The following is a 55,331-nucleotide window of genomic DNA, read 5'->3' on the forward strand; positions in this document are numbered from 1 at the left end:
TGACGGTGGGCCCACCCCCGGGCCGACCAGAGCTCCGGCCGGTCGTACCCGCCGGCCTGGATGAACGCCAGATAGTCGGCGTTGCTCACCGGCACGGTGTCGATCCAGTAGGCGGGCAGGTCCACCTGGTGCGCGGGCCGCTCGTTGTCCAGCGCCCAGGGCTCGGCCGACGTTCCCATGGTGAACGGCCCCGCGGGGACGAGCACCTCCTCCGGCCACCGTCCCGAGCTCGCCTCAGGCGGAGGGGCCGACAACACCGGGGTCCCGTCGCGTAACTGGTGGGTGGCCAGCATGGTCTCGTCGTGCTGCTGCTCGTGCTGCACGATCATCCCGAAGGCGAAGCCGTTCTCGACCAGCGGGCTTCCCTCGACGGGCGACCGCTCCAGCAGCCCGACCACCCGCTGTCTGACCGTCGCGATGTACCGGCGCGCCTCCTCGGGTGAGAGCAGGGGCAGCCTGGGCCGCTCGGCCCGTGGATGCTCGAACGCGTCGTACAGAGAGTCGATCTCGGGGCGCATGGGCTCCTGGCCGCCCACCGCGCGCAGCAGCCACAACTCCTCCTGGCTGCCCACGTGCGCCAGGTCCCAGACGAGGGGGGACATCAGCGCGGAGTGCTGCTTGATCAGGTCGTCCTCGTCGACGCAGCCGGTGAGCGCCAGGCTGCGCTCGCGGGCGGCGGTCAGCAGGTCGTAGGCGCGGCTGCGGATGTCTTCGCCGGTCATGTACCGGCCTCCGTTCGGATCGGGTCGCGGATCTCGGAGCGGGGGGTGTCGTCGGCCGGGCAACGGCCGCGGCTGACGTAGGTGTCGGTGAAGCGCTCGACCGCCGTGCGGACGGCGCCGGGAGCGTCCATCCGGTCCAGCGCGTCCAGGGCGGCGGTGAAACAGGCGGACGCGGCGCCGGCCAACTCGCGGTCGGCCAGTCCCTGTGCGGCGGCCTGCCGCCAGGGCCCGGGCTCGAAGGGGTCCCAGCTCTCCGTCGCGGCCAGGGCCCGGTCGGCGGCCACGGGGTCCTCGACGAGCGCGGTGGTCACGGCCAGCGGGACGAGCCAGCCGTCGTCGCCGTGCTGGGCGTCGATCATCCGCAGCTCGAGCCAACCGTGTGGCCGTACCGGCGGGAACAGGGTGGTGAGGTGGTAGTCGACGTCCTCGCGGGTGACCGGACGGGGTCCCGCGCCCGCGAGCCAGTCCCGCAGCGTCAGGCCCAGCGGCACCTGCCACGGAGCCGGGCCGCGGACGCACATCACGGGCGCGTCCAGTGCGTACCTCGCCCACGCCTGCGCCGGGTCGGAACCGGCCGGGGGCGACGTCCTGCGAGGGTCGAGCTGGGCCCACACGGCCTGCCGCGTCGACTTCCAGCCGGTCGGCCTGCCGGCGTGACAGGGCGAGTTCGCGAAGGCCCCGACCAGGACGGGCCCGATGGCGTGCGCCACCCGCCACCGGTGTTCCATCCCCGCGGGGCCGCCTCCGGGGAGCCCCGCGTCGAGGCACACCTGGACGGACGCCGTGCCGCACATCATGGTCCTGCCGTGCGGGCCCGCGCGGTCGAAGTAGCTCTCCATCGCCACGTACCGCGGGGCGTCCCGCACCCGCACCGGCGGGCGGTACGGATCGGCGCCGCCTCCGGACAGGCGCAGCCCGGCGGCGTCCATACCGGCGCGCATCCTCGCCATGTCGGCCGCCGCGGTCGCCACGGCGTCGCCCAGTGAGGGCGCCGCGGCGGAGCTGAGCTCGACCTGGCCGCCGGGTTCGCGTGAGATGCTGCCGGCCAGTTCACGCCCGTCCGGCAGCGCCGCCGTGACACGGGCCGGGTCGACCTGCGCGTACGGATCACGCTCGTCGTGGACGAACCATTCCAGCTCGACCCCGACCGTTCCGGGCGGGCCGGTCGTCAGACAGGTCGTCGCGATGTATTCGATGGCGTCGTCGGCGCTCCACCTCGCCGCGCGCGGCGGCGCCTGTTCCCCTGATCCCCGATGCACGCCCCCTTGGTCTCAGGAGGACGGCCAAGCGTTACGGACGTCGTCGACTATTTCGTCGCCGGATGTCGGTTGTTCAGATCGGCCTCCGCTCGGCCTCCGCGGCCATCCGCCTCTCGCCGAAATGTCAGGAGGGCCGGTTAGAGTGCGGGACATGCCCGAGGCCGACTTGCAGTCACCTGGCCCCGCCCTGCCGGCAGACGACGTCGTCGTGGAGGCCCTGCGCTGCGGCGACGAGGACATGTTCGCGGCGCTCCTCACGGCCTGGTCGCCGGGGATGTTGCAGGTCGCCCGCGCGTACGTCGCGGACGAGCACACGGCGGAGGACGTCGTCCAGGACGCGTGGGTGGGCGTGCTGCGCGGCATCGACAAGTTCGAGGCCCGGTCCGCCCTGCGCACCTGGGTCTACCGCATCGTCATCAACAGGGCCAAGACCCGGGGTGTCAACGACGCCCGCACGGTGCCCATGACGAGCCTCACCACGGCCAAGGAGGATTTCGACCCCGCCGTCGATCCCGGCGGTCCCCGGGGCGGCTCGCGCGGCGCCGACGATCCCCTCGCGCCGCCGCGGACGCCGGTCGCGTGGCCGTCCCCCGAGGGGGAGATCCTCGCCCTCGAGGTCCATCAGCACATCGAGCGTGCGCTCGGCTCACTGCCCGCGCGGCAGCGGGTCGTGATAACACTGCGTGACATGCAGGGGTACAGCAGCGACGAGGTCTGCGCGCTTCTTGAGATCACCGCGGCGAACCAGCGGGTGCTGCTGCACCGTGCCAGGGCGTCGCTGCGCGGCACGCTGGACCGTTACCTGACGGCCCAGTCCGGCAAGGAGCCGACGCGATGACCACGATGAACTGCGACGAGTTCGTCCGCCTGGTCACCGCCTACCTCGACGAGGATCTCGAGGCGGGGACGGAACGACGCTTCACCGGGCACATCGCCGAGTGCGGCGGCTGCGACGTCTACCTCCGGCAGATCCGCGTCACCGTCGCCGAACTCGGTCACCTGCCCGCCCACGGCCTGACCGACCAGGCACGCGAAACCCTGCTCAACGCGTTCCGCGACTGGTCGGCCAGGTAGGGCGCTTCCATCAGCGTGTCAGGGGCGCTCGGTCTCCAGTCGCGCGGTCAGGTCGGCGGTGATCTCGGTCGTCGCCCTCAGCGCGGGGTCGAGCGGGCGCAGGTAGGTCTGCTGGACGCCCGGCACCCGGTCCTCCACGACGAACGTGGCCCTGGTGTACGCCTCGGAGCCCGGTGTCTGCACGTGCGGCAGCACCTTGAAGTCGGCGGTCATGGCGTCGCGCTCGATCCTCGTCAGCACATAGCCGCGCTGGTTGTTGTAGAACTTCAGATGCGGGTTGATCGCCAGGTAGGGGTGCGTGGCCGGATCGGAGTCCGCGCCGTCGCCGCCGGTGCTGATCGAGGTGGCGACCAGTTCGGAACCCACCGACCGGCCCGTCGGGTCGTCGTAGTCGAGCTTGAGGTCGCTGGCCCAGTGGGCGTGCACGTCCCCGGTGAGCACGACGGCGTTGCGGACCTTGGCGTCCACCCACCCCTGGGTGATGCGCTGCCGGGAGGCGACGTACCCGTCCCAGGCGTCCTGACTGGTCACCTTGGCGGGACCCGCGTTGTTGTCGCGCTGTGCGAAGAAGACCTGCTGCCCGATGACGTCCCACCGGGCCTCGGACCTGCGGAAGCCGTCCAGCAGCCACGCCTCCTGCTCGGCGCCCGTGATGGAGCGGGCCGGGTCGGAGGCCTCCGGGCAGTCGTCGTAGCCGTCGCCGCAGCCCTGGTCGCTGCGGAACTGCCGGGTGTCGAGCATGTGGAAGGTGGCCAGGCGCCCCCAGCGGATCCGCCGGTAGAGCTGCATGTCGATGCCGTGCGGAATGGAGGCGCGGCGCAGCGGCATGTTCTCGTAGTAGGCGCGGAACGCGGCCTCGCGGCGGGCCAGGAAGTTCGGCTGCGGAATCGAGGGGTTCTCCGGGACCTCGTCGGCCCAGTTGTTGTCGAGTTCGTGGTCGTCCCAGACCACGAGCCACGGCGCGGCGGCGTGGGCGGCCTGCAGGTCCGGGTCGGCCTTGTACTGGGCGTGCCGCTGCCGGTACCCGGCGAGGGTCTCGGTCTCGGGGCCCTCGTGGTCGCGGACGTTGCCGCCGGGGATGGTGTAGGTGTCCCTGGTGTACTCGTACTGGTAGTCGCCCAGGTGCAGGACGAGGTCGGGGCAGTCCTCGGCCAGCCGCCGGTACGACGTGAAGTAACCGTGCTCGTACTGGGCGCACGAGACGAACGCCATGGTGAGCGGACCGCCGAACGACGACGGGCGCGGCGCGGTCCTGGCCCGGCCGGTGGGGGACAGATAGGGGCCGGTCCTGAAGCGGTACCAGTAGTCGCGGTCGGGCGAGAGGCCGTTCACCTCCACATGGACGCTGTGCCCCCACTGCGGGGTGGCCTCCGCGATGCCGGTGCGCACCACGTGACGGCAGCGCTCGTCGGAGTAGACCTGCCACATCACCGGAAACGACCACGGGGGCATGCCGCCCATGCCGTCCTCGGCGAGAGGGGCCGGGGCCAGGCGCGTCCAGATGACGAAGCCGGCATGGTCGGGGTCGCCCGAGGCGACGCCGAGGGTGAACGGGTCGGTGAGCAGGCCACGGGAGGCCAGACTCTTCGCGGTCTCCACGGCCGGGTCGGGTGCGGCGAGGGCGGGGGCGGACGGCAGGGCTGTGACCGCTCCCGCGGCCAGACCGGTGACAAGGAAGGATCGTCGATCGAGGTGCGGCACAAGTGCTCCTAGGGCGATCCGGGAGAGGGACCACCGTAGCCTGACCGTCCGGCATGACTCTTTGGTTAACTCCAACTGTCACGAATAAGGCGGAATGTGCCCCCGGAACCGCGTCCCCCGCGCCGTACGCGCCGATCCCTGGCCACCGAGAAAACCGTTCGTGGCCGCAGGGCCCGCCGTGTCACCGTGGTAGCCCGAGGAGGGAGCGTGCCGGTGGCGTCGATCGTCGTTTGCGGCGGAAGCGTGGTGGGATCGGCGGCGGCACTCATGCTGGCGCGTGACGGGCACTGCGTGACCGTGCTGGAGGCGGACCCGGGCGGGCCGCCGTCCGGCCCCGCCCGCGTGTGGACCTCCTGGGACAGAAGGGGCGTGCCGCAGTTCCGCCAGGCGCACAACCTGCTGCCGCGGTTCTGGCGCGTCCTGGAGGCCGAACTGCCGGAGGTGATCGGCCGCCTGCTGGAGTCGGGCTGCGTGTGGATGGACGCGCTGACACCCATGCCACCGGGGATCACCGACCGGGCGCCGCGTCCCGGCGACGACCGCTTCCGGTACATGGCCGGGCGACGCCCGGTCATCGAGGCCGCGTTCTCCGCCGCCGCGCAGGAGGAGCCCGGTGTGACCGTGCGCCGCGGCGTCCGGGTCGCGGGCCTCCTCGTGGGCGCCGGCCCGTCGCAGGGCACGCCCCACGTGGCCGGAGTGCGGACGGCGGACGGGGAGGAGATACGGGCCGACCTCGTGGTGGACGCCATGGGCCGGCGCACGCCGTCCTCGGACTGGCTGGAGGGCATCGGCGCACGCAGGCCGTGGACGGAGGGCGAGGTAGGCGGCTTCGTCTACCACACCCGCTACTTCAGCGGGCCTGACCTGCCGATCCGCAGGGGCGCGCCGTTCACCCCGATGGGCACGTTCTCGTTGCTGACCATTCCCGGCGACAACGGCACGTGGTCGGTGACGGTCGTCTCCTCGCGGAAGGACGCGCCGTTCAGGGCGCTGCGCGACCCCGGCACCTTCACACGTCTCGTGCGCGCCTGTCCCGCGCACGCCCAGTGGGTCGCGGGAACGCCCATCACCGAGGTCCTGACCATGGCGGGGATCCTCGACCGACGCCGCCGGTTCGTCGTCGGCGGCCGCCCCGTGACCACCGGGTTCGCCGCTGTCGGTGACGCGGTGGCCTGCACCGACCCCACGGCCGGCAGGGGGCTGAGCCTGGGGCTCGTCAACGCGCGACTCCTACGGGACGCCGTCCGCAAGCATGTGGACGACCCGGCGACGTTCCCCGAGGCTCTGGACGAGGCGACCGAGCAGTCGCTCACGCCGTACTACCGGGACCAGGTCTCCACCGACCAGGCGCGGATCGCCGAGATGGACGCGCTACGCCAAGGTGTGGAGCCGCGGTCCCCGGACACCGCCATGGCCCGGTTCGAGGCGGCCGCCTTCTCCGACCCCGACGTCTTCCGCGCCCTCCTGGAGACGGCGACGTGCCTGGCGTCGCCCGCGGACGTCCTCGCGCGCCCGGAGCTTCAGGCCAGGCTGGACCAGGTGGGCCCGGTGGAGGCTCCCCGGATCCCCGACCCCGATCGCGAGCGCCTGCTCAGGCTGCTCGCGGAATGACCGCGGACTCCTGGCCGGCATCGCCTCAGGCATGGCATACGTGTCCCCGACCTCGGCGCCAAGGAGGCGCTGCTGGCGGGCGACGGCGATATCTGCCTCACTACCGCACTGCGACGGATATACGAGGATCCTCATCCGGCTGGAGCGGATCGCCGTGCCGAACTCCAGGTACTGATCGCAGAGTCCCGGCTTGACCACGTTCCCAAGCGTCTCGCCGCCGCTTATCTCGCCGCCTCCTGCTACATGCAATGGGCGCAGGACTGCAGCTCTCCACCCACTTCGGCGCGGGCCCACGACTTCAATTCACCGAGCTCGCCACAGTATTTGACGTAGTCGCCGGTCCATCGTGCGCCCCGGGCGGGAGTCCCTGTGATGAAAACACACGTGGCACGGTGCAGTCGCAGGTATTTCGGGGTGGGAGTACGCGGGGTGTTCACGACGAAATCGTCGGGATGCTCAGCCAGCCAATTCAGGTAGCCGGCGTCGTCATCAATGAAGGGCGACATGTGGCCATGCTGCCCGCGCACAGATGAATCCGCCGGGATTCCGGCAATTCTTTCCATCGTGAGTTGAGGCGGGACGTTCGGTTAGAAGGTGTCCGCGCGGAGCAGGCCGGTGGGGAAGTGGTGGAGTGAGCGCGCGCCGTCGGCCGTGATCTCGAACATCTCCCCGGTCTGCACGCCGGCCCGCAGGTCGGTGGTGCAGACGTTCGGCTGCACGACCACGGTCATCCCCTCTTCCAGCGGGAGAAGGTCCCGTCCGGACGGCTCGGACCGGTGGCTGAGCACCGGGGGCAGGTAGCCGCCGCCGAGCCCGTGCACGAGGTCGTCGACGGTGGTGAATCCCGCGTCGAGCACCAGGTCTGCCGCCTTCCGCAGATCGAGCGGCAGAGCGCCCGGGCGGAGCAGTCCCGACATGGCCGCGAGCGCGGCGTCGGCGACATCGTGCAGTTCGCGGTAGAGAGGCGTCGGTTCCGCGTCGACGGTGACGGTCCGCAACAACTGGCCGGGATAGTCGGGGCCCCACGTGGTGCTCAGTTCGAAGACCACGACCGAGCCGGACTCCAGCAGGCGGGAGGTCGGCCACTGACCGGGCGCGCACCGGTCCGGCGACTCCATCGACGTCGCCGCGACGTAGTGGATGTGGTTCGCGCCGCCGATCGAGGCGTAGGCCGACTCGACCGCCGCCACCAGGTCCAGCTCCGTCGCGCCCGGGACCGCCGCCGACACCAGCGCGGCGGCCGACAGGTCGGTGAGCGCCGCGGCGTGGCGCAGCCAGGCCATCTCCTCGTCGCTCTTTCGTGCGCGCAGCCTGCCGTACTCTCCGTCGAGCTCCACCACGGCGGCCACGCCGTCGAGAGCGGTGCGGAGGCTGACCGGCACCGGGCCGATCGTGCCGACTCGCCGCACGGTCCCGAGCGTCGACAGCACCGTGTCCGGCGTCCGCTCGACGATCGGGGCGACCTCGCAGCCTGTCGCCAGGCGGCGCGCGTTCGGCACGTGGTTGGGGAAGCTCACGAGGAGAGCGGGTGGGGCGCCCGGTCGCAGCACCGCGACCGCCTCGCGCGTCACCGGCCACCCGGTCAGCCAGGGAACCGCGTTCCCGAACTTGTTGGCGCCGTAGGCGATCACGGCGTCGAGTTCGTGCCGCGTGGCGAGCTCGTCCGTCGCGGCCCGCCTCCGGGCCATCTCCGCGTCGGAGAAATCGGGTGGTGGCGTCCCCACACCCCGGGACAGAAGGCTCGGTCGCGTCGACATGGAGTGCACTGTAACGGCTATGCACTCGTTTGCACTAGATGGGATGTAAGGCCCGATGCGCGTGCTGGCGGACACGGCGTTGAAGGCGACGCGGGGTGTCGTGGGGAAGGCGTCGACGTCGCCGATGGTGTTGTCGTCGGCTGGGAACATTCCGCTGACGTGCATGGTCGAGGTGGCAGAGTTCCCGCAATCTGGGGAGTATCGGTCGACGATCGTCGGTCCGCTGAGAGAGCTTTCAGGGGGAACGGATGGGGCCACGACAAGACGCGCCACGCGGCGCATTTGCCGAAACCGGTGACGGATCAAGCGGCGGGGCCGCCGTATGGACCATTCGGGATCGCGAGATGAGCGACGAGATGGCCCTGGCGGGCGCGAAGATTCTCGATACCTCGGCTGATCTCCCGGATCGAGTTGCCGCCCTGGGCGAGTTGGCGAACCTGGATGCCGAAAGGGCGATTCAGATTGCGATCAATGTGACTGAGAATGCAGAAGAGCCCTCTGACGTGCTCATTGCCATGGGAAAAGAGCTGGCTCGAATTGCTTCGAACAGTCGCTGGCTTACAGAATTCGAAGTCAGGAACATTGGTGACGCGGCTTTCGAAGCATACTGTGAACACCTCAAATAGCTCTAGATTGATTCATTCAATCGCGTTCACGGTGTGATCCGGGCCGCTCATACGTGAAGTGGCATTCGCTCAGGTACGGCGGGCGCGGGCGCGGCGTTTGCCCTCGTGCATGGCCTGGACGCGGGCGATCGGGATCGTGTGGCCCTCCTCCACCAGATCGGACGGCAACTCCTGCGGCTCGGGCATGAGCTCGGTCCACGGGTCGCCGTCGCCGAGCAGCCCGGCTGCGGTGTGCACGGTGAAGTCCGACGGGGAGACGCGATCGAGGTCGTCCCAGGCGACGGGGAAGGACACCGGCACGCCCGGCCGCACGCGCGGGCTGTAGGCCGCCACGACCGTGGCCCCGCCCGCGCGGGTCGAGTCGAGGAACACCTTGCCTCCCCGGTCCTCCCGGATGAACGCGGTCGTCGCGAGGGCCGGGTCGAGGCGTTCGGCGCGCGCGGCGACCGCGCGAGTGGCCGCGGCCACGTCCCATATGTCCGCCGCTGCGAGGGGGACGAACACGTGCACGCCCTTGGCGCCGCTGGTCTTGACCGCGCCCGCCAACCCCGCGTCCGACAACGCCTGCCGCACCAGGTGGGCGGCGCGTACGGCCATGCCGAACGCGTCACCTTCCGGCGGGTCGAGGTCGAGCACGAGATGGGTCTGGTGTCCCGGTTCGCCGGCGCGCATCAGGGCCGGGTGGTACTCGACGGCCCGCTGGTTGGCGAACCACAACAAGGTGGGGCGGTCGTCGCAGAGGGCGTAGGACACCTCCCGCTTCGAACTCTCGGCCCAGACCGTGACCGTCCGCACGAACGGCGGGGCGTACTTCGGGACGTTCTTCTGCATGAAGGGGTCCTGGCCCGCACGCACCCGGATCACCGACAGCGGCCGGTCGCGCAGGGCCGCCACCGCTCGATCGCTCACGGCGTCCAGGTAGTCCACCAGATCACGCTTGCTCGCACCGGCCCCGTCGAACAGCGGCTGGTCGAGATTCGTGAGCGACACTCCGTCCCGCACCTCATCGCTGGTCACCAGCCCACCATGCCGACGCCGCGGCGAGAGGTCAACCACGCGTCACACGTGATACCGGGCGACGGCCGAGATGAAACCCTCGTGAAACCGGTGCCGGATACCTTTGCCCCGACCAGCGCGACGTCCGTCCGATGGGGGCCACGGGGGCCCATGGCCGGACCCGCGCTGAAAGTCGCCGGCGGGATGACCAGTTACGGGGGCGCTGGTGATGTCACGGTGATACACCGCTCTCCTGGCGGTGGCGGCGCCGCCGGGAGAGCGGCCGACGACGTGCTCGACGAGGACCCTGGGGAGAACACCGATGAAGAAGAAGACGGTGGCGGCGTTCGTCGCGCTCGTCGTCGCGGCCGTTCTCGGCGGCGGTGTCTCGCCGGCCGCGGCGGTCTCGTCGTGCGGTGAGAAGGTGTTCACCTGCGACAGCACCTGGATGGATCCCGGTCCCGCCAACGGCTCGTGACGGTGGGGGTCGGGTGACCGGGTCAGGACGGCAGGAACGGCCTGGCCTCCTCGACGGCGCGCAGTTCCTCACGTGCGCGTTCGTGCCAGACGGGCAGGCCGATCTCGGCGAACGCCTCTGCGGCCGTGTCCAGCAGCGTCCTGGCCAGATCGGGGTCTCCTCGCGCGGCGGCGAGGCGGCCGCCCGCCAGCCGGGCACGGGCCGTGAGGAACGGCTCGCCCAACTCGGTGGCCGTGGCGAGGGCGTGCTCCAGGCGTTCGGCCGCGCCGTCGAGGTCGCGCGCCAGGACCAGAGCCTCGCCGATCCCCAGCAGGCCGTACGCCTCGCCGATCCGGTCCCCGACGGCCTGGGAGGCGGCCAGAACCTGCCGGAAGGCGTCCTCCGCCTGGCCGGCCGCGCCCTGGCTGAGGTGAAGTGCGCCCAGGCGGTTGAGGATCTGCGCACCTCCCCGCGTGTTGCCGAGGTCGCGGTAGACGGCCAGAGCCGTCTCCAGCAGGCGGGCCGCGGCCTCGGGACGGCTCTGCTCGATGTGGATCTGGGCGATGCTCCCCAGCACGTGGGCCTCGGCATGCCGGTCGCCGGCCTCGCGGAGCATCCGGAGCGCCTGGCGGTAACCACGCAGGGCCGTTCCGGCCCGTCCCTCGACCCGCTCGATCAGGGCGGCGTTGCGCAGGGTCAGAGCCTGTCCATGATGATCGTCCACGGCCTCGAAGAGCGTGAGCGCGGCGTCGAGATGCGGACGCGCGGCGGTGTAGTGCTGCCGGAACAGCTCGAGCGTCCCGAGCGAGTAGCGCATCGCCGCCTCACCGCGGGCGTCGCCGGCCCAGCGCGCCGTGTCGAGGGCGACCTGCGAGGTGTGCCGCCAGTCGTCGAACAGGCCCTGTGCCTCGAACAGGGTGATCGCCGTCATCGCCAGGTCCCAGCAGGTCTCGCTCAGGCCGAGCCCGGCCGCCTGCTCGACGGCCGCCACCAGGCCGAGCCGTTCGCTGCGCAGCCAGCCTCCCGGGTCCTCCAGGAGCCGCGCGGTGGTGGGCTCGCCGCAGTCCCAGCGGAGAGCCTCCCCGTGGAGGACCGTGTAGTCGCCGCCGTACTGCCGCCGGTGCGCCTGCTCGGCGAGGGCGAGGTACGCCCCGGTCAGCCGGGTCAGGGCGGCCGCGGTCGCTCCGGGCGGCTCGTCGGCCTCCCCGCGCTCTCTGGCGTGCAGCCGTACGAGGTCGTGGACCCTGTAGCGGGCCTCGCCGAGGTCGTCCATGCCCGCGTACTCGACGAGCCGCGCCTCCACCAGACCCTCGAGCACGTCCTCGGCGTCACGGGGCTCCTCGTCGAGAAGCGCCGCCGCGACCCATCCGGCGAAGTCCGGGATCTCCAGCAGCCCCAGACGGCGGAAGAGGACCCGGCTGCGCTCGGCGAGTCCCGAGTAGCCGAGGGCGAGGCTGGCCCGCACCGACAGGGTTCCGTGCGTGAGCTCGTCGAGCCGGTCGCGTTCCGCCTCAAGCCGGGAGATGAGCCGCTCGACGGTCCAGTGCGGCCGCGCGGCCAGGCGGGCGCCGGCGATCCGGAGAGCGAGGGGGAGCCACCCGCACAGCTCGGCCAGCCGCGCCGCGGTCGTGGCGTCGGTGGTCAGCTCGGCCCGGCCGGTGATCGCATCCAGCAGTTCGACGGAGGCGCCGGCGTCCAGGACGAGGAGGACGAGCCGGCGGGCGCCGGGCAGAGCGGTGAGCGCGGCCCGACTCGTGATCAGCACCGCGCAGCCGTCTCCCGGCGGAATCAGCGGTTCGACCTGCGCCTCGTCCGCGGCGTCGTCCAGCAGCACCAGGACGCGCCTGCCGGAGAGCCGGGCGCGGAACGCCTCGGCGCGCTCGTCGAGACCGTCGGGGACCGCGGTGCCCGGCGTCCCCAGCGCTCGCAGGAACCGGCCGAGCGCCTGCGAGGCGTCGACCGGCTCCGATCCCGCACCGCGCAGATTCACATACAGCTGGCCGTCGGGGAAGTCGTCCCGCACGTCGTGCGCCGCCTGCACGGCCAGCGCGGTCTTGCCCACCCCGGGCATGCCGGACACGGCGCAGATCACCGGCGCTCCGGGAGGCCTGCTCCGCAGGACGTCGACGATCCTGCCGATCTCGCCGTCGCGCCCGGTGAGATCGCCCACTCGTGGCGGGAGCATGCACGGCGGGGCGGCCTGGTCCTTGTCCTGCGCCGGTCGGGCGCGGGTTCCCGAGTCCAGCCCGGCGTGGGGGTCTCCGCGCAGGATGGCCTGTTCCAGCGAGCGCAGTTGCGGCCCCGGCTCGAGACCCAGTTCTTCCGCCAGAGCGGTGCGGATGCGCCGGTAGGCGTCCAGGGCCTCGGTACGGCGCCCCGCCCGGTGCATCGCCAGCATCAGGCGCGCCCCCATCGACTCCGCAAGCGGATCCGCCGTGACCAGGGAGATCAGCTCGGGGATGATCTCGGCGTGCCCGCCCAGGGCCATGTCGGTGTCGATGCGCTCGGCCAGCACCCGCTTACGATCTTGTTCGAGCCGCTCCGCGGCCTCGGCGAGGGCGGCCACGTCGTCCAGACCCGCGAAGGCGCGGCCGTGCCACAACGCGAGTGCCTCTCGCTGGAGCGCCACCGCCGTCTCCAGGTCCGCGGCGTCCAGTGCGTTCCTGGCCCGTACGGCGAGATCGGCGAACTGCCAGGCGTCCACCTCTTCGGGCGTGGCGGACAGGGCGTAGCCCGAACGGTCGTGCCGGATCCGCCCGGGGTCGTCCAGAGTTCTGCGGAGACGGTGCACGAGCACCTGAAGGTTCTTGCCTGCGCGCGGTCCGAGTCGCTCGCCCCACATCGCGTCGATCAACGTCTCGGCGGAGACCACCTGTCCCCGAGCGCAGACGAGCAGCGCCAGCAGTTGTTCCTGCCTCCGGGATGACAGATGAGTGGGACTCCCGTCGACGATCAGTGTCACATCGCCAAGTACTCGGAACCTCATCGGTGCTTCCCCGAACGATGGCGTACTTCAGGACCGGTGTGATCCGTTCCACGGTGAACGGATTCGGCGAGAATAGCCCGAATGATCCCTTCCGTGGTAGCGATCTCGGACATCTGCTGATCCGGCCCATGTGGGGTGCCGTCACGGGCCACGAAGCATGATCAGGCCCGTCGGCGTGACTGTGGGTGCAGCAGGACCACCTTCCCGCCCGGACTCGGTCATAGCGTGGAGGAATGGAAGGCGAAGGCCCTCTTGGCGAGTTCCTGCGCGCTCGGCGCCAGGTCACAACGATCGAGCAGGTGGGACTGACGGCGACCGGGCCCCGCCGCAGGACGCCCGGACTGCGCCGCGACGAAGTGGCCATGCTCGCGGGCATCAGCATCGACTACTACAGCCGTCTCGAGCAGGGCAGAGAACGCCACCCCTCTGATCAAGTCGTCGACGCCCTCGCGCGGGTCTTCCAACTCGACGAGGAGGCCACCGGACATCTGCACGACCTCGCGCGTGGACGACCGCACAAGCTGACGCCTGAGGGGCGCGTCGATCGGGTCGAGCCCGGCCTGATCCGGCTGATCGACGGCTGGGACATCGCGCCCGCATACGTGGTGAACAGCCGTCTGGACGTGCTGGTCAGAAATGCCGTGGCGGAGGCCCTCTATGAGGGGTTCGAGCACAGCGACAACCTGCTCAGGCTCGCCCTGCTCAACCCGGCCGCTCGCGGGTTCTACCTCGACTGGGAGCTGGACACCACCTCCAAGGTGGCCCATCTGCGCGCCACGGCCGGCCCGAGCTCCGACGACCCCGACCTGATCGAGTTGATCGAGGAGCTCACGGCGGGGAGCGAGGACTTCCAGCGGATGTGGGCCCGGCACGACGTGCGGGGCAGAACGCGCGCGCCCGTCCGCTTCCATCGCGACGACGTCGGGGATGTGATCACGACGATGGAGGTCCTCAGCATCGACGGCTCGCCGGGTCAGAAACTGATCGTCTTCCAGGCCGAGCCCGGGAGTCCGTCCGAGAACGCGCTGATCGTGCTCCGCGACCGCATGCGGCCAGGCGGCGGAGGCCATGGGGGGCCGCCGGCGAGGCCGCCGGAGCAGGGGGAGCACCCTCAGGGCGGCCACTCCGATGGCCCTCATCTCGCCGAGCCGGGCGCGGTGGAACTGCGGCGTTGCGCCGAGCCGCGGTGATCCTCCCCTTGCCGAACTCTCAGCCGGCCCTTTTCACGGCCTTCTTCGCGGCCGTCACGCGGTAGAGCAGCGGGTAAGGCAGGAAACGGGCCAGGAGAGCGGCGATCTTGGCATCGCGGCCCACGAGCTGACGCGGCCGCGGTTTGGCGGCGGTCAGTGCCTTGACGATGACCCGGGAGACGTGATGGGGAGAGATCCCGGTCTCACCGCTCTTGACGGCGCTCGCCCTCGTCTTGCTGATCTGCTCGGCGTAGCGGTCGGCCTCGGCGGGCAGTTGCTCGATCAACTCGTCGGCGGCGGCCCTGCCCCTCTCCCAGATGGGTGTCGCGATCGTGCCGGGCTCGACGAGGATCACCGCGATCCCGAACGGGACGAGTTCCGCGCGCAGGCTGTCACTGAGCCCCGCCAGGCCGAACTTCGCGGCGTGGTAGGGGCCGAGCATCGGCCCGGCGATCCGCCCGGCGATCGATCCCACCATCACGATCCGGGGATCGTCACCCGATTCCGCCGCCCGCCGGAGCGCGGGCGACACCGACTGAGTGACGATCAACTGGCCGGTCAGGTTGATCTCGATCTGGCGCCGGAACACCTCGATGGGCAGATACTCCAACGGCCCGGCCAGCGCCACGCCCGCGTTGTTCACCAGCCCGTGCAGCGGCCCGGCCGCGCACACGACCTTCCCCGCCGCCCGTACGGAGGCCTCGTCGGTGAGATCCATCCGGACCACGCTCACCCTGTCCGGATGCTCGCGAAGCAGCGACTCCTCATCCTCGGTCCGGCGCACCGCCGCCCAGACGTGGAAGCCGGCGCGCACCAGGTCGGCGACGCAGGCGCGGCCGATGCCGGTGGAGGCGCCGGTGACCATGACCGATCGCCGTTCAGATGCCATGAGATTCAGCCTCGCTCAATCCGCGATTCCGGTATGTCCCGGAAGACTACGCGGGAGCCGGCCCCTCGTCAGGAATGGGCGGGGTGATCTTCCATGACGTACAGGCGCTCCCCGTCGTCGAACCGGTCCGTCGGCCGCAGGCCGGTCCTGACCGCCACCTTGATCGACGCGTGATGGTCGGGGTGCACGTGGGCCTCGACACAGCGGGCGCCCCGGGCGCCGAGCCACCCGGCGAGCGCTCCGGCCGCCTCCGAGGCGTAGCCCCGGCCCTGCCACGCCGTCCCGATCACCCAGGCGATCTCGGCGCGGCGCCCGCCGTCCACAACCGTCGCCTGGACGGTGCCGACGGCATGGCCGTCACCGTCGCGGACGATCCAGTTCAACCATTCCTGGGCGCCGTCGGGGGAGCGGCCCAGGGCGAGCCGGGCGTATCGGGCCCGCAGCGCGTCCCGGCTGGGCGGTTCGCCGCCGATGAAGACGTACAGTGCCGGATCGGCGAGCACCTCGGCCATCTCGTCGACGTCTGCGACGGTGAGCGGTGACAACGCGAGTCTGGGCGTCGTGATCCGGCCCTCCGGGCGGGCGACGTCGGCGGCCGAGACGGTGTAGTACCAGCCCTCCCGCCAGTCGAAAGGCGCGTCCACGGAATGCTCCAGCGCCACTCCGCCGGCCAGGAGTTCCAGCGCCCACCGGTTGGCCGAGTGCGCGATCACCAGGACCCGGGAGCCGTCCCACGCGGCGATGAGATCCCGGAGGAAGTCACGGGTCTGGTCGACCACCTGGCGGTAGCTCTGCCCGCCCGGCCAGGGCGCCTCGATGTGCCGGGACCGCTCCGCCGCGAGCCGCGCCACCGGCATGCCGTTCCAGTCGCCGTAGTCGCACTCGCGGAGCCGGGCGTCCTGGAAGATCGGGACTTCCGAGCCGGTGAAGGCGATCTCCGCGGTCTGTACGGCACGGCGCAGGTCGGAGGTGAACACCGCGGCGATCCCGTCGTCACGGCGGCGGACGCCGAGGTCGGCGGCCAGCGCGCGACCACGCGGCGACAACTCGCCGGGCAGCCACCCGGTCGCGATCCCCGCCTCGTTGTCCGTCGTCATCGAGTGTGTCTCGTACACGATCGTCACTGTCACGGCCCGAAACCTATCCGAGCCGGGCGGGAACGGACGAGCCGGTCAGCCGCGGCCGCGGCGGCCCCGGATCCGCCACGCCCACAACAGAAGTGCCAGGCCGATCAGCATCACGATCGCGCCCAGCACGGCGTACTGACCCTTGCCGGACATCATGGAACCGCCGAGCGCTCCCGTGCCCTGGGCGATCCAGACGCCTCCGATGAGGCAGAACAACACCCCGACGACACCGCGAACCCACATGTTCCCGCTCCGATCTGCGATCTGCCGGTGGCATGCCGCGCCACCACACAGTACGGCCCACCCGGCCCGCCACAGGGACCGCGAACCCTTACGAGGTCCTTACCGGATGGAACCGACCTCAAAGGACCACGTCACGGACGCTGCCCTGCTTCGTCCACGATGCCGGAGGCCAGTTCGGCCGTGGCGTAGACGGCTCCCTTGGGGATCCCGGGAAAGGAGTCGCGAGCGGCCATGTCGCGGAGGTAGATCGACCGGCTGCCGAGAAGGCGGAAGTCGCCCGGCTTGAGGATGAGATAGTCGCGCGTCAAGTCGTTCCGCGGATCCTTCCTGAAGACCCCCAGGCCCTCGCGGCCGGCGCCGTCGCGGACGCCGACCTCGATCTCGACGCCGGGGATCTTGGCCAGGGCGCGATACATCGCCGCCTCCAGTTTCGGAGGCATGACGGCCTGCTGTCCGAGGTAGACCGAGATCACCCGGAAGGCGCGCTGAGCGGAGTCCTCGTGCGAAGAGTCCTCGGAGGGCCGATCGATCCAGTGCCGGTCGCCGCTTATGCGCGCGAGCAGCGCGTCCGGGTCTGTGGGCAGCGCACGCAGCTTCCGGTCGTACCCCTCGGGAGACAGGTCGTCGTCGCCGGGGTCGGGCCCGGTGTCGCGGACACGCAGTTCCCCCGTGGCGTCGGAGAAGGCGGTCTGCTTCCCGTCGTAACGGATCCACTCCTCCATGACGTCCACCTCGCCCGGATCCCCCAGCGGCTGCTGGGACAGGTACTTGCGGTACTGCCACTGGTCCGGGCGAGGAGGGGCTTCGTCCGGTCGCGTCGCCGCGACGAGGGCGGCCTGCTCGAGCACCTCGGCCGGGTCGGCATACCGCGGCGCCGTGGAAGGCGTCGCAGGCGCCGCGGTGTGCCGACTGGGCGCCGCCTGCGGGGGAGCGCCCCCGCTCCGCCCGGCCAGGACGAGCGCCGCTGTGATGATGGTCATGAGCCCGACGGCCCCCGCCAGGAGCATCGGACGGCCGAGCCGGCGCAGAAATGGCCGACCGGCCTTGTGCCGCGTCCGGATCAGCAGCGCCGCCTGCATGGTGGCGATCCGGTCGGCCTCCGGCCAGGGTGTGTCGGCGCGCAGTTCTCTCAGCATCGCCAGGTCATCCATGATCACGCACCCCTTCGATGGCGGTCGGGTCGACGCCGCCGAGCGCGGCACGGGTCTTCTTCCTCGCCCGGTGCAGTCGTGAGCGCACGGTGCCGACGGGGATGCCCATGGCGTGGGCGACCTCGTCGTAACTCAGATCGGCCCAGGCGATCAGCAGCAGGACCTCCCGGTCGCCGGCGGACAACGTCGCGAGCGCGCTCGCCAGCCTGCGGTGCGCGGCCGACGCGGTCACTCTTTCCGCCACCCGGTCCGCGTACGTCTCGGCCACCTCGTCCACGCCGGTCCTGGCGAGGGCGCGGCAGAAGCGGACCTCTGCCCGGTGGTGTTTGCCGATGAGATTGGCGGCGATGCCGTACAGCCAGGGGCGGGCGTCGGGGCGCGTGAGGTCGTACCGCCCGCGCCGTCTGAAGGCGACGAGGAAGGTGTCGGCGACGATGTCGTCGGCCAGGGAGCCGCCCAACCGGCGGGTGACATACCGGTGGAGCTCAGGCCCGTGCCGGCCGAACAGCGTCGCGAACTCGTCCGGCTCGTCCCGGGACCGTCGAATCAGCTCGGCGTCGTCGGCACGGTGCGACATGTCCGCGCGTAACGCATCCACCATGGGGCGGGGCTCCGCTCATCAAGCCTCTGCGGTCGCGAGGCGGGGGTGTCGTCACCTCTACTCCCCCGAACGTGCCGATCGAGTTCACGAGTGCGGGAACCGGCCTGAATCGGCCAGGCGCCGATGAGGATCTTCAGGTTCCCGCGGCGACGGAGATCGGATGACGGGCCTGGAAGGCGAGCCGGGCGTCCGCGTCCCCGGCGAGATCGCTGAGGATGTCGTCGAGGGTCATGAACGCCTGCCAGGGGTCCTCGCCGGACGCCTGGCAGAGCCGTCCGACGAGACGGTCTTCGAGATCCTGGACGCGTTTCGCCTTCCAGATCTTGTCCGCGAGGCTGACCAGAAGGTCTTCCGTACTGATGTCAGGGGGCGTCCACGTCGCATGGTTGCGGGCGAATCGCGCCGCACGCTCGTCGACTCCCCGGGCGAGGAGGAGTTCGTAGCCCGCCTGCTCGTGCGCGGAGCCGGGACCGGACAGCTCACCCACGTGGATCACCTTGCCGACGTCGTGGGTCGCGGCGCCGAACAGGACCTGTGTCGTGTCGAACGGGAGCAGGGGATACGCGCCGGCGATCGCGTCCACGAGCAGGCACGCGGTGTCGTGGACGGCGCGCAGATGCGCGGCGAGCCGCGGCGGCGCCTCCATGTCCAGCAGCAGCCGGGCGACGTCCTCCGGCAGCGGGCGCAGAGGCGGGACGGTCGATTCGGTCAGCGCGTTTCGCAGGGCGATCAGGCTCACCGGGGGAGCGTAACGGCTTCAGCGGGGGTGGCTGCCGCCGTCCACGCTCACGACCTGGTTGGTGAGGTAACCGTTGCGGAGCATGGCCATGGCGAGGTCGGCGACCTCCTCGGGCCGGCCGAACCGGCCGACGGGGATCGCGTGGGGGCCCTCGCCCAGCGCCGGCATCATCGCGGTGTCCTCGATCAACGCGGGCGCGAGGGCGTTCACCGTCACTCCGCGGCTCGCGACCCGGGACGCGAGGAAATGCAGGGCTCCATGCAGGCCGGCCTTGGACGCGGCGTAGTGCGGGCCCACGACGCCGCCGGTGAAGGCGGCGATCGACGAGATGAACAGCACCCGGCCGAACCCCCGCTCCACCATCCCGGGCACCACCTGCTGGGCCAGCATGAACGGCGCGCGCAGGTTGACGTCGATGGTGCGGTCCCAGGTCGCCAGGTCCACGTCGGTGTACGCCTGCCGTACGGCGTAGCCGGCGTTCGGGATCAGCAGGTCGATGGGGCCGAGGGCGTCGACCGTCTCGGAGACGAGGCGCGCGGGCACCTCCGGGTCGGCGAGATCACCGGAGAGGGCGATCGCGTCCAGCCCCGACTTCCCGGCTTCGATCACGAGGAGTTCGGCCTCGCGCGCGCGGGTGCCGTACGCGAAGGCCGTCCGCACGCCGGCGGCGATCAGACACCGGCCCAGCGCGCCGCCGATGCCGCCCGAGGCTCCGGTGAGCAGGGCCACCCGGCCTGTGAGGTCCATTCCGGTCATCGCGCGCCTCCTCCGCCGATCGCATATGACCTTCGCCGGGGAACCGGCCCACCAGGAGGGCCGGTCCCCGGCGAAGGGGCGACTGACGTGTTCGTACCCGGCCGGGCCGGGTGTGCGCCGCTCAGATCAACCGGAGAAGAGCTGGCTGAGCTTGAGCAACAGCTCGTAGACGCCATAGGCGAAGGGCAGGCCCACCCACAGCCAGGCCAGGATCATCAACGGGGTGCGAGAGGCCGTCTCGGTCTGTTCGGTCATCAGGAGCCTCCCTGCGGAGTGGCCAGCGTGCCCGGTTCGTCGACCGTCACGAGCGGCGGTTCGTGGTACTTGTCCTTGACGGGACGGATCATCTCGTTGGACAGGAAGCCGATCACCAGCAGGCCGATCATGATGTACAGCGAGGTCGTGTAGAGATCGGGCCCCGTCTTGCCCGCCGCCTTCTGCGAGTCGGCGATGGCGTTGACGATCAGCGGGCCGAGGACCCCGGCCACCGACCAGGCGGTCAGCAGGCGGCCGTGGATGGCCCCGACCTGGAAGGTGCCGAACAGGTCCTTGAGGTACGCCGGCACGGTGGCGAAGCCGCCTCCGTAGAACGACAGGACGCCGAGCGCGCACAGGATGAACACGACGGTGTGCGAGTCGCCCCACAGCGAGATGATCAGGTACAGCACGGCGCCCACGCCGAGATAGACGCGGTACATGTTCTTGCGCCCGATGAGGTCCGAGGTCGAGGACCACACGATCCGGCCGGTCATGTTGGCGAGCGAGAGCAGTGCCACGAAGCCCGCGGCGGCGCTCACGGAGATCGGGGTCGCCGTGTTCGCGAAGAAGTCCTGGATCATGGGCGCCGCCTTCTCCAGGATGCCGATGCCCGCGGTCACGTTGAAGCACAGGACGACCCACAGGAACCAGAACTGCGGCGTGCGGATCGCGTTGCGCGCCGAGACGTTCGCGGTGGTGACCAGAGCCTTCGCGGCGGACTTCGCCGGGTTGAAGCCCTTGGGCAGCCAGCCGTCCGCAGGGACCCGCACCAGGAGCACGCCCAGGGACATGAAGACCGCGTACACCAGGCCGTGCACGAGGAAGGTCTCCGCGATGCCGCCCGTACCGGTGCCGAAGGAGCCGAGCATCTGCGTGGACCACGGCGAGGCGATGAGCGCGCCTCCGCCGAAGCCCATGATGGCGATGCCCGTGGCCATTCCCGGCCGGTCGGGGAACCACTTCATCAGCGTGGACACCGGCGAGATGTAGCCGATGCCGAGTCCGATGCCGCCCACGAAGCCGTACCCGAGGACGACCAGCCAGTACTGACTGGTCGCCACGCCGAGCGCGGAGATCAGGAAGCCGGACGCGAAGCAGACCATCGAGACGAACATCGCCCAACGGGGGCCGTTGCGCTCGACCAGCGGCCCGCCGAAGGCGGCGGACAGGCCGAGCATGACGATGCCGAGTTGGAAGGGCAGCGCGCTTTGCGTACCGGACAGGTCGAGCGCCTTCTCGAGCGGCGGCTTGAAGACGCTCCACGAGTAGGCCTGACCGATGGACAGGTGCACGGAAAGGGCTGCGGGGGGGACGAGCCACCGGCTCCACGTGGGCGGTGCGATCGTGCGCGAACGGCTGAGAAACCCACCTGAAGTGTGAGATATCAGCTTTTGACCATCTTCGGGCATAAACAGGCAGTATGTCGCAGTCGAATGTTCTTGTCTACGCTAACAATGCAAAGTCAAACCCGCCACCTTTGTGCGGCTCGCACAACCGGGCCCATCGGCCGACCTCGCCCCGCCTTCCGTGACCCTCGTTCACGCCCGCATGTCAAGACGGCGTATTTTGGACGTGGCGGATAGCCGAAAGTGAGGGTATCGGGTGGCAAAAAAAGCTCCACGGCACGACGTCGGGGATGAGGGGCTGGAGGTAGGTCCTCCGAAGGAGTGGGCGGCGGGAGTACCCGCGGTGGCCCACTCGCTGGCGATGTCCTACGCCCAGATGGGTGTCAAGCGCACACTTCTGACATTGGTACAGGTGAATCAGAAGCACGGCTTCGACTGCCCGGGATGCGCGTGGCCGGAAGGACGACACCGCAGCCCCGCTGAGTTCTGCGAGAACGGCGCGAAGGCGGTGGCGGAGGAGGCGACCCTTCGCCGGGTGACGCGCGATTTCTTCGCCGAGCACTCCGTGACGGAATTGGCCGGGCGCAGCGACTACTGGCTGGGCCAGCAGGGCAGGCTCACCGAGCCGATGTACAAGCCGTCCGGGTCCGACCACTACGAGCCGGTGGCGTGGGACGAGGCCTTCTCGATCATCGCGCGGGAGCTCAGGGCTCTCGAGAGCCCCGATGAGGCGCTCTTCTACACCTCCGGGCGGACGTCGAACGAGGCGGCGTTCCTCTACCAGCTCATGGTCCGCCGTTTCGGCACCAACAACCTGCCCGACTGTTCCAACATGTGCCACGAGTCCAGCGGCTCGGCCCTCACCCAGACGCTGGGCATCGGCAAGGGAACGGTGTCGCTGGACGACCTCTACAAGGCCGACCTCATCTTCGTGGTGGGGCAGAACCCCGGCACCAACCACCCGCGCATGTTGTCGGCGCTGGAGAAGGCCAAGGGGAACGGCGCCCGCATCGTCGCGGTCAACCCGCTGCCCGAGGCCGGGCTGATGCGGTTCAAGAACCCGCAGAAGGCGAGTGGGGTCGCCGGGCGCGGCACGAAACTGGCCGACCGGTTCCTCCAGATCCGGCTCAACGGCGACATGGCGCTGTTCCAGGCCCTGTCGAAGCTGATGCTCGAGGCCGAGGACGCCGACCCGGGGTCGGTGATCGACCACGAGTTCGTCGAGACCCACACCCACGGGTTCCACGATTTCGAGAAGAACGTCCGCGAGCTCGAATGGGAGGACGTGGAGGAGGCGACGGGCCTGCCGCGGGCCGCCGTCGAGGAAACGGTCCAGGACGTGCTCGGGGCGAAGTCGGTGATCGTGTGCTGGGCCATGGGCCTGACCCAGCACAAGAACTCCGTCGCCACCATCCGGGAGGTCGTCAACTTCCTGCTGCTGCGCGGCAACGTCGGGCGGCCGGGGGCCGGGGTGTGTCCCGTGCGAGGGCACTCCAACGTCCAGGGCGACCGCACGATGGGCATCTACGAGAAGCCCTCGGCGGCCTTCCTCGACGCGCTGCGTGACGAGTTCGGCTTCGAGCCGCCCCGCCGCCACGGGGCCGACGCGGTGGAGTCGATCCGGGCCCTGCGCGACGGGCAGGCCAAGGTGTTCATCGCGATGGGCGGCAACTTCGTCTCCGCGACGCCGGACACGGCGGTGACCGAGGCGGCGATGCGGCAGGCCAGGCTCACCGTGCAGGTGTCGACCAAGCTGAACCGGTCCCACGCCGTGGCCGGTGAGCAGGCGCTCATCCTCCCCACGCTGGGCCGCACGGAGAAGGACGGCGACCGGTTCGTGACGGTCGAGGACTCGATGGGCATGGTCCACGCCTCCCGTGGGCGGCTGGCCCCCGCCTCACCGGATCTGCTCTCCGAAGTGGCCATCGTCAGCCGGCTGGCCATGAGGCTCTTCGATCAGGACGGCGTCGCCGGCATCCCCTGGGAGCGTTTCGAGGCCGACCACGACGCCATCCGCGACCGCATCGAGCGCGTGGTGCCCGGATTCGACGACTTCAACGCCAGGGTGCGCGAGCCCGGGGGCTTCACCCTCCCCAACGCCCCCCGCGACGAACGGCGCTTCCCGACCGACACGGGAAAGGCGAACTTCACCGCCAACGCCCTCGACGTCCTCCGTCTCGCGCCGGGGCGCCTCCTGCTCCAGACGGTGCGCAGCCACGACCAGTACAACACCACGATCTACGGCATGGACGACCGCTACCGCGGCGTGCACAACGGCCGCCGGGTCGTCTTCGTCAACCCCGGCGACCTCGCCGAGCGCGGCATCGCGGACGGCGAACTCGTCGACCTGGTCAGCGAGTGGCCCGACGGGGAGCGCACCGCCGAGGCGTTCCGTGTGATCGCCTACTCCACCGCGCGCGGGTGCTGCGCGGCCTACTTCCCCGAGACCAATGTGCTCGTGCCGCTCGACTCGACCGCGGACACCTCCAACACCCCCACGTCCAAGAGCGTCGTCGTACGGCTCGAGCGGCACGTCGCCGCAGGCGGCGCCGGCTGACCGGCCGAACCCGGCGGGCGTTCAGTCCGCCGGGTTCGGTATCCCCGGCGCGGGACGCCGCCGCGATCGGGTGTCCCGCCGGCTCCCTGATCACCGACCGGCCGTGATCGGCTAATTCAATGGATAAGAAGTAGGTTTATAGAGTTATTCAGACTTTGTGCACGTGTACATTCACAAGGAACTCTCAGTGAATTATTAGAAAAATCGAGTAGTCTCTCCCGCTATGACCTGGCAGCGGAAGGTCAATAACGCCTTCATCAAGTACGCAGGATTCCAGTTCAATCGAGTAGGGAAAGCAGGGCCGGCGGAGGCCGCGCCGGAGGAGTTGGTGCGGCCGCCGGAGGATCCACGGATCGATCGACTACTGGCTGCGCCGATCTTCATCCTGTCTCCTGTCCGCTCGGGTTCCACTTTGCTGAGGGCGATGCTCAACGCCCACTCGATGTTGCACGCCCCCCACGAGCTCCACGTGCGGCGGCTCTTCGTGAACTTCGGGACCCCGCTGGCCGAGTCGGCGATGAGCGCCCTCGGCCACAACAGGGCCGACCTGGAACATCTGCTGTGGGACCGGGTGCTCCACCGGGAACTCGTCAAGAGCGGCAAGCGCTTCATGGTGGACAAGACTCCGGCGAACGCCTTCGCCTACCAGCGGATCACGGCCTGCTGGCCCGACGCGCGGTTCATCTTCCTGCTGCGTCACCCGGCGTCCATCGCGACCTCATGGCACGAGGCCGACCCGGAGAAGCGCACTCCGGAGGAGGCGGCATTGGACGCCTTGCGTTATATGAAGGCGGTCGAGCGGGCGCGTAAGGCGCTTTCCGGCCTGACCGTGAGATATGAGGACCTGACCGCGGAGCCGGAGAAGGAGACCCGCCGGATCTGCGAATTCCTCGATGTTCCCTGGGAATCCGGGATGCTGACTTACGGCGATCTGGGCGTCGCGGAGAAGGGCCTCGGCGACTGGAAGGACAAGATCCGCTCCGGTCGCGTCCAGGCCGGCCGTGACCTGCCCTCCGAGGATGAGATCCCCGACGCGCTGAAGCCGATGAGCGCGCGCTGGGACTACCTTCCCCGTACGGCGGAGCGGACATGAGCCGTCGCGGGACGGTGCGATGAAGATCCGCTACATGCTCCTCCACGCCTACGGCATGGGGGGCACCATCCGCACGGTCCTCAACCAGGCCAACGCCATGGCCGCCGCCGGGCACGACGTAGAGGTGATCAGCACGGTCCGGCGGCGCGACGAGCCGCAGTTCGAGATCGATCCCCGCGTGCGCCTCACGGCCCTGGCCGACCAGAGGGGCGGGGTGCGTCCCGACTCCGTGGGCCGCCGGGCCTGGCGCATGATGCGCGGCAGGCTCGTTCCGGTCGGGGAGTTCAAGGCCGAGTACTTCACCGAGCGGGTGGAGCGGGCGGTCATCGACTACGTCTCGTCGCTGAAGGACGGGATCCTGGTGACCACCCGGCCGGCCCTGAACCTCATCTCGGCCCGCCGCACCCCCGGGAGCGTGGTCCGCATCGCCCAGGAGCACATGAACCTGGGCACCTACCCGGAGACCGTGCGCAGCGACATCGCCCGCCACTACTCCCGGTTCGACGCGGTCGTGACGCTGACGGCGAGCGACCGCGACGACTACCGCGATCTGCTGCCCGGCACCCGCGTCGAGTGGCTGCCGAACGCCGTCGCCACGCTCGGCCGGACGCCCTCCCGGCAGGAGAACCCGCTCGTGGTCGCCGCCGGCAGGCTCGTCGGGCAGAAGGGCTTCGACATGCTCATCCCGGCGTTCAAGCAGGTCGTGGCGCGCAATCCGGAGTGGAGCCTGCGCATCTTCGGCACCGGCCCGAAGAAGGCCGACCTCAACGCGCTGATCGACGAACACGGGTTGGCCGGCAACGTCACACTCATGGGCCGCAGTGACCGGCTCGACCAGGAACTGGCCAAGGCGTCGATCTACGTGCTCAGCTCCCGCTTCGAGGGTCTGCCGATGGTGATGATCGAGTCGATGGCCCACGCGCTGCCGATCGTCGCCTTCGACTGCCCGACCGGTCCCGGCGACGTTCTCACCCAGGAACTCGACGGTCTGCTCGTGCCGGGCGGTGACGTCGAGGCGCTGGCCTCCGGCGTGAACCGGCTCATCGCCGACCGCGATCTCCGTGTCCGGATGGGCGCGGCCGCCGCCGCGACGGCCCTGGAGTACTCGCCGCAGAAGGTCATGCCGATGTGGGAGAGCCTGTTCGCCGACGTCTCCGCCGCCGCCCGCTGAAGAGGTCGCACGGCTTCGACCTTGGGTCCAACCCGACAAATAAGTGTCATTTGTCGGGTTTAGGGTATTTCGTCCCCTTGTGGTGGGTCTCTCAGCGAGATCCAGCGGAAAGGGACGACATGGCTGCCGTAACGGACGTGGTGGTCGTGGGGGCGGGCCCCACGGGGTTGCTCGTCGCGGGCGATCTCGCCACGGCAGGTCTGTCCTGTGTGGTCCTCGAACGCCGTCACGGCGAGTCGAACCTGAGCCGCGCGGCCGGCGTTCACGCGCGCACGCTCGAGGAACTCGACGCGCGCGGTCTGGCGGACGACTTCGTGGCGGCCGGCCTCCCCATCGACACGCTGAAGGTGTTCGGGCGTGGGGTGCTCGACCTGTCCTGTCTGGACACCCGCTTCCCGTACATGCTGGCCATGCCGCAGTTCATGACCGAACGGCTGCTCACGGAGCGGGCCAGGAAGATGGGCGTCGAGTTCGTGCCGGGCGCGGAGGTGACGGGACTGCGCCAGGACGCCGACGGGGTGGACCTCGACATGCGGACCCACGACGGCCAGGAGTCCACCTGGCGGGCCCGCTACGTGGTGGGCGCCGACGGGGTGCGCAGCGCGGTTCGGCGCTCGCTCGGCCTGCCCTTCCCCGGCCTCTCCGTGGCGCGCTCGCTCCTGCTGTGCGACGTGCGGATGACCGACCCACCGCCGAACGTGCTGACGGCGGACGCGGTCAGGGACGGGTTCGCCTTCGTGCTGCCCTTCGGCGACGGCTGGTACCGCGTGATCGTGTGGAGCCGGCGAAGGCGGCGGCCCGACTCGGCCCCGGTGGAACTCGGCGAGATCCGCGAGATCACCCGGAGGGTGCTCGGGACCGACTTCGGCATGCACGACCCCCGCTGGATGTCGCAGTTCCAGTGCGACGAGCGGCAGGTGCCCACCTATCGCGTGGGGCGGGTCTTCCTCGCGGGCGACGCCGCGCACGTGCACTCCCCGGCGGGTGGTCTCGGGATGAACACGGGCTTGCAGGACGCGGCCAACCTCGCGTGGAAGCTCGCCGCCGTGATGCGGGACGGGGCGCCGGCCTGGTTGCTCGACACCTACGGCAGCGAACGGCACCAGGCCGGCGAGCTCGCCCTGCGCACCAGCGGCAGGCTCCTGCGCAGCGCGATGGCGCGTCCCCGGACGTTGCGCGCGGCCTGGCGGGCGCTTCTCCGGGTCGGGATGCGTTTCCCGTCGCTGGCCCGGCGCATGGCGGAGACGATCTCGGGGATCGGCCTCGCCTATCCCGCGGCGGCCGGCGCCCATCCGCTCGTGGGCCGCCGAGCGCCGGACATCCCGCTGGCCGGTCCCGGCCCGAAGAGCGTGTACCAGGCGTTGCGTTGCAGACGCTGGCTGCTGGTCGCGCCTGAGGGCTCACGGGTCCCTGCCCAGGCGGCCGCGGGGTGGGACGGCCGGGTGCGGGTCGTCACGGCGGGCGGCGCGACCAGCACGCTCGTGCTCGTCCGCCCCGACGGGTACATCGCCTGGGCGGCCGGTGCGGGATCCGAGTCATCCGCCGATCGGATCCGCACGGCCCTGGCCGAATGGTGCGGCCCGCCGCCGACCCCCGTCAGCCACTGACCCGATTCCCCGGGGAGCCGGCGCCGCCGGGCGTTCACCGGACGGCGGGGTGGACCGTCCCGCTCGGCCGCGGACTGTCCTGGCCGTGCCGCCGGCCGCCGCGGCGCAGGAACAGCACCACGGCGCCGGGCAACGTGGAGACGAACGTGAGGACGCCGTAGACCACCGCGGCGGTGAGCCCCTGGGTGGCTCCCAGACCCGTGACGCCGAACGCCAGGGTGGAGACGGCCTCCCTCGGCCCCCAGCCTCCGATGTTCACCGGCAGGCCCATCACGAGGAGCGTCAGGACCAGCGGCGGCAGCAACTGCGCGACCGTCGCGTGCGATCCCGCGGTGCGGGCGGCGACGAGGAAGAGGACGAGGTGCCCCGCCACCGCGCCGGCGGACAGCAGCGCCACCCGTGGCCAGACGTCGCGGGCGAGCAGGGCGGTGCGCCCCTCCGCCCATGCCGTCGCGAGGGCGCGATGCCACGGCGCCCCGCCCCGCCGCGACAGGGTCCATCCGCCGATCACGAGGAGGACGGCGAGCAGGACCAGTGCGCCGATCGTCAGCACGCGGCTCGGAGCGAGGTCGTGGGCCACGGCCGAGATCAGTGCGGGCTGGGTGAGCAGCACTGCCACACCCACGGCGATGAGCACCACCTGGCCGGCGAACCGTTCGAGGACCACGGCGCGCACGCCCCGGCCCACGTTCCCGGACTGCCGGCCGTGACTCACCGCCCGGTGGACGTCCCCGAGGACCCCCGCGGGCAGCAGCACGTTGAGGAACAGCGCCCGGTAACAGTCCGCGACGGCCGTCGGCAGCGACAGCCGAAGGTCGAGGCGACGTGCGACGAGACACCAGCGCCAGGCGCTGACCACGGTGGTCGCCAGGCCGATCATGAGGGCCGCGATCGCCGACCAGCCGTCGATCACGCGAAGCCCGTCCACGAAGGCGCCCGTGCCGAGACGCCACACGAGGACCCCCAGGATGCCCGCTCCGATGAGCATCCGCAGCCAGGGCCAGAGCCTGCGCATCAGCGTCACGCGGCGACCGCCCGCGGGGGGAGCACGAGCAGGTCGGTGTGGTGGAGGACGACGTCGAGCTCGCCCGCCCGGCAGGCCTGGAGCCTTCTGCGCAGGTAGGGATCCGCCTGGGACGAGAGGTCGGGCCGCTGCTCGCAGGCGGCGGCGACCCATCCGCGCAGCCATTCCTCCGCCAGCGCGGCGGAGTCCGCGCCGAGCCGCCAGGGGCTGGGCCGGCTCCGCACCACCGCTCCACGACGCTCGAAGGCCTTGGTGGCGGCGTCGGGGGCGTCGGGGCCGAGCAGACGGCGGCCTCCGATCGTGCGTCGCTGATGGGCGTTGAAGGCCTCGGCCAGCTCGGCGTCGAGCGGGTCGGCGGGGGACAGGTCGGCCCTGCCCGCGACGGACAGGGTCAGCAGAGCCGGGCATCCGGCATCGACGCAGGCCGCGGCCAGGTCGTCGATCTCGTCGAACGTGAGCAGATCCAGCAGTGCGGACGCGGTCACCAGCGACGTGCCGCCGAAGTCCTCGGCGCGGAGAGCGGTGAGGTCTCCCTGGCGGGTCTCGACCGTCACCGCGCCTCCGCCGGCCGCCGCGGCGGGCACGCCCTCATCGACGTGGGCGAGCAACTCGGGATCACGATCACGGAGGATCCAGTGTTGCGGGCCGCGCAGCCGTCCGGCGAGCCACCGGACCTGCGAGCCGGTGCCGCACCCGAGATCCTGGATGACCAGCCGCTCCGGTGAGGCCTCCGCCAGGTAGGCCCGCAGCGGGTCGAGCAGCTCGGTCGCCCTGGCCGCGGCGTCCGCGCCCTCGCGCAACGCCAGCCAGTCCGGGGTGACTCGGGCCGGCTCGTCGCCGGATGCCGGCGTGCTCATCGTGTCCCTCCTTGTAGTCGTCCGAGCACGACGGCCATGCGCCGTGCCGTCTCATGCCACGGTTCCAGCCGCTCACGGCGATCACGCGCCGAAAGCCGGAGCCGGCGCCGCAGGCCGGGATCGCCGAACCAGCGGCGAAGCCCCGCCGAGATCGCCGCGGGGTCCTCCGGAGATACAAGGATTCCCGGCGGACCGCCGTCGGAAGCCTCGCCGAGGGTCTGCGGCACGCCGCCCACGGCCGTGGCCAGCACCGGGACCCCGCGTGCCAGCGCCTCGGTCACGACCATGCCGTACGTCTCCGAGCGGGAGGGGAGCACCACGAGGTCGGCGCCCGCGTACTCCCCGGCCAGTCGCTCACCCGTCAGCGGGCCTGCCAGTCGTACGCGGCCGGCGAGCCCGAGACGATCGATCAGCCGCCGCAGACGGCCGACATGCGCGGGATCCCGGCTCAGCGGCCCGACGATCTCGCAGCTCCAGGACGTCTCCCGGACCTCCGCGAGGGCCTCGACGAGCAGGTCGTGGCCCTTGGTCGGGGTCACGGAGCCGACGCAGAGCAGCCGGGAGGAGCCGTCGGTGCCGGACGCCAGGGGCGCGCCGTCGGCGCCGGGGGAGACCACGTGGACCCGTTCTCCCGGCAGCCCGTGGTGGTCGATCAGCCGGCGCGCCGTCCAGGGGCTGGTGGCCACGACGACTCCGGCGGCGTGCAGGGTCTCCCGTTCGAGGGCGTCCAGGTCCGCCGCCGCGCCGGGCTCCGGTCCGATCTCGTCGCCCAGGGGCAGGTGGACCAGAACCGCCAGGCGCAGCCGCCCGGCGTGCGGGACGATCACGTCGGGGACCCCGCACGCGACGAGCCCGTCGAGGAGGACGACCGCGTCATCGGGCACCGCGGCGAGCGATCGGGCGAGCTCCGCCCGGGCGTCGTCATCCGGACGCGGCCAGGCTCCCCGTACGGAGATCTCGTGGACCGGCAGACCGCCCGCCGCGAGTCCCTGGCAGACCCGGCGGTCGTAGACGTTGCCGCCGCTCGGGGCGGCCACGTCGTCGACGTCACCGGGCAGGACGGCGAACACGCCGGCCGTGCTCACAGGGTGCGCTCGTACGTCGCCCAGGCGACATGCGACTCGTGCAGGGAGACCGTGATCCCGGCGAGCCCGCGGGCCCCCTCTCCGAGCGCGCCCGTGTGGACCCGTTCGGCGAGCCGGTCGGCGATGACCTTGGCCAGGTACTCGGTCGAGGTGTTGACGCCGGCGAAGGCGGGCTCGTCGTCGAGGTTGCGGTAGTTGAGATCGGCGAGCACCGCGCTGAGCTCCTGGGTGGCCAGCCCGATGTCGACGACGATGTTGTCGGCGTCGAGATCGGTGCGGCGGAACGTCGCGTCGACCACGAACGTCGCCCCGTGCAGCCGCTGCGCGGGGCCGAAGACCTCGCCGCGGAAGCTGTGAGCGATCATGACGTGGTCGCGAACGGTGATGCTGAACAAGGTGGAACCTCTCAGAGCTGGGCGGGGTCGTAGACGATTCGGTGACACAGAGCGGAAAGATCGCCGGCGAGACGGGACATCACCCCGGGCAGGTCATCGAACCCGCTCTCGCCGGTGATCAGCGCGTCGAACACGGGATCGGCGAGCAGGCGCAACGCCAGCGACAGCCGGTCGGAGAAGCCGCGGCGCGCACGCCGGGCCGGGGACACCATGCCCACCTGGCTGCTGCGGACGGTCAGACGGCGTGAGTGGAAGAACTCGCCCAGGGGCAGGCTGACCCGGCGGTCGCCGTACCAGCTGAGCTCGATGACCGTTCCCTCGGGCGCGAGCAACTCGAGGGACCGGACCAGCCCCGCCTCGGTGGCGCTGGCGTGGACGACGAGATCGCACTCGCCCTCGGCCTCCTCGGGCGACGCGAAGCCGACGCCGAGCGCCGCGGCGACACCGGCCCGCGCGGGATTCACATCGACCAGTTGGACTCGGACACCGGGGAATCCGGCGAGCACCCCGGCCACGGCGCAGCCGACCATCCCGGCGCCGACGACGGCGATCCGATCGCCGACCAGTGGCGCCGCGTCCCACAGGGCGTTCACCGCGGTCTCGACGGTCCCGGCGAGCACGGCCCGCTCCGGGGGCACCCCGTCCGGCACGGGGACGACCGCCTCGGCGGGGACCACGTAGCGGGTCTGGTGGGGGTAGAGGCAGAACACGGGACGGCCGAGCAGATCGGGCGGCCCGTGCTCGACGACCCCGACGTTGAGGTAGCCGTACTTCACGGGCCAGGGGAAGTCGCCCTCCTGGAACGGCGCCCGCATCACGTCGTACTGGTTCTCGGGCACGCCGCCGCGCAGGACCAGGGTCTCGGTGCCCCGGCTCACCCCCGAGCAGAGCGTACGGACCCGCACCTCGCCTGGGCCTGGCTCCGGCAGGGCGACCGATCTGATCTCGCCCTCTCCGGGAGACGTGAACCAGAAGGCACGTGCCGTACGTATCACCGAGCATCTCCTCAACTGGTGGATAGATGGTGCATATGGGTACGAATGAGTACAGGGGTTCCGAATGACGGCACCGTCCATACGAACTACTCCAACAACACGTGCACAGTTCGGCGCGGGTTCAATCCACTGGGAACAGGCCGCCGGGGCGGGTGTCCAGGTCGGCCTGCTGGGCCTCCTCCACGCCGTCGTGGGCCTGAGCACGGCGAGCCTGGCCGCCGGGGTCGTCTACACGGCCGCCCTGTGGGTGTTCCTCGCCGTCGCCGCCCGGCGGTCGGGAACCCGCTCACTGGGCCCGGCCGATCATGTCACGCTGGCCCGTGCGCTGCTCGTCGGGGGTGTGACGGCGCTTGTGGCGGTCCTGGTGATGACGGATCACCCGGCCGGAGGGCTGTCGCTGGTGATCCTGGTCACACTCGCCACGGTGGCCCTGATCCTCGACGCCGTCGACGGTCAGGTCGCCAGGCGCACCGGGACCGTGTCCAAACTGGGCGCACGCTTCGACATGGAGGTCGACGCCTTCCTGATCCTGGTCCTGAGCGTCTACGTCTCGGTCTCCCTGGGCGCGTGGGTGCTGGTGATCGGCGCCATGCGGTACGCCTTCGTCGTGGCCGGCTGGACGATGCCCTGGCTGCGGTCGGCGTTGCCGCCGAGTTTCGCCAGGAAGGTCGTGGCGGCGACCCAGGGGATCGTGCTCGTCGTGGCCGCCTCGGGCGTGTTGCCGTACCCCGTCGAGGCCGTCTCGGTCGGAGCGGCGCTGGCGTCCCTGGTGTGGTCCTTCGGCCGCGACGTCGTCTGGCTCCGGCGCAACCGCCCCGTCCGGACGAAGGCGGCACCGGCCCGGTGGGCTAGCCGGTGAGGCCGAGTTCTCCCGCGCGCAGCCCGGCCTGGAACCGGGAATCGGCCTCCAGCGTGGCCATGAGTTCGGCGACCCTTCTCCGGTAGGTGCGCACGGACAGACCCAGACCTCTGGCCGCGGTCTCGTCGGTGTATCCGGCGCCGAGAGCGCGCAGGACGGCCCGGTTGTCGTCGTCGAGGTGAGGCCGGTCGCCGGACAGGTAGGCCGCCAGGTCGGTCGCATTGTCCCAAGCGGCGAGGAAGAGGGCGTGCACGCCGCTGACGAGCGCGGGCGAGGTGGTGACGGTGAACTCGCGTGGGCCCGGAGCCTCAGGGCTCGCGAGGATCATCACCCGCCGGTCGATGATGATCGTTTCGTGGGGGAGCGGGGCCGAGCTGATCCGCACCCGGCCGCCCGCGGCCGTGATCTCGTTCAGGTGCCGCCGCGACGCCTCGTCGGCGAGGGCTGACGGGGTGAGCAGCTTGCGCACCACGAAACCGGCCGTGCCGTCCGCGTGCATCCGGCCGCTGATCGCCTCCCGTGCCTCGGGTTGCGACCACGTGTCCAGATCGCGGGCCGCGCACACGAACTCGTGACGAGCGCCGGCGAACAGATGACCCGCGCGCGCGATGAGTTCCGCGTCACCGCGGACGGTCATGACCTGGTTAGCAGTCATTCATCCATTATGACCGGCCCGGCCGGGGTGGCAGCTTGTTGCCATCGCATCGACCCGGCTCCGCCGGCGGAGGAGTCTTGCCCTCATGACGACGAACGGATATTCGGTTTCTCCCGCCGCGCTCACAGGGGAGTTCCGCCTCGGCGGAGAACTGCCGGTCAACCGGCTCGGTTTCGGCGCGATGCGGCTGCCGACCGGCACCTTCGGCGGTCCCGCCCGCGACCCGGAGACGGGCATCGCGGTGCTTCGCCGCGCGCTCGAACTGGGTGTGAACCACATCGACACGGCGTGGTTCTACCGCCGGGGCGGGGTGGTGGCCAACGACCTGATCAGGACGGCGCTCGCGCCGTACGTGGACGGGCTTGTGATCGCGACGAAGGTCGGGCCGTTGCCGGACTCCTCGGGAGTGCCGAGCGGTGAGGCCGGCCCCGCGCAACTGCGCGGACTCGTGGAGGACAACCTGCGCGGCCTCGGCGTGGACCGGCTCGACCTCGTCTACCTGCGTGTGGGGGGCATGAACGCCCCCGGCGGCGTGTCGATCTCCGACCGGTTCGCGGCCCTGGCCGAGTTGCGCGAGGAAGGGCTGATCAGGCACCTCGGCGTGAGCAACGTCGACGCCGCCCAACTGGCCGAGGCTCAGCGGATCGCACCGGTGGCGGCCGTGCAGAACAGCTTTCATGTGCAGGACCGGGGCGACGCCGAGGTTCTGGACCGATGCGAGGAGGCCGGAATCGCCTTCGTGCCGTTCTTCCCGCTCGGCGGCGGGTGGCGGCCGATCGACGGAGCCCGTCTCGCGGGTGTCATGGCCCGTCATCAGGCCACGATGTCGCAGGTCGCGCTCGCGTGGCTGCTGGCGAGCTCACCGGTGATGCTCGCGATCCCCGGCACGGGCTCCCTCGACCACCTGGAGGAGAACATGGCCGCAGGGCGGATTCGCCTGACGCCCGACGACCTGGCCGCCCTCGACGATTGAGCACCGGGGCGCCCACGCAGACGGAGGCCGCCTGCGTGGGCGGTCGGGACGTTCGGGGTGTCGGGGTCAGCCGCGGGGGCCCCTGTACTGCCTGGGCAGGGTGAAGCCCCTGTCGGCGAGCACCGCCCGCAGGCGGTCGGGGTAGTCGGTGATGAGGCCGTCGACGCCGTCATCGATGAGCTTGTTCATGGTGGGCTCGTCGTCGACGGTCCAGGGGATCACCTTCAGGCCGAGCCGGTGGGCCTCGTCGACCATCGCCTTCGTGACGTACGGCCGGTAGCCGGGGTCGGTCACCTTCCCGTTCTGCGGGAACCCGTGGACGGGCGAGAAGGCCTTGGCCCCGAACGACTTGATCGCCTTCAGCGGGTCGCCGCCGAAGGCGTCGATGTCGATGCCGCCCAGCCAGGGCGACGCGCCGGGCTGGCCGGTCTGGAGGAAGTCGTAGTTGGTGAGCGCCACCAGCGGAAGCAGCGGCTCGACCTTCCGCATGCGCATGAGCGAGCCCCAGTCGAAGCTCTGGATCGTGACCTGCTTGATCATGTGAGCGCGACGGATCTCCCGCGCGGCGACCTGGACGAACTGCTCACGCGGCGCGGTCTCCGCCGGGGCGCCCGCCTCGACCTTGGTCTCGACGTTCAGCTTCACATCGTGCGCGTGGAAGCGCTTGACCAGGTCGAACACCTCGCTCAGCAGCGGCATCCGGGCCCCGGGGGCGGGCCGCTGCCCGGGGAACTCCGTCAGCGGCTTCGACCCGCAGTCCAGCGTCCTGACCTGGGCGAGGGAGAGCGTGTTCACATACTTGCCGACATAGGGGTATTCGGGGTCGCCGGGGGAGGCGGGCCCGGTGTCCTGGCACTTGCGGCCGTCCACCTTGCGGTCGTGCGTGACGACGGCCTTGCCGTCCTCGGTGATCTGGATGTCCAGTTCCAGCGTGCTGACGCCGACGCGTAGCCCGCTGGCGAAGGAGTCGAGCGTGCTCTCCACGACGAGACCGAGGCCGCCGCGGTGAGCCTGAAGGTCGAAGCTCCTGTGGTGATGTCTTCCTGACGAGGTCGCGAACGCCGGGTTCGCGAGGGCCACGACGGCCGCTCCGGCAAGTAGGGCCGCGGCGGTGCTGCGGAGTCTGGTCACATGCGTCTCCTGGTCCGTGTACGGAAGGGGCGTGCCCCGGACGGTGTGGCGCGATGGTGCAGAGAAGTCGTGGCACGACGGCCCGGGAAGCTTCGCGGGACCCGGGCGGGCGCGACCACGGATCCCAACCTGCCGATGATCCGTGACCCCTGAGGAAACGTCCGGAGAAGGCTCGACCACCTTCTTGTTCACGTCCGGGACGCTCCCGCGCGCATCGGCTCACGGCAGTACGGCGACGCGGCAGGCCGGGCGGGGCGGCACGTCGCGCACACGACGTTCCTCGGGCGGGGCCGGCCGTGCCGCTCGCCGGCATGGGCCCCGCACGCGCGTACGCCTCGGCCAAGCCCACGGACGTGATGCCCGTCAACCTGGAACTCGTGACGCTCACCGAGGACCGGGCGGTGATCACGTGGTACACCGGCGTGCCCGGCACGGACGACGGCCTGGGCCGGATGGTCCCCGCGCCCGCCGACGGAGAGGTGGTCTACGGCACCCATCCCTCGCGGCTGAACCGCGTCGCGGGCGGCATCCGCTCGCACACGCCCTACCACCACGTGGAACTGACCGACCTCGAACCTGGCCAGACCTACTACTACCAGGCGCGATCCAACGGCAAGCTCGCCTCGCCCATGGAGTTCACCCTCATCGCCGGCAACGCGGTGGGCACCTCCGACTACGGTCGCGGCACGAATGGCCCCTTCTCCTTCACGACGCCGCAGCCGCCACCGGGACGTTTCCTGTTCTCGATCGTGCTCTGCAACGACCTGCACATGGGTGAGACCCAGGCCGGGCTGGTCGGCGGCCAACCGCAGTACATCGGCATCTCCCAGGTTCCCGGACTCCCGCCGTACCCCGAGGTGATGCTGGAGTCCATGGTCGACGACGTCGCCAGGCTCGACCCGACCTACCTTCTGGCGGCCGGCGACATCTCGGCCGAGGCCGTGCCCGCCGACCTCAACCGGTCCCGGCAACTTCTGACCCGGTTCGGGCGGTACCGCGAGGACTACTTCGTCACGCGCGGGAACCACGATCGCGCGCACAGCGGGGACGCCTACGCCACCTGCCGGGTCGGCAGGTGGCAGGGCAACGACTGCTTCCAGGACGCCTACTTCCCCCAGGACGAGCTGACGTACTTCTCGAAGGACCTCTCGGGGCTGCACGTGATCGGCCTCGACACCTACGACAAGCCGGGCAACGGCGGCGACGCCGGCGGCATGTCGCCGGAGCAGATGTCCTGGTTCCAGGCCGATCTGGCCGCGCACAGGGACCAGCCGACCGTCGTCTTCGGGCACCACCCGCTCGTGATGACCGACTCGCCGTTCCCGATCACTCCGGGCAGTTCCCTCGACGCCGCCCAGGCGGCCTCGGTCCTCGGCGCGTACGCGAAGACCCCCGGCGTCTTCCTTCACCATGCCGGGCACACGCACCGCAACCACCGCACCGTCAGCCCCGCCGCGCCCGGCGTCACGCTGCAGGAGGTCGCCGCGGTCAAGGAGTACCCCGGAGGCTTCTCCCTGCTCAGGCTGCACACCGAGGGATACGCGCTGAACTTCTACAAGTGCCGCAGCGAGCTGGCGCGCGCGTGGAGCGAGCGCAGCCGGCAGGAGATCCTGGGCTACTGGCCGCAGTTCGCGCTGGGCAACCACGTCTCCGATCGCAACAGCGTCGCCAAGCGGGACCTTTCCGGGCTGCGGCGGCCGCACCACGGCCGGGGGCACGGCCATGGGCACGACGGCCACGGTCACGACGGCCACGGGCACGACGACCACCACGGCCGCTCACGCTCCGAGGTCGCACACAGCACGAACTGACCGACGGGACCCTCCGGACGGGCCGCCCGGGGGAAACACGTACGCGCTCACGTGGGGGTGCGGTGTTTCCTGCGGCCGTCCGCTTGCGTCTCCGGAGCGATCCCTCGGTGGAGGAGCCTGAGACGCGGTCAGGGAAGACGTCTTCCCTGACCGCCTGCCCAGCGGTGATGATGGCCGCAGCCCTCGGTGATCATCGTTGCCGGGGCGTCACGGGACGGGGTCGCATTGGGTGATTACAAGAAGGTCGTCGTCCGCGCGGCTGGGACATCCCTACCTGTTCGGCAATATCCCGCTCTGCCTCGATCGCGGCGGATCGGTCACCGTCACACGAGTCGGGTTCGGGGAGAATCTGGGGGACCTCAATGTGGACGCCTTCACCTTGCGGTCTTTCCACCGGCCGTTCGACAACGACGGCGTCAACCTGGGAGAGCCCATCGGACTTGAGGGACGTGCGTTGTCCGTCAAGCACGACGTCTCCCAGGCGTGCCAGCCAGAGGACTCTTCGAGGATGGAATTCGCGGAACTCGTGCTCCAGGTCTCACGCCGGACGCAGAAGACCGCGTTCGGCAGGGGCATCGTCGTCACCTATCTCTCCGACGGAGTGGAGCGCCGGTTGGGCATTTCCCTCGGCATCGGTTTATGCGCCCCCGCCGACGCACCGATCGAGAGCGTTTGCGACTGACGGCCTCGCCTCAGGTCACTGGGCCGGGCCGTAGAAGAGGGCCGTCAGCCGAGGCAGGCGGCGTCGCATCTCCTTTTCGTCGTCGAAGTCGAAGTCCCAGTCGGGATCCAGGCGGGGATGCCGGACCGAGAAGGACCACGGCGGCGGTTCCTCGCCCGTCACGGCCTGATATGCGTGCCAGGCCACGCTGAGGACGTCCTCCCCCTGAAGATCGTCGCCTTGGGCGTGTGCGCTCAGGACGGCGGGGAGGCCGGCGAGGGAGTCGGGGTCTTCGATCGCCTGGCCGTACGCCGCCTCGCCCTGGGCGACGAGCCAGCCCCGGAAGTAGTCGAATCCGTCGTCCGAGGCGCCGCCGTTGATCACATATGCGGCCGCCCACAGGTCCGCTCGATAGGAGGCGGTGAGCAGGTCCCAGAGCGGCGGTTCGCATGCGACGATCTCGGCCGGATCCCGCTGGGACAGCAGCGCGACCATCTGCCGGGCCACCGCCTCGGCGTCGTCGCGGGTTTCCTCGTCGAGTTCGGATCGCGCCTGGTCAACGAGGCGCCACACGTCATCGGTATTCATGCTCGCCGAGCGTAACGGGGGTGAATCGCTCGCGATGTATGTCTTTATCTCGAAATTTGACCATGGTCCATAAGTTCTAGATAAAGATTCTGTTACATTACCGGACGCACCAAATATAGAGATTTGGACCTTGACGATGATTCGCTATTTGACGAGGATCTTGATAATTGCGCACATTCTGCCGGGACACCCCCTCCCCGGGAAACCGTGTGCCAACTGGAGGAATCTGTCATGGGGCGTTCCATCAATGGCAGGGTCGGCCGCGTAGCGGTCGTACTGGCTCTGCCCATTGCCCTCACCCTCACCCTCAGCCCGAACCCCGTTCTCGCCGATCCCTCTCCGCAGACCGGTCAGGTCGTGCCGGATCGGCAGCCCAGCACCGACCAGAACGGTGTGGCGCTGCTCCGCATCGTCGTGCCCGACCAGGCGGCGGTGGACCGGCTCAACGACATGGGCGTCGACCTCGCCGAATACAAGAAGCCTCTCGACAACGGCATCGAGGTCCACGCCGTTCTCAGCCCGCAGGAGGCCCAGGACCTCCGCGACCAGGGCTTCGACGTGCGGGGCGCCATCTCCGACCAGACGGACTACGCCCAGAACCAGGCCGAGCGCAAGTCCGCGATCATGTCCGCGGAGGCCGCCCAGGACGAGCGCGACACGCTCACCCCGCTGCGCGCCGAGTGGTTCACCAGCCTCGACGACCAGCGATTCCTCTCGGTGGAGGTCAAGTCGAGCGCCACGGACGCCGAGACGGTGCTCACCGCAACGTGGGACAGCGGCCCGAAGACCGCGCCCGACTCCGGCGGCACGGCGACGATGTCGCGGTTCACCGACGCCGGCCAGTACATGTACCACCGGTTCAGCTCCCCGCTGCCGATCACCGCGGCCCCCACCAAGGTGACCATCACCAGCAGCCGCGGCGGCTCGGTCACCGTGCCGGTGAACAAGTGGCTCGGTGAAAAGCGCAAGCCGCCGAGCAAGCACTACGTCGAGGACTTCGTCGACCACTACATGGACCCCACTGAGGTCACGGGTCGCATCACCTCCCTCGCCAGGCAGTTCCCGAAGATCTCGCAGATCATCGACCTGCCGAACAAGACGAACGGCTACCGCCGGGCGGCGCAGGCGCAGTTCGGCACGGCCACGGCGAGCACCTTCTACGTGACCTCCAAGGCGTACGGAAGCGAGGGCGGCAACGACATCGGCGTGACGGTGGCGCAGCCGGCCACCGCCTCCGCCCCGCTGTCGATCGCGGTCGCCGGCAAGAACGTCACGGTCAACCTGGCCACCGACGCCACCGGCGCGATCAGCAGCACCGCCCGCCAGGTGGTGGACGCGGTCAACGCCGACACCGCCGCCGCGGCGCTGCTGACGGCGTCGACCTACCGGGGCAACGCGGGCGCCGGCCTGGTGGCCGCCGCGCCGGCGACGAAGCTGACCGACAACCTGAAGGCGCCGGCGAGCGTCTCGCGGGCCCCGTTCCAGATGAAGGCGCTGCGCATCGGAAAGAAGCGCGACGGCTCGAAGGTCGGCGTGTTCCTCTACTGCCAGGAGCACGCCCGTGAGTGGGTGACGCCTCTGACCTGTGTGGAGACCGCCGAGCGTCTGCTTCGGAACTACGACCGCGACCCGGCGACGAAGAAGCTGGTCGACAACCTCGACATCTTCATCATGCCGACGGTCAACCCCGACGGCGGGACGTACAGCTTCTACGACTACAACATGCAGCGCAAGAACATGACCAACTACTGCCCCGCGACCTCCGGTGACCCGGCGTCGCGTAACTCGTGGGGCGTCGACCTGAACCGCAACTTCACCGTCGGCTCGCTGTTCGACGGGTACAGCGGCGCCTCGTCGAGCTGCACCAGCGGCACGTTCGCCGGTCCGTCCGAGCTGTCGGAGCCGGAGACGCAGAACGAGGTCTGGCTGACCCACCAGTACCCGAACATCAAGTTCGCGATGAACACGCACTCCTACGGCGGCTACTTCATGTGGCCTCCGGGCGCCTACAAGACGGCGGGCCGCGAGCTGCTGCCGCGGGTCGACTTCGGCACGGAGAACTACTTCTGGAACGCCTCCAGCCACATCCTGTCGGCGGTGCAGGCGTGGCGCGGCACGGGGATCTGGCCCGGCCAGACCGGCCCCGTCCCGGACGTGCTGTACTCGGCGGCGGGCAACAGCGCCGACGAGCACTGGTTCAACCGCGGCATCATCGGCTGGGACTTCGAGGTGGGCGCGGACGTCTACAACGCGACCACCAAGCAGTTCGAGGCGGTGGGCTTCCAGCCCGACTTCGCCGAGGGACACGAGGAGGCGATGGAGTTCGCCAACGGCCAGCTCGCCATCCTCGAGGTCGCCAGGTCGTTCTCCGACGACAACGACCGGCCGAAGTCGAAGCTCGAGGTGACCGGCCGCACCGACTCCTCGGCCACGTTCACCTTCACGATGGACGAGCCGGCCAACGTGTACTACACGCTGGACGGCAGCCGGCCGACGCTGAGCTCGCCCAGGCTCGCCGCGGCGGGCATGCGTGAGGGCGCGCAGCAGATCACCGTCGACAAGACCACCGAGGTCCACTGGTTCGCCGTGGACATCGCGGGCAACGTCGAGGGCAACTACAAGCCGGACGGCCACAGCAACAGCTACCGCAAGGACACGGTCAAGGTCCGCAACGTCCGCTGACCCCCCTCCGTGATGTTCCGCACGGCCGCCGGTCTCCCGACCGGCGGCCGTCGCGCGTCATCGGCCCCGCGGAGACGTGCCGGCGACCGCGCTCATGTTCATCGGCCTCCGGCGTCCGGCCGGGCACAACGGAGGATCGCCTCGACCGACCGGTCCACGTCGTCCTGATCGGTCGACCAGTTCGACACCGATATCCGCATCGCGGCGCGGCCCTGCCAGACCGTCCCGCTCATCCAGCAGGTCCCCTCCCGCTGCACCCGATCCACCACCGCGCGGGTGTGACCGTCGTGGTCGCCGTCGGGGGAGAGGAAGCGCACCAGCACCTGGTTGAGGGACACCTCGTTGAGCACCTCGACGCCGTCGTGGGCGGCCAACCGTCCGGCGAACCTGCCCGCCAGTGTGCAGCAGCGCTCCACCAGGTCGGCGATGCCGGTGCGGCCGAGCGTCCGGATCGCGGCGTACACGGCGAACCCGCGGGCGCGGCGGGAGAAGTCGGGGGTGTAGTCGAGCGGGTCGCGTTCCCCGTCGGCGCCGTGGATGAGATAGCCGGCCCGGATGCCCATCGCGGCCCGGTGAGCCTCTGGATGAGCGCAGAAGACCATGCCGGAGTCGTAGGGCACGTTGAGCCATTTGTGGCCGTCGGTGGCCCACGAGTCGGCCATCTCGACGCCCGCCGTCAGGTGCCGCAACCGCGGGCTGGCCGCGGCCCACAGCCCGAAGGCGCCGTCGACGTGCACCCAGGCCCCGGCCTGGTGGGCGATCGCGCAGATCTCGCCCACGGGGTCGAACGCCCCCGTGTTGACGCCGCCGATCTGGGCGCAGACGATCGTCGGCCCACCGCCCTCCGCGAGCGCCTCGGCGAGCGCGTCGGGGCGCATCCGCCCCTGGTCGTCCGTTTCCACGGGGGTGATCGCGTTGCGGCCCAGGCCGAGGAAGCGCAGCGCGCGATCGATGCTGTCATGTCGCTGCCGGCCCGCCAGCACGCGCAGGCGGGGCGCCCCGGCCAGCCCGTCGGCCTCGACGTCCCAGCCTTCCCGGCGCAACATCTCGTGCCGGGCGGCGGCCAGCGCCGTGAAATTGGCCATCTGACCGCCGGTGACGAACCCTACCGACGTCTGGGCCGGGAGCCCGAACAGCCGCACCAGCCACTGTCCGGCGACCTCTTCCACCGCCGAGGCGGACGGGGCGAGGGCGGCCAGGCAGGCATTCTGGTCCCACGTGGTCGCGAGCCAGTCCGCCGCCAGCGCCGCCGGATGGGCGCCGCCGACGACGAATCCGAAGAAGCGGCCACTCGGTGTGTTCACCAGACCGGGCTCGGCCGCCGTGGCCAGCTTCGCGACCACCTCCCGCGCGTCCTCGGGGCCGTCCGGCAACGGCCCGCCGAATGCCTCGCGCAGATCCGGCCAGTTCATCGTGTTGCCCACCGGCCGGTCGGGCAGGCCCGTCAGATAGCCCAGAGACCTTTCGTACGCCTCGGTCAGGGGTGCGGCCCAGTCCGGCTTGTCCACCAAATCCTCCTCGCTAGCCGCGGGCGTCGATCTGAACGTGCACGCGCCCGACGGGTCGCCAGTCTGGCACCAGCTATCAACCCATTTGCCCGAGTATCAACCTTTAAGGCCGCGATGACGGTCGGCGGCTCTAGGCGGCGGCGCTGCGCTGGGGCGCCGGGTTGTCCGCCGCCCAGTCCAGCAGGGACTCGGCGGTGCGGAAACGCCTGCTGGAGACGTCCTCGCCGAGGATGACGCCGATCAACCGATGTCCCTGGCGGTCCGCCGCGAACGCCAGGCAGAAGCCCGCGGCCTGGGTGAAGCCGGTCTTCACACCGAGCGCGCCCGGCAGGTCGAGCATCTCGTTGGTGTTGTTCCACGTGTGGGCGCCGTGTGCCGCGGTCGAGCCGATGCTGTACTGCTGGGTGGAGGTCACCTTCTCGAACGTCTTGTCGCGCAGGGCGGCCGCGGCCAGCCGGGCCTGGTCCTGCGCGGTGGAGTAGCCGTCGCCGCTCGCCATCGGCAGTCCGTCGGGGTTGACGTAGTGGGTGTCCTTCAGCCCGAGTTGCTGGGCGGCGGCGTTCATCTTGTCGACGAACTTGTCGACGCCGGGGCCGTAGGTGCGGGCCATCGCGTGGGCGGCGTCCGCGCCCGACGGCAGCATCAGGCCGTAGAGCAGGTCTTTCACCTGGACGCGGTCGCCGGGATCGAGATCGGCACTTGTGCCGTCGTTGTCGTTGGCATACCGCTCGTCGTCACCGGTGATGGTGACGGTGTCGGTCAGCTTGGCCTGCCTGAGGACGACGTAGGCGGTCATCATCTTGGTGAGGCTGGCGATCGGCATGCGCCGGGCACCGTCGTCGTCCAACCGGACCGCGCCCGTCGAGGCGTCGAGCAGGTAGGTCGCCCGTCCGTAGACCGGTGGCGCGCTGTCCGCCGTGGCGGAGTGGACGGATGAGGCCGGTGCCTGTGCGGACTGGGCCAGCGCCGGCGCGGAGAACCCGGTGAACATGCCAAGAACGGCCATGCACACTACCGGGATAAATTTCCTTGTATGCATGCATTTGAGGCTGCCATGACATTAACGTCACTTCTGACCATATCTGGGTAAAATAATCCCGATTGTGGGTGTGGTGGGGCTTATGGGGCGAAAGTTTCCATGGATGTCATGGAATCGCCGGCTCGCGCGGCGCTCTCGATGAAACGGGCGATCCTCGCGGGATCGGCGAGCACGGTCAGGTGACCTCGTCCGGGCAGGTGAGTGAGACTGCCGCGGGCGCACGCCCGGAGGAACTCCTGTTCGTCGACGCGAAAGGGGTCGCGGGAGCCGTTCACCAGCCATACCCGGCCGGGATAGGCCGCGAGTGAGGCCAGGGGATCCTCGGCGGTGACGGCCTCGACGACCGAGGGCATCACCTCGCAGGAGACGCCTCCTGCGGCGAACGCCTCCGCGACCGGCCCCGGAAGCGCCCTGCGGAAGCCGTACACACTCAGGCGGCCGGCCAGCGAGGGGTTGCGGGCGGCGAGGCGGCCCGCGAGGCGGTAGACCGCGGCGCGACTCCCGGTGGGCTTCGCCGTGCAGCCCATCGCCACCAGGCCGGCCACGAGTGCGGGGTGACGTGCGGCGGTGGCGATGCCGACGTAGCCGCCGAGGGACAGCCCGGCGACGAGCGCCCGTCCGCCCAGATCGGTGATGCAGCCGGCGACGACCTCGCAGGCCGCGTCCATGTCGTACGGCATGCCGCGCCTGGAACCGTGCCCCGGCAGGTCCGGGGCGGCGGAGGGGCTCGTGAGATGGGCCCTGACCGGGTCCCACATCGTGCCGCTGACCCGGATCCCATGGATGAAGACGATCGGCGGTCCCATTGCGGCCTCCTCAGAGTACAACGCAACGGTGCGTTGTGTTTTCCTCAGAGTACAACGCAACGGTGCGTTGCACTACACTCCCGGACATGGCTCCTCGCAAGAAGCGGCAGATCCTGGACGCGACGCTCGAGTTGCTCGCGGAGAAGGGGTATGAGGGCCTCACCATCGAGGGCGTGGCCGGGCGATCCGAGGTCAACAAGACGACGATCTACCGCTGGTGGCCGTCCAAGGCGGCCCTGCTCGGCGCGGCGCTCGTCGAGGCGGAGGCGCTCGACTTCGAGGCGCCGGACACCGGCAGCCTCGCCGGAGATCTCCGGAGCCTGGTCGACGGCGTCACACGGTTGCTCACCGTCCCTCCGGCGTCCGACATCGCCGTCGCGGCGCTGGGCGCCGCCGTACACGATCCCGCCCTGGCCGACGCGGCGAAGGGTTTCTTCGCCGACCGCTTCGCCCGAGAGCTGCCGATCTTCGAACGGGCCCGTGAGCGGGGGGAGATCGACACGTCGGCCGATCCGATGATGATCGTCGATCTGCTCGCGGGCGCCGTCTGGTTGCGGGTCGTGTTCCGGCAAATGCCCCTGGACCAGGACTTCACCGACAGAGCGGTGGCCCTGGTCCTGCACGGCGTCCGCTCGCGTAGCGGACGTGACAGCAACCACCGGAAGGGGCGAAAGGCGAGAGCCCTTAGCGAGTAGAGCCCTCTCTGTCATCGCTGAACAGTTGCGCCTTTGCAGGCCGGTGTCGGCTACGGGGCCGGCGCATCCAATGGATCACGTGATGTCTATTGCGCGCAGCGTGAGCGGGGCCGATTATCGAGGTGTCCCGGGGGCGTGGGGTGGAAGGGACGCTCATATGAGCCCAGGAGGCTCCCGGCCAGCGGGGGATGCCGTCAACCGGGGCTGGAACTTCTTCTGTCGCCAGTGCCTGCACACATTTGGACCTGTAAGTCGACCACCGAGTCACTGCAGGTGTAGTCGATGCCCTGATTGCCTGGGGAAAGGCAGCGACATGCGAGATGCCGCCGACGGGGATCCTCCGCCAGTTCGACCACGCTGAGGGAGGATCTTTGTTCGAGCATTTCAGTCAGCAAATCGCCGGATCTTTTCCGAGACGCTTTCTATTCAACGCGTTGCTTCCGACTTTCGTATTTGCCAGCCTGACGATCTCGCTCGTGACGGCATGCCTGACGACCTTCACGCGTGTGTCGGCCTGGTGGGGGGCGTTGGACGCGGTCACCAAGGTTGTCGCCCTTCTTGGATATCTTGCCGCGATCTGGTTTCTGGCGGCGGCGGTATCCAGTCAGTGGCGAGGTATCGTTCGCCTCTTTGAGGGCTATCCACTGCGGCGCCTGAGCGTGCTTCTTGGTTGGAAGACTGTTCCGGGAGTCAGGTGGCATACAGAACGAATGCGGGTTCTTCTTGATGATAGAGACGGGGCGGTGCCGGATGTTGTCTCGGTGTATTACCGTTACTCCGGGGAAGAGTCCTCGGTTTTTCCCACGCGATTAGGAAATGTGCTGCAAGCGGCGGAGAATTACCCGAGAGATAGATACGGGGTCGACACGATCTTATTCTGGCCACGGCTATTCTCGCTGCTTCCGGAGCAATTTCAGCGGGACTATGAGGAATATGTGGCAAATTACGAATTCCCGCTGGTCGTATCATTTCTGGCGTCGATTGCCACGACCATTTCCGGGATGGCAATGCTGTTGACAGGGCAGCCACCTTTGTTGTACGGGCTGGTCGTGGGCGGAGGATTCGTCGCAGCATATGTCGCTTACCGGTTCGCCCTGAGTGGAGCGGAAGAACTCGGCGAACAACAAAGAACCGCTTTCGATCTCTACCGAGATAAGCTTCTGGAAATGTGGCCGACGGCTGATGACGTGCGCGATGAACGAGACGCCTTCAATATGATTACGAGATTCGTGGTTATGGGGGGCGCGCCGGGATGGTCGGACAGCCAGAATCGGCACCGTGCTCGCCGAGACAATGGGTCACGGACGGACGTAGGCCCTCAGGCGCGCGACGGAGACGTGACTGGTGCCGAGGGCGTTTAGCATGGTCTTCGATTCGTCCGCGGTTATCGCGACCACCACGACCTCTCTTGTCACGTCCACCACAAGAACGTTGGTGAGCTGCGCAGATGTGGTATCAGGGGCAGTGGTCGACAACAGCACGTTCACGTGGTCTCCGCGAGCCAGTCGACCTCCCAGGGTGGTTTCGGATGTCGCCTTGATAGATGTGAACAACATTCCATCCAGATCCGTTCGGGCTAATAGTGGTCCGAGTGAAGACTCAGCGAACGGTTTGTCTTTGGTGAGGGGGGCGAGGGTGTATCGTCCGACCAGCGAGTCCGGGTTGTTCATCGGTTCTTGTGGAAGGTCTTCTGCGGGCATCTCTTGTAAGCGGATGTCTCGTTCGGTGACTCGATGAAATGCAGGCAGATCTGCAGTCGCGACGTACACCTTCTGGGGATGGCGTGCGGCGATGAGAATCACGATTCCGCCGAGTATGACCGCGCTTAACAGCGTGAACGCCACACGAGACAGGCTCCAGGCTCTGCGTGTGGGGTTGTGGGATTCGGGCGAGGGCACGATCGTAAATTAGCGCTCGTGGCTTGTGCCCGGGTCGGCTCTGCTTCCCATCGGCTGGGCGCGGCTTGGGCCGATTCGACCTCGAAGACGAAGGGGCGGTGGCCTCGCGGTTTCACGTCGCAGTGCGACGTCGGCGGCCAACTGCACCAGGTCGTTCCTGTCTCCGCGACCTCGAACTCCTCGGCCAGCCACCTTTGTGTGACTCCCGGGAGTCGGTCGAGGGTGGCCAGTCGGGAGGTGAGCAGGACCGGTAGGTGGTGTGGAGCACCTTGATGGCGGTGATTCTCAGCAGGATCCGCTCTGTGCGGACGGCGACGAAGGTCAGTACTTCAATCGCGTCGAAGACGCTTCGGAAGGGATCCTCCAGCATGGTGACCAAAACCGGCACACCCTGCATCCTGACCGGCTCGCCCTCATGTGCCGAGCATGCCACGGACGGCACCGGCCGTAGCGCGCGATGACCGTGCTCACCGATGCACGAAGCCGAGCACCGGGGCGACGGCGCGAGGAATGTCACGCGGGCCCGCTATGGTCCCTCCGACTCTCCACTATCGAAGCGGGATCGGACATGGGCGCGAAGACAGGTCTCCTCATACACGCGGAAGGCGACGTGGCCGATGCGCTGCAGGCGCGACCGGCACTCGACAGGGACGCCTGCCGTCGCCTGATCTCCAGGATGTCCGCCGGCAAACAGATCACGCAGATCGAGGACGGGACCCTCGGCGATGACGTCTATCCGCCTAAGGGAACCGTCTACCTGGGATGCTTCCCCGGCCTCGACATCATCACCGGCCAGCATCTGATGATCGACCGACCGTCACTGCTGGCCGCTGAGTACGTCGCCCACGACGGCAGGCGCACCTACCTGCACGCGATGCACAGCGTGGTCGACTGGCTGGCGTTCGGCGTATGGCACGACGGGACGCTCGTCCGCGCGCTCAGCCTCGCTCCCGATGAGGGGATCATCGAGAACGTCGGTGAGGTCATGCCGTTCGAGGTGCCCTACTGGGCCGAGGATCATCCGGTGGAAGCCGAGTTCGGGGAGGAACCGTATCCCTTCCCCTTCCACCCTCTGGACCTCGGAGAGGCGGCGCTGGAGAGGTTCTTCGGCTTCTGCGTCGAAGGTTCTTCCAGCGACTTCGATGACTTCGCCGACATCGACCCTTTCGAGATCCCTCTCATGGGATTCCGCTTGACCGACGCCGAGTGAATTTCGAGTGCAGCACTGGTCTCCAGGCGTCAGGCCTCGTCTTCGAACGGCCGCACCTCGATCGGGAGCAGGCCGATCGCCTGGGCGAGCCTGCTGCCCCATTCGAGCGCCGCGTCGAGATCGGGCGCCCTGATGATCGTGAACCCGCCGAGGTGTTCCTTGCCCTCCGCGTACGGTCCGTCGGTCATGAGCACGTCGCCGTCCTTGACCCGCAGCACGGTCGCCGTGCTCGCCGGGTGCAGACGACTGGCGAAGACCCACACGCCGGCGGCCTTCATCTCCTGGTTCAGAGCGTCGAGGTTCCGGGTGATCGGATCCATGATCTCGGGCGGGGGCGGGTCCCCGTCGGGCTGGATCACGCTGAGCATGTACTGCTTCATCGGGTGCTCCTTTCGCGCTTGGACGAGTGCGTCGGCGTCGATGTCAGGCGTCGACGGAGGCGGCCGGCCGGTAGGTGGCGATCACCACGCCAGTGGTCGTCGTCACCGAATGGGTGAGCCGGAGTCCGGCCGGCGGGCCGGCGTCGGGGAACAGGCGGCGCCCCGATCCCAGGACCAACGGATGGATCAGCAGCTTGTACACGTCGACGAGATCCTGCCCCATCAGTGACCGGACGAGCTCCCCGCTGCCCAGGATCGCGAGGTCCTTGCCGGGCTGCTCCTTGAGCTCGGCCACGGCCTTGACGGCGTCGCCCGCCAGCAGCGTGGAGTTGACCCAGGGGAGAGGCTCGGTCAGCGTCGTCGACGCGACGTACTTCTGGGTCTTGTCCAGCACCTCGGTGAAGGGGTTCGGCTCCGGTTGAGCGGGCCAGAAGGCGAAGAACTGCTCGTAGGTCCGCCGGCCGAACAGCAGTTCGGCGCCGCCCATCCCCTTCGCCATCTCGCCGCCCATCACCGCGTCGTTGCCCGGCTGTGCCCAGCCACCGTGCTCGAACCCGTCGCGCACGTCCTCGTCAGGCGTGCCCGGCGCCTGCATCACGCCATCGAGGGTCACGTGTTCGATCACAACGATCTTCCGCATGCGCCCGCATCCTCCGGCCGTCCGCCGCCGGCCCGGTGCCGGCTTCTCATCCTCTGTACGAACGGCCTCCGGCGGGATCGACATCGGACGCGGCAGGGATTTCGGCCGGCCGCCATGATTGGCGTTGTGATCGGAATGTCAGCGTCGGAACCCCGGCCGTGGAGTAGGTACGCCTTCACACTCGCGGGTCTCGCGGTCGTGTTCGGCGGGGGAGTCTGGCTCAGGGACGTCTGCGACCCGCCCGCGCACGTATGGGAAGAAGGGGTCACGGCGCTCGGAGGCTACGCGGCCGCTCATCCGTTGCTCGCCCTCGGATACGTCGTCGGCGGGAGTCCGATACTGACCGTCCCGGTCGTCTGGTCCCTCTGGCGCGAACTCCGGACGACCTGGACGCTGAGGAACCGCCTGGCTCTCTACCTCATCCTTCTCGGCATCGCGGCGGCGGCGGCCCTCACGGCGGCTCTCACGCTGTCCGGCGAGGACACCCCAACCAATTTCCTCTACTACACGGTCCTGGGAGTTCTTCTGGCCACCGCGCTGCCCGGTGCGGGCGGGCTCGTGCATGTCGTGTTCGCCTGGCGCGCGGATCGCAAGGCCGGCGTCGACGCGGCAGAGCCCACGACGTAACGTGACGTGGCCTGGCCGGGAGCCGGCCAGGCCACGCACAAGGTCGGACGGCTAAAGCGCCGAGGCGGCGATCACTTCGGAGACCAGCGCGCCCGCCGTGCTGTCGATGAAGATCTCGTACGCGAGACTCATGCTTCCCCCGAAGCGTGGATCTCGCCGACCGGGATTCCCCCGCCCAGCACCGGAACGGTCGCGAACTCCGCGGCCGGCGTGACGTCCCCGCCCGCCGCTCGCAGCGTCGCCAGAGCGATCGCGGTCGTGGCCCGTGGGCTGCCGTCGATGACCTTGACCGCCGCAGCGTGCCCCGAGGCGAGCGCGACGACGAGCACCCCTTCGGCCCCGCCCTTCGCCAGCGCGCCCGGCAGGGCCCGCATGAGCGAGGTGTTCACGTGACCGGTCCCGCCGACGTACTCGGGGTGTTCGCGCATCGCGTCCGCGACCGCCCGCGGCGCCGTCCCCGGCTCGGCGAGCACCATGGCCTGTACGGCTCTCGCCAGACCCTCCAGCGAGATGCCGAACAGCGGTGCGCCGCAACCATCGACGGCGACGTGGGCCGCCTTCTCTCCCGACAACTCCTCGACGACTGCGCGGACCCGCTGCTGGACGGGATGGCCGGGGTCGAGGTAGGAGTCGACGGCCCAGCCGGAGACCGCCGACGCGGCGAGCATCGCGGCGTGTTTGCCCGAGCAGTTCATCCGCTCACGTGACGGCCCCTGGCCGCCTCGGATCAGCGCGTGCCGGGTGGCCTCGTCCTCCGGCCAGTCGGTGGGACAGCCCAGGGCGTCGAATCCGAGCCCGGCCTCGGCCAGCATCTCGGAGACCAGCCGCACGTGGAAGTCCTCACCCGTGTGGCTTCCGGCCGCGATCGCCAGGCGCGGGCCGTACAGGTCGGCGCCGGAGAGCAGGCAGGCGAGCGCCTGGAACGGCTTGGCGGACGAGCGCGGCAACACCGGCGCGCCGACCTGGCCGCGCGCGACGGCGGTGCGGCCGTCGGGCGTGAGAGCGACGGCGCTGCCGAAGTGCACGCTCTCCACGAACCCCGACCGCACCACCTCGGCGAGCGGGAAGAACTCAGGCACGAAAGAGCCTCCTTCGCGGCTGGCGCGCCTCGAGAGTGCGGGCCAGTTTGGACAGCGACGCGTTGACCACCAGATAGACCAGCGCGACGACGATGTAGGTCTGGATGAGCAGGCCGTTGTAGTTCGCCAGCACCTTGCCGCTGTAGAGCAGCTCGGCGTAGCTGACGACGAAGCCGAGCGAGGTGTCCTTCAGTAGCCCGACCGACTGGCTGACGATCGAGGGCAGGACGCGCCGGGCCGCCTGCGGCAGCACGATCAGGCGCATGGTCTGCCCGTGCGTCAGTCCGACGGCGAGCCCGGCCTCGCTCTGGCCCCGCTCGATGGACAGGATTCCCGCCCGGAAGACCTCCGCGAACAACGAGGCGTTCGAGACGGTCAGCGGCACCACGAGTTTCCAGAACAGCGGCAGGTCCAGGCCGTACCGGGGCAGCGCGAACAGCACGACGTAGACCAGCACCAGTACGGGGATCGTCCGCACGGTCTCCACGTAGGCGGCCGACGGCATCCGGACCCACGGCCGCCGCGACAGCCGTCCGAGCGCGAGCGCCAGGCCGGCCGCCATCGAGAGCGCGGCCGACACGACCGCCGCGAGCACGGTGGACCACAGCCCGCCGAGCAGGTAGCGCCACATCGGCCAGGTCGCGTACGGCTGCCAGCGGTCGGCGGCGAGCTGGCCGTTCGCGGCGAACTGGCGGACGGCGAGCGCCACCAGTGCCAGCAGGACGATCGCTCCTGCGACGGTCGCGATCCTGATCCTGCGGCGAGCCCGTGGGCCGGGCTCGTCGAACAACACGTTGCTCACCGGACCACCGCCAGTCGGCGTTCGAGCCGGCCGGTCACCAAGCCGGCGCAGGCCGCGATGACCGCGTAGGCCAGGCCGGCGCCCACGAAGATCGGAATGGGCTGAGCCTCCAGGAGATTGACCCGGTTGGCGGCGGCCGTCAGTTCGACGACGCCGACCGCCGCCGCGAGCGAGGTGTTCATCGTCAGGGCGATGAAGATGTTCCCGATCGGCTGGATGACCGTCCGCAGCGCCTGGGGCAGCACCACGTGGCGCAGGGACTGGCCGAAGGTCAGTCCCAGCGCGCGCGCCGCCTCGCCCTGACCTGAGGAGACCGCGTTGACGCCGGAGCGCAGGGCCTCGGCGATGTAGGCGCCCTCATAGAGCGCGATGACGACGGTGGCCGTGACCTGGAGGCCGGCCTGCAGGCCGATCTCCGGCAGGCCGAAGACCGCGAGGACCAGCAGGACGAGGAGCGGCAGGTTCTGCAGGGTCTCCACGTAGGCCGTCCCGATCCCGCGCAGGACGGGGACCGGGCTGACCCGCAGGGCGGCGATCACCAGACCCATGACCGCGGCGCCGGCGAACGACGCCGCGGTCAACTGGAGGGTCACGATCAGCCCCTGCCAGAACTCGGGCAGGTGATCGAGTAACGCGGACATCAGGAACCCGGAACCGATCCGATCTGCGGCGGAGTCGGGGCCTCACCCTGCACGACCGTGCCGAGGGAGCCCTTCCAGATCTGCTGCCAGACGCCCTGGCCCTGGATCTTCGTGAGCCAGTCGTTGACGAACTTCTTGAACTGGTCGTCGCCGTGCTTCAGGCCGATGCCGTACGGGTCGGTCGTGAACGGCGAGCCGACGACCTGGATCGTCGGGTCCTTCTGGGCGTCGGCGACGAGGAGCGTCTCGTCCTGGACGTAGGCGACGCCGCGGTCCTGCTTGAGCGCCTGGACGCATTCGGGGTCGCTGCCGAACGTCACGATCGTCGCCTGCGGGGCGAGCTGCTTGATGGCCGCGATGGCGGGGGTGTTCGCGCCGGCGATGACGGTCTTGCCGTTCAGGTCCTCCGGCTTGGCGATCCCCGCCGCGCCTTTCTTCACCGCGATGGTCAGGCCCGAGGAGTAGTACGGCCCGGCGAAGGCGACCTGCTCGGCCCGCTCCGGAGTGATCGTGTACGTCTGGAAGACGACGTCGACGGTGCCGTTGCTCAGCAGCGCCTCACGGGTCTCGGACGCCGCGTTGACGATCTTCACCTTGGGCTGGCCGATGATGTACTTCGCCAGGGCCTTGCCCATGTCGGCGTCGAACCCCTCGACCTCGCCGGTCGTCGGGTTCTGCTGGGACAGCAGCGGCGCGTCGAGCGAACCGCCGACGATCAGCTCGCCGCGCTGCTTGATCTTCTCCATCGTCGAGCCGGGCAGGATCTCGGCCGCGGAGGCGACCGGAGCCTGCGCGATCACGCTGTTGTCCTTGGGTGCGCCCGGCACCGCCGAGCTCGTCGAGTCCGTTCCGGAACAGGCCGCCGAAAGGCCGACCATCGACACGGCGGCGACAGCGGCCACCCGCCTCATGGACACCATCGGGCCCACCATCCTTTGCGATCAGTGAGTGAGTACCTTGGCCAGGAAGTTCCTGGCCCGGTCCGTCGTGGGAGATTCGAAGAAGGCGTTCGGTTCCGCCATTTCGACGATCTGGCCGTCGTCCATGAAGACCACCCGGTCGGCGGCCCTGCGGGCGAAGCCCATCTCGTGGGTGACGACGACCATGGTCATGCCGTCGGCGGCGAGCTGGACCATGACGTCCAGGACCTCGCCGACCATCTCGGGGTCGAGGGCCGAGGTCGGCTCGTCGAAGAGCATCACCTTGGGCCGCATGGCGAGCGCCCTCGCGATGGCCGCCCGCTGCTGTTGCCCGCCGGAAAGCTGCCCGGGCATCTTGCCGGCCTGCTCGGCGATCCCGACGCGGGCCAGCAGGTCCCGGGCGGTCTTCTCCGCTTCGGCACGGCTGAGGCCGCGCACCTTCATCGGCGCGAGCATGACGTTGTCCAGCACGGTCTTGTGCTGGAAGAGATTGAACGCCTGGAAGACCATCCCGACGTCGGCCCTGAGCCGGGCCAGTTCGCGGCCCTCCACGGGGGCGGGCACGCCGTCGATGAGGATCTCGCCGGAACCGGCGGACTCCAGCCGGTTGAGGCAGCGGCACAGTGTGGACTTGCCGGACCCTGATGGACCGATCACCACGACGACCTCTCCTTGGGCCACGTGAAGATCGATGTCGCGCAACACGTGGTGCTCACCGAACCACTTGTTGAGCCCTTGAACTCGAATCATCGCCATCTTCTTTCGAAATCGAAGATAAAGCGGACCGTAATGGATGATTCTGGCGTAGGTCAACGTGTTGCCGTACAAAGTTAACCCGTGGTATTCCTCTGTCCATGTCAGGCAAAGAGAGGTTGCCGGTGCGGGGTGCGCAAGGTGATCTCCTGCGCCTCATCGCCGGCGGGCACGCCGAGTCGCGGGCGGAGTTGGCCCGTCTCTCCGGCCTGGCGGCGTCGAGCGTCTCCCTGCGCGTCGAGGAACTGATCGGGAGCGGCCTCCTCGTCGAAGAGGGATCGGTCAGTTCGCGCGGCGGCCGGCGCCCGAGAAGGCTCCGGGTCAGTCCCACCGCGGGCGTGCTCGCGGTGGCCGACCTCGGGGGGCACCACGCGCGTCTCGGCCTGCTCGACCTCAGCGGCACTCCTCTGGTCGTCGAGGAGCGTCCCTGTGAGATCGCCCTGGGGCCGGAGGCGACTCTGAACTGGATCGCGGCGTCGTTCGACGACCTGCTGGCGACCCACGGACCGGCGGGCGTCCCTCTGCGCGGGATCGCCATCGGCCTCCCCGGGCCCGTGGATCCGGCCAGCGGTCGTGTCGTGTCGCCCTCGCGGATGCCCGGGTGGAACAACTTCCCCGTCGCCGAGCACTTCGGCGCGCACTACGACCTGCCGGTGCTCGTCGAGAACGACGCCAATCTCCTGGCCGTGGGAGAGGCCCG

General features: G+C 69.8%; 55 protein-coding genes (2 of these 55 running past the window's edge). 20 read left to right on the top strand and 35 right to left on the bottom strand.

All coding sequences use genetic code 11. The annotated features are described in order from the left end of the window. Positions 1-722: the 5' portion of an ergothioneine biosynthesis protein EgtB gene (gene egtB, locus Pmi06nite_RS12465; protein ID WP_203953083.1), read on the bottom strand. 589 nt of this gene lie to the left of the window's left edge; the window shows 722 of its 1,311 coding nt (coding positions 1-722); the start codon lies at positions 720-722; its stop codon lies beyond the left edge, outside the window. Beyond that, positions 719-1,981, bottom strand: a complete 1,263-nt coding sequence (gene egtA / locus Pmi06nite_RS12470; protein ID WP_239113852.1) for an ergothioneine biosynthesis glutamate--cysteine ligase EgtA — start codon at positions 1,979-1,981, stop codon at positions 719-721. The genes egtB and egtA overlap by 4 nt, the downstream gene beginning before the upstream one ends. A gap of 151 nt (positions 1,982-2,132) precedes the next feature. On the opposite strand from egtA, the gene Pmi06nite_RS12475 reads away from it, so the two are divergent. Both Pmi06nite_RS12475 and Pmi06nite_RS12480 read left to right on the top strand, forming a co-directional pair. Continuing rightward, positions 2,133-2,819: an RNA polymerase sigma factor gene (locus Pmi06nite_RS12475; protein WP_203953084.1), complete on the top strand. Its 687-nt coding sequence runs from the start codon at positions 2,133-2,135 to the stop codon at positions 2,817-2,819. Next, a complete protein-coding gene (locus Pmi06nite_RS12480; protein WP_203953085.1) occupies positions 2,816-3,055 on the top strand; it encodes an anti-sigma factor family protein in 240 nt (79 codons plus the stop codon). Before Pmi06nite_RS12475 ends, Pmi06nite_RS12480 begins: the two co-directional genes overlap by 4 nt. Before the next feature lie 18 nt (positions 3,056-3,073). On the opposite strand, the gene Pmi06nite_RS12485 is transcribed toward Pmi06nite_RS12480, so the two are convergent. After that, the gene (locus tag Pmi06nite_RS12485; protein ID WP_203953086.1) at positions 3,074-4,756 is read right to left on the bottom strand and encodes an alkaline phosphatase D family protein; all 1,683 of its coding nucleotides are present in this window, start codon (positions 4,754-4,756) and stop codon (positions 3,074-3,076) included. Between the two features lie 207 nt (positions 4,757-4,963). On the opposite strand from Pmi06nite_RS12485, the gene Pmi06nite_RS12490 reads away from it, so the two are divergent. Then, entirely contained in the window at positions 4,964-6,367 is a 1,404-nt protein-coding gene (locus Pmi06nite_RS12490; protein WP_203953087.1) for an FAD-dependent oxidoreductase, read from the top strand. A gap of 239 nt (positions 6,368-6,606) precedes the next feature. Here the strand turns inward: Pmi06nite_RS12490 and Pmi06nite_RS12495 are convergent, their stop codons facing one another. Together Pmi06nite_RS12495 and Pmi06nite_RS12500 are read right to left on the bottom strand one after the other, a co-directional pair. Further along, a complete protein-coding gene (locus Pmi06nite_RS12495) occupies positions 6,607-6,873 on the bottom strand; it encodes a hypothetical protein (RefSeq protein WP_203953088.1) in 267 nt (88 codons plus the stop codon). 81 nt (positions 6,874-6,954) lie between these two features. Continuing rightward, the gene (locus Pmi06nite_RS12500; protein WP_203953089.1) at positions 6,955-8,124 is read right to left on the bottom strand and encodes a M24 family metallopeptidase; all 1,170 of its coding nucleotides are present in this window, start codon (positions 8,122-8,124) and stop codon (positions 6,955-6,957) included. Positions 8,125-8,468: 344 nt separating this feature from the next. On the opposite strand from Pmi06nite_RS12500, the gene Pmi06nite_RS12505 reads away from it, so the two are divergent. After that, a complete protein-coding gene (locus Pmi06nite_RS12505) occupies positions 8,469-8,750 on the top strand; it encodes a hypothetical protein (protein ID WP_203953090.1) in 282 nt (93 codons plus the stop codon). 69 nt (positions 8,751-8,819) lie between these two features. Here Pmi06nite_RS12505 and Pmi06nite_RS12510 read toward each other — a convergent pair whose 3' ends face one another. Continuing rightward, entirely contained in the window at positions 8,820-9,767 is a 948-nt protein-coding gene (locus tag Pmi06nite_RS12510) for a DNA polymerase domain-containing protein (protein WP_203953091.1), read from the bottom strand. Between the two features lie 301 nt (positions 9,768-10,068). Between Pmi06nite_RS12510 and Pmi06nite_RS12515 the strand changes: the two genes are divergently transcribed. Continuing rightward, the gene (locus Pmi06nite_RS12515) at positions 10,069-10,224 is read left to right on the top strand and encodes a hypothetical protein (RefSeq protein ID WP_203953092.1); all 156 of its coding nucleotides are present in this window, start codon (positions 10,069-10,071) and stop codon (positions 10,222-10,224) included. 22 nt (positions 10,225-10,246) lie between these two features. Here the strand turns inward: Pmi06nite_RS12515 and Pmi06nite_RS12520 are convergent, their stop codons facing one another. Beyond that, complete coding sequence (locus tag Pmi06nite_RS12520; protein WP_203953093.1) at positions 10,247-13,189, bottom strand: AfsR/SARP family transcriptional regulator; 2,943 nt, start codon at positions 13,187-13,189, stop codon at positions 10,247-10,249. A gap of 233 nt (positions 13,190-13,422) precedes the next feature. Here Pmi06nite_RS12520 and Pmi06nite_RS12525 point away from each other — a divergent pair, with 233 nt between their 5' ends. After that, on the top strand, positions 13,423-14,379 hold the full coding sequence (locus Pmi06nite_RS12525; protein WP_203953094.1) for a helix-turn-helix transcriptional regulator: 957 nt from the start codon (positions 13,423-13,425) through the stop codon (positions 14,377-14,379). A gap of 19 nt (positions 14,380-14,398) precedes the next feature. Here Pmi06nite_RS12525 and Pmi06nite_RS12530 read toward each other — a convergent pair whose 3' ends face one another. The 9 genes from Pmi06nite_RS12530 to Pmi06nite_RS12565 form a co-directional block, all read right to left on the bottom strand. Next, positions 14,399-15,268, bottom strand: coding sequence for an SDR family NAD(P)-dependent oxidoreductase (locus tag Pmi06nite_RS12530; RefSeq protein ID WP_203953095.1), 870 nt, complete (start codon positions 15,266-15,268; stop codon positions 14,399-14,401). 68 nt (positions 15,269-15,336) lie between these two features. After that, positions 15,337-16,398: a GNAT family N-acetyltransferase gene (locus tag Pmi06nite_RS12535; protein WP_203953096.1), complete on the bottom strand. Its 1,062-nt coding sequence runs from the start codon at positions 16,396-16,398 to the stop codon at positions 15,337-15,339. Between the two features lie 42 nt (positions 16,399-16,440). Then, positions 16,441-16,638: a hypothetical protein gene (locus tag Pmi06nite_RS12540; protein WP_203953097.1), complete on the bottom strand. Its 198-nt coding sequence runs from the start codon at positions 16,636-16,638 to the stop codon at positions 16,441-16,443. Positions 16,639-16,769: 131 nt separating this feature from the next. Next, the gene (locus tag Pmi06nite_RS12545; protein WP_203953098.1) at positions 16,770-17,789 is read right to left on the bottom strand and encodes a CU044_5270 family protein; all 1,020 of its coding nucleotides are present in this window, start codon (positions 17,787-17,789) and stop codon (positions 16,770-16,772) included. Then, entirely contained in the window at positions 17,782-18,390 is a 609-nt protein-coding gene (locus Pmi06nite_RS12550; RefSeq protein WP_203953099.1) for an RNA polymerase sigma factor, read from the bottom strand. The genes Pmi06nite_RS12545 and Pmi06nite_RS12550 overlap by 8 nt, the downstream gene beginning before the upstream one ends. Positions 18,391-18,523: 133 nt before the next feature. Then, on the bottom strand, positions 18,524-19,129 hold the full coding sequence (locus Pmi06nite_RS12555) for an HD domain-containing protein (protein WP_239113853.1): 606 nt from the start codon (positions 19,127-19,129) through the stop codon (positions 18,524-18,526). Between the two features lie 18 nt (positions 19,130-19,147). Then, positions 19,148-19,885, bottom strand: coding sequence for an SDR family NAD(P)-dependent oxidoreductase (locus tag Pmi06nite_RS12560; protein ID WP_203953100.1), 738 nt, complete (start codon positions 19,883-19,885; stop codon positions 19,148-19,150). Between the two features lie 126 nt (positions 19,886-20,011). Then, on the bottom strand, positions 20,012-20,140 hold the full coding sequence (locus Pmi06nite_RS42575; RefSeq protein WP_275409565.1) for an MFS transporter small subunit: 129 nt from the start codon (positions 20,138-20,140) through the stop codon (positions 20,012-20,014). Further along, positions 20,140-21,435, bottom strand: coding sequence for an OFA family MFS transporter (locus tag Pmi06nite_RS12565; protein WP_444544147.1), 1,296 nt, complete (start codon positions 21,433-21,435; stop codon positions 20,140-20,142). Before Pmi06nite_RS12565 ends, Pmi06nite_RS42575 begins: the two co-directional genes overlap by 1 nt. 310 nt (positions 21,436-21,745) lie before the next feature. On the opposite strand from Pmi06nite_RS12565, the gene Pmi06nite_RS12570 reads away from it, so the two are divergent. The 4 genes from Pmi06nite_RS12570 (at position 21,746) to Pmi06nite_RS12585 (ending at position 27,917) form a co-directional block, all read left to right on the top strand. Further along, entirely contained in the window at positions 21,746-24,046 is a 2,301-nt protein-coding gene (locus Pmi06nite_RS12570) for an FdhF/YdeP family oxidoreductase (protein WP_203953102.1), read from the top strand. Between the two features lie 223 nt (positions 24,047-24,269). Beyond that, positions 24,270-25,139, top strand: a complete 870-nt coding sequence (locus tag Pmi06nite_RS12575; RefSeq protein WP_203953103.1) for a sulfotransferase family protein — start codon at positions 24,270-24,272, stop codon at positions 25,137-25,139. Between the two features lie 19 nt (positions 25,140-25,158). Next, entirely contained in the window at positions 25,159-26,310 is a 1,152-nt protein-coding gene (locus tag Pmi06nite_RS12580) for a glycosyltransferase family 4 protein (RefSeq protein WP_203953104.1), read from the top strand. 119 nt (positions 26,311-26,429) lie between these two features. Next, positions 26,430-27,917 (top strand): FAD-dependent monooxygenase, encoded by a 1,488-nt coding sequence (locus tag Pmi06nite_RS12585; protein ID WP_203953105.1) that lies wholly within the window; start codon positions 26,430-26,432, stop codon positions 27,915-27,917. Positions 27,918-27,951: 34 nt separating this feature from the next. Here Pmi06nite_RS12585 and Pmi06nite_RS12590 read toward each other — a convergent pair whose 3' ends face one another. Genes Pmi06nite_RS12590 through Pmi06nite_RS12610 form a run of 5 tightly spaced genes read right to left on the bottom strand, consistent with a single transcriptional unit; the run spans position 27,952 to position 32,273 of the window. Beyond that, a complete protein-coding gene (locus tag Pmi06nite_RS12590) occupies positions 27,952-28,932 on the bottom strand; it encodes a lysylphosphatidylglycerol synthase transmembrane domain-containing protein (RefSeq protein ID WP_203953106.1) in 981 nt (326 codons plus the stop codon). A gap of 5 nt (positions 28,933-28,937) precedes the next feature. After that, positions 28,938-29,798 (bottom strand): class I SAM-dependent methyltransferase, encoded by an 861-nt coding sequence (locus Pmi06nite_RS12595; RefSeq protein WP_203953107.1) that lies wholly within the window; start codon positions 29,796-29,798, stop codon positions 28,938-28,940. Next, on the bottom strand, positions 29,795-30,883 hold the full coding sequence (locus Pmi06nite_RS12600) for a glycosyltransferase family 4 protein (RefSeq protein ID WP_203953108.1): 1,089 nt from the start codon (positions 30,881-30,883) through the stop codon (positions 29,795-29,797). The genes Pmi06nite_RS12595 and Pmi06nite_RS12600 overlap by 4 nt, the downstream gene beginning before the upstream one ends. Beyond that, positions 30,880-31,278, bottom strand: a complete 399-nt coding sequence (locus tag Pmi06nite_RS12605; protein WP_203953109.1) for a 6-pyruvoyl trahydropterin synthase family protein — start codon at positions 31,276-31,278, stop codon at positions 30,880-30,882. The genes Pmi06nite_RS12600 and Pmi06nite_RS12605 overlap by 4 nt, the downstream gene beginning before the upstream one ends. Before the next feature lie 11 nt (positions 31,279-31,289). Then, positions 31,290-32,273 (bottom strand): zinc-dependent alcohol dehydrogenase, encoded by a 984-nt coding sequence (locus Pmi06nite_RS12610; RefSeq protein WP_203953110.1) that lies wholly within the window; start codon positions 32,271-32,273, stop codon positions 31,290-31,292. A 64-nt stretch (positions 32,274-32,337) separates the two neighbouring features. On the opposite strand from Pmi06nite_RS12610, the gene Pmi06nite_RS12615 reads away from it, so the two are divergent. Beyond that, complete coding sequence (locus tag Pmi06nite_RS12615; RefSeq protein ID WP_203953111.1) at positions 32,338-33,132, top strand: CDP-alcohol phosphatidyltransferase family protein; 795 nt, start codon at positions 32,338-32,340, stop codon at positions 33,130-33,132. Here Pmi06nite_RS12615 and Pmi06nite_RS12620 read toward each other — a convergent pair. After that, the gene (locus tag Pmi06nite_RS12620) at positions 33,122-33,787 is read right to left on the bottom strand and encodes a DNA-binding response regulator (RefSeq protein ID WP_203953112.1); all 666 of its coding nucleotides are present in this window, start codon (positions 33,785-33,787) and stop codon (positions 33,122-33,124) included. The two genes, Pmi06nite_RS12615 and Pmi06nite_RS12620, sit on opposite strands and share 11 nt — an antisense overlap. Before the next feature lie 85 nt (positions 33,788-33,872). On the opposite strand from Pmi06nite_RS12620, the gene Pmi06nite_RS12625 reads away from it, so the two are divergent. Continuing rightward, positions 33,873-34,760 carry an aldo/keto reductase gene (locus tag Pmi06nite_RS12625; RefSeq protein ID WP_203953113.1) on the top strand — a complete coding sequence of 296 codons (888 nt, stop codon included), beginning with the start codon at positions 33,873-33,875 and terminating at the stop codon, positions 34,758-34,760. A 66-nt stretch (positions 34,761-34,826) separates the two neighbouring features. Here Pmi06nite_RS12625 and Pmi06nite_RS12630 read toward each other — a convergent pair whose 3' ends face one another. Then, a complete protein-coding gene (locus Pmi06nite_RS12630) occupies positions 34,827-35,891 on the bottom strand; it encodes a glycerophosphodiester phosphodiesterase family protein (RefSeq protein WP_203953114.1) in 1,065 nt (354 codons plus the stop codon). A gap of 311 nt (positions 35,892-36,202) precedes the next feature. Here Pmi06nite_RS12630 and Pmi06nite_RS12635 point away from each other — a divergent pair, with 311 nt between their 5' ends. Beyond that, entirely contained in the window at positions 36,203-37,702 is a 1,500-nt protein-coding gene (locus tag Pmi06nite_RS12635) for a purple acid phosphatase family protein (RefSeq protein WP_203953115.1), read from the top strand. A 229-nt stretch (positions 37,703-37,931) separates the two neighbouring features. Then, entirely contained in the window at positions 37,932-38,384 is a 453-nt protein-coding gene (locus Pmi06nite_RS12640; RefSeq protein WP_203953116.1) for a hypothetical protein, read from the top strand. Between the two features lie 15 nt (positions 38,385-38,399). Here the strand turns inward: Pmi06nite_RS12640 and Pmi06nite_RS12645 are convergent, their stop codons facing one another. Then, positions 38,400-38,951: a DUF4240 domain-containing protein gene (locus Pmi06nite_RS12645; protein ID WP_203953117.1), complete on the bottom strand. Its 552-nt coding sequence runs from the start codon at positions 38,949-38,951 to the stop codon at positions 38,400-38,402. A 231-nt stretch (positions 38,952-39,182) separates the two neighbouring features. Between Pmi06nite_RS12645 and Pmi06nite_RS12650 the strand changes: the two genes are divergently transcribed. Beyond that, a complete protein-coding gene (locus Pmi06nite_RS12650; RefSeq protein WP_203953118.1) occupies positions 39,183-41,633 on the top strand; it encodes a M14 family metallopeptidase in 2,451 nt (816 codons plus the stop codon). Positions 41,634-41,731: 98 nt separating this feature from the next. On the opposite strand, the gene Pmi06nite_RS12655 is transcribed toward Pmi06nite_RS12650, so the two are convergent. The 3 genes from Pmi06nite_RS12655 to Pmi06nite_RS12665 all read right to left on the bottom strand — a co-directional run bounded on the left by Pmi06nite_RS12655 (position 41,732) and on the right by Pmi06nite_RS12665 (position 44,986). Next, complete coding sequence (locus tag Pmi06nite_RS12655) at positions 41,732-43,141, bottom strand: pyridoxal phosphate-dependent decarboxylase family protein (protein WP_203953119.1); 1,410 nt, start codon at positions 43,139-43,141, stop codon at positions 41,732-41,734. Positions 43,142-43,271: 130 nt separating this feature from the next. Beyond that, entirely contained in the window at positions 43,272-44,147 is an 876-nt protein-coding gene (locus tag Pmi06nite_RS12660) for a D-alanyl-D-alanine carboxypeptidase family protein (protein ID WP_239113854.1), read from the bottom strand. A 113-nt stretch (positions 44,148-44,260) separates the two neighbouring features. After that, positions 44,261-44,986, bottom strand: coding sequence for an alpha/beta fold hydrolase (locus Pmi06nite_RS12665; RefSeq protein WP_203953121.1), 726 nt, complete (start codon positions 44,984-44,986; stop codon positions 44,261-44,263). A gap of 86 nt (positions 44,987-45,072) precedes the next feature. Between Pmi06nite_RS12665 and Pmi06nite_RS12670 the strand changes: the two genes are divergently transcribed. Continuing rightward, positions 45,073-45,681, top strand: coding sequence for a TetR/AcrR family transcriptional regulator (locus Pmi06nite_RS12670; RefSeq protein WP_203953122.1), 609 nt, complete (start codon positions 45,073-45,075; stop codon positions 45,679-45,681). Positions 45,682-46,052: 371 nt separating this feature from the next. Further along, positions 46,053-47,042, top strand: coding sequence for a hypothetical protein (locus tag Pmi06nite_RS12675; protein ID WP_203953123.1), 990 nt, complete (start codon positions 46,053-46,055; stop codon positions 47,040-47,042). Here Pmi06nite_RS12675 and Pmi06nite_RS12680 read toward each other — a convergent pair. Continuing rightward, entirely contained in the window at positions 46,980-47,525 is a 546-nt protein-coding gene (locus Pmi06nite_RS12680) for an SAF domain-containing protein (RefSeq protein WP_203953124.1), read from the bottom strand. The genes Pmi06nite_RS12675 and Pmi06nite_RS12680 overlap by 63 nt on opposite strands. 622 nt (positions 47,526-48,147) lie before the next feature. Between Pmi06nite_RS12680 and Pmi06nite_RS12685 the strand changes: the two genes are divergently transcribed. Beyond that, positions 48,148-48,789, top strand: coding sequence for a DUF6928 family protein (locus Pmi06nite_RS12685; RefSeq protein WP_203953125.1), 642 nt, complete (start codon positions 48,148-48,150; stop codon positions 48,787-48,789). A 29-nt stretch (positions 48,790-48,818) separates the two neighbouring features. On the opposite strand, the gene Pmi06nite_RS12690 is transcribed toward Pmi06nite_RS12685, so the two are convergent. Both Pmi06nite_RS12690 and Pmi06nite_RS12695 read right to left on the bottom strand, forming a co-directional pair. Continuing rightward, the gene (locus tag Pmi06nite_RS12690; protein ID WP_203953126.1) at positions 48,819-49,169 is read right to left on the bottom strand and encodes a YciI family protein; all 351 of its coding nucleotides are present in this window, start codon (positions 49,167-49,169) and stop codon (positions 48,819-48,821) included. 43 nt (positions 49,170-49,212) lie between these two features. Next, positions 49,213-49,809 (bottom strand): dihydrofolate reductase family protein, encoded by a 597-nt coding sequence (locus Pmi06nite_RS12695; RefSeq protein WP_203953127.1) that lies wholly within the window; start codon positions 49,807-49,809, stop codon positions 49,213-49,215. A gap of 126 nt (positions 49,810-49,935) precedes the next feature. Here Pmi06nite_RS12695 and Pmi06nite_RS12700 point away from each other — a divergent pair, with 126 nt between their 5' ends. After that, entirely contained in the window at positions 49,936-50,436 is a 501-nt protein-coding gene (locus Pmi06nite_RS12700) for a hypothetical protein (RefSeq protein WP_203953128.1), read from the top strand. Between the two features lie 128 nt (positions 50,437-50,564). Here Pmi06nite_RS12700 and Pmi06nite_RS12705 read toward each other — a convergent pair whose 3' ends face one another. Genes Pmi06nite_RS12705 through Pmi06nite_RS12725 form a run of 5 tightly spaced genes read right to left on the bottom strand, consistent with a single transcriptional unit; the run spans position 50,565 to position 54,628 of the window. Then, positions 50,565-51,515 (bottom strand): asparaginase, encoded by a 951-nt coding sequence (locus tag Pmi06nite_RS12705; protein ID WP_203953129.1) that lies wholly within the window; start codon positions 51,513-51,515, stop codon positions 50,565-50,567. After that, positions 51,508-52,317 carry an amino acid ABC transporter permease gene (locus Pmi06nite_RS12710; protein WP_203953130.1) on the bottom strand — a complete coding sequence of 270 codons (810 nt, stop codon included), beginning with the start codon at positions 52,315-52,317 and terminating at the stop codon, positions 51,508-51,510. The genes Pmi06nite_RS12705 and Pmi06nite_RS12710 overlap by 8 nt, the downstream gene beginning before the upstream one ends. Further along, positions 52,314-52,958 carry an amino acid ABC transporter permease gene (locus Pmi06nite_RS12715; protein ID WP_203953131.1) on the bottom strand — a complete coding sequence of 215 codons (645 nt, stop codon included), beginning with the start codon at positions 52,956-52,958 and terminating at the stop codon, positions 52,314-52,316. Before Pmi06nite_RS12715 ends, Pmi06nite_RS12710 begins: the two co-directional genes overlap by 4 nt. Next, positions 52,958-53,878 (bottom strand): glutamate ABC transporter substrate-binding protein, encoded by a 921-nt coding sequence (locus Pmi06nite_RS12720; RefSeq protein WP_203953132.1) that lies wholly within the window; start codon positions 53,876-53,878, stop codon positions 52,958-52,960. The genes Pmi06nite_RS12715 and Pmi06nite_RS12720 overlap by 1 nt, the downstream gene beginning before the upstream one ends. Positions 53,879-53,899: 21 nt before the next feature. After that, on the bottom strand, positions 53,900-54,628 hold the full coding sequence (locus Pmi06nite_RS12725) for an amino acid ABC transporter ATP-binding protein (RefSeq protein ID WP_203953133.1): 729 nt from the start codon (positions 54,626-54,628) through the stop codon (positions 53,900-53,902). 104 nt (positions 54,629-54,732) lie between these two features. On the opposite strand from Pmi06nite_RS12725, the gene Pmi06nite_RS12730 reads away from it, so the two are divergent. Beyond that, a protein-coding gene (locus Pmi06nite_RS12730) for an ROK family transcriptional regulator (protein WP_239113855.1) crosses the window boundary here: on the top strand, positions 54,733-55,331 show its 5' portion. 544 nt of this gene lie beyond the right edge of the window; 599 of the gene's 1,143 nt are visible here — the first part of the coding sequence; it begins with the start codon at positions 54,733-54,735; its stop codon lies off the right edge, out of view.

This window comes from Planotetraspora mira, assembly GCF_016863275.1.
Lineage (GTDB): Bacteria > Actinomycetota > Actinomycetes > Streptosporangiales > Streptosporangiaceae > Planotetraspora > Planotetraspora mira.

Bases quoted from the DNA above. Each gene is read 5' to 3' on its own strand.
- Pmi06nite_RS12650 (WP_203953118.1), top strand. From the start codon at position 39,183: ATGGGGCGTTCCATCAATGGCAGGGTCGGCCGCGTAGCGGTCGTACTG.
- Pmi06nite_RS12575 (WP_203953103.1), top strand. From the start codon at position 24,270: ATGACCTGGCAGCGGAAGGTCAATAACGCCTTCATCAAGTACGCAGGA.
- Pmi06nite_RS12625 (WP_203953113.1), top strand. From the start codon at position 33,873: ATGACGACGAACGGATATTCGGTTTCTCCCGCCGCGCTCACAGGGGAG.
- Pmi06nite_RS12720 (WP_203953132.1), bottom strand. From the start codon at position 53,878: ATGGTGTCCATGAGGCGGGTGGCCGCTGTCGCCGCCGTGTCGATGGTC.
- Pmi06nite_RS42575 (WP_275409565.1), bottom strand. From the start codon at position 20,140: ATGACCGAACAGACCGAGACGGCCTCTCGCACCCCGTTGATGATCCTG.
- Pmi06nite_RS12480 (WP_203953085.1), top strand. From the start codon at position 2,816: ATGACCACGATGAACTGCGACGAGTTCGTCCGCCTGGTCACCGCCTAC.
- Pmi06nite_RS12595 (WP_203953107.1), bottom strand. From the start codon at position 29,798: ATGAGCACGCCGGCATCCGGCGACGAGCCGGCCCGAGTCACCCCGGAC.
- Pmi06nite_RS12505 (WP_203953090.1), top strand. From the start codon at position 8,469: ATGAGCGACGAGATGGCCCTGGCGGGCGCGAAGATTCTCGATACCTCG.
- Pmi06nite_RS12545 (WP_203953098.1), bottom strand. From the start codon at position 17,789: ATGGATGACCTGGCGATGCTGAGAGAACTGCGCGCCGACACACCCTGG.
- Pmi06nite_RS12690 (WP_203953126.1), bottom strand. From the start codon at position 49,169: ATGAAGCAGTACATGCTCAGCGTGATCCAGCCCGACGGGGACCCGCCC.
- Pmi06nite_RS12695 (WP_203953127.1), bottom strand. From the start codon at position 49,809: ATGCGGAAGATCGTTGTGATCGAACACGTGACCCTCGATGGCGTGATG.
- Pmi06nite_RS12590 (WP_203953106.1), bottom strand. From the start codon at position 28,932: ATGCGCAGGCTCTGGCCCTGGCTGCGGATGCTCATCGGAGCGGGCATC.
- Pmi06nite_RS12500 (WP_203953089.1), bottom strand. From the start codon at position 8,124: ATGTCGACGCGACCGAGCCTTCTGTCCCGGGGTGTGGGGACGCCACCA.
- Pmi06nite_RS12475 (WP_203953084.1), top strand. From the start codon at position 2,133: ATGCCCGAGGCCGACTTGCAGTCACCTGGCCCCGCCCTGCCGGCAGAC.
- Pmi06nite_RS12715 (WP_203953131.1), bottom strand. From the start codon at position 52,958: ATGTCCGCGTTACTCGATCACCTGCCCGAGTTCTGGCAGGGGCTGATC.
- Pmi06nite_RS12670 (WP_203953122.1), top strand. From the start codon at position 45,073: ATGGCTCCTCGCAAGAAGCGGCAGATCCTGGACGCGACGCTCGAGTTG.
- Pmi06nite_RS12530 (WP_203953095.1), bottom strand. From the start codon at position 15,268: ATGGCATCTGAACGGCGATCGGTCATGGTCACCGGCGCCTCCACCGGC.
- Pmi06nite_RS12540 (WP_203953097.1), bottom strand. From the start codon at position 16,638: ATGTGGGTTCGCGGTGTCGTCGGGGTGTTGTTCTGCCTCATCGGAGGC.
- Pmi06nite_RS12525 (WP_203953094.1), top strand. From the start codon at position 13,423: ATGGAAGGCGAAGGCCCTCTTGGCGAGTTCCTGCGCGCTCGGCGCCAG.
- Pmi06nite_RS12615 (WP_203953111.1), top strand. From the start codon at position 32,338: ATGACGGCACCGTCCATACGAACTACTCCAACAACACGTGCACAGTTC.
- Pmi06nite_RS12580 (WP_203953104.1), top strand. From the start codon at position 25,159: ATGAAGATCCGCTACATGCTCCTCCACGCCTACGGCATGGGGGGCACC.
- Pmi06nite_RS12560 (WP_203953100.1), bottom strand. From the start codon at position 19,885: ATGACCGGAATGGACCTCACAGGCCGGGTGGCCCTGCTCACCGGAGCC.
- Pmi06nite_RS12515 (WP_203953092.1), top strand. From the start codon at position 10,069: ATGAAGAAGAAGACGGTGGCGGCGTTCGTCGCGCTCGTCGTCGCGGCC.
- Pmi06nite_RS12550 (WP_203953099.1), bottom strand. From the start codon at position 18,390: ATGGTGGATGCGTTACGCGCGGACATGTCGCACCGTGCCGACGACGCC.
- Pmi06nite_RS12725 (WP_203953133.1), bottom strand. From the start codon at position 54,628: ATGATTCGAGTTCAAGGGCTCAACAAGTGGTTCGGTGAGCACCACGTG.
- Pmi06nite_RS12635 (WP_203953115.1), top strand. From the start codon at position 36,203: ATGGGCCCCGCACGCGCGTACGCCTCGGCCAAGCCCACGGACGTGATG.
- Pmi06nite_RS12685 (WP_203953125.1), top strand. From the start codon at position 48,148: ATGGGCGCGAAGACAGGTCTCCTCATACACGCGGAAGGCGACGTGGCC.
- Pmi06nite_RS12660 (WP_239113854.1), bottom strand. From the start codon at position 44,147: ATGGCCGTTCTTGGCATGTTCACCGGGTTCTCCGCGCCGGCGCTGGCC.
- Pmi06nite_RS12665 (WP_203953121.1), bottom strand. From the start codon at position 44,986: ATGGGACCGCCGATCGTCTTCATCCATGGGATCCGGGTCAGCGGCACG.
- Pmi06nite_RS12645 (WP_203953117.1), bottom strand. From the start codon at position 38,951: ATGAATACCGATGACGTGTGGCGCCTCGTTGACCAGGCGCGATCCGAA.
- Pmi06nite_RS12620 (WP_203953112.1), bottom strand. From the start codon at position 33,787: ATGACTGCTAACCAGGTCATGACCGTCCGCGGTGACGCGGAACTCATC.
- Pmi06nite_RS12585 (WP_203953105.1), top strand. From the start codon at position 26,430: ATGGCTGCCGTAACGGACGTGGTGGTCGTGGGGGCGGGCCCCACGGGG.
- Pmi06nite_RS12520 (WP_203953093.1), bottom strand. From the start codon at position 13,189: ATGAGGTTCCGAGTACTTGGCGATGTGACACTGATCGTCGACGGGAGT.
- Pmi06nite_RS12495 (WP_203953088.1), bottom strand. From the start codon at position 6,873: ATGTCGCCCTTCATTGATGACGACGCCGGCTACCTGAATTGGCTGGCT.